At 74.0% G+C, this 41821-nt stretch carries 31 protein-coding genes and 2 pseudogenes; 23 read left to right on the top strand and 10 right to left on the bottom strand.

The genetic code is table 11. The features are described 5' to 3' along the window. Positions 1–244: 244 nt before the first annotated feature. On the top strand, positions 245–1003 hold the full coding sequence (locus LZF96_RS09020; protein WP_233868344.1) for an SDR family NAD(P)-dependent oxidoreductase: 759 nt from the start codon (positions 245–247) through the stop codon (positions 1001–1003). Positions 1004–1179: 176 nt separating this feature from the next. On the opposite strand, the gene LZF96_RS09015 is transcribed toward LZF96_RS09020, so the two are convergent. Beyond that, on the bottom strand, positions 1180–2922 hold the full coding sequence (locus LZF96_RS09015; protein ID WP_233868340.1) for a S8 family serine peptidase: 1743 nt from the start codon (positions 2920–2922) through the stop codon (positions 1180–1182). Positions 2923–3478: 556 nt separating this feature from the next. Between LZF96_RS09015 and ureA the strand changes: the two are divergent. Then, positions 3479–3688, top strand: a pseudogene (gene ureA, locus LZF96_RS09010) (urease subunit gamma); the annotation flags it as partial. A gap of 475 nt (positions 3689–4163) precedes the next feature. Further along, on the top strand, positions 4164–5924 hold the full coding sequence (gene lysS / locus LZF96_RS09005) for a lysine--tRNA ligase (protein WP_233868337.1): 1761 nt from the start codon (positions 4164–4166) through the stop codon (positions 5922–5924). Positions 5925–6210: 286 nt separating this feature from the next. Here the strand turns inward: lysS and LZF96_RS09000 are convergent, their stop codons facing one another. Next, complete coding sequence (locus tag LZF96_RS09000; protein ID WP_233868334.1) at positions 6211–7737, bottom strand: DUF2637 domain-containing protein; 1527 nt, start codon at positions 7735–7737, stop codon at positions 6211–6213. A 576-nt stretch (positions 7738–8313) separates the two neighbouring features. Here LZF96_RS09000 and LZF96_RS08995 point away from each other — a divergent pair. After that, the gene (locus tag LZF96_RS08995; protein ID WP_233868331.1) at positions 8314–9447 is read left to right on the top strand and encodes a winged helix DNA-binding domain-containing protein; all 1134 of its coding nucleotides are present in this window, start codon (positions 8314–8316) and stop codon (positions 9445–9447) included. An 83-nt stretch (positions 9448–9530) separates the two neighbouring features. On the opposite strand, the gene LZF96_RS08990 is transcribed toward LZF96_RS08995, so the two are convergent. From LZF96_RS08990 to LZF96_RS08980, 3 genes are all read right to left on the bottom strand, one after another. Continuing rightward, on the bottom strand, positions 9531–10346 hold the full coding sequence (locus LZF96_RS08990; protein WP_233868328.1) for a hypothetical protein: 816 nt from the start codon (positions 10344–10346) through the stop codon (positions 9531–9533). Between the two features lie 125 nt (positions 10347–10471). Then, the gene (locus LZF96_RS08985) at positions 10472–11440 is read right to left on the bottom strand and encodes a hypothetical protein (RefSeq protein ID WP_233868324.1); all 969 of its coding nucleotides are present in this window, start codon (positions 11438–11440) and stop codon (positions 10472–10474) included. A 490-nt stretch (positions 11441–11930) separates the two neighbouring features. Next, the gene (locus tag LZF96_RS08980) at positions 11931–12536 is read right to left on the bottom strand and encodes a hypothetical protein (RefSeq protein WP_233868321.1); all 606 of its coding nucleotides are present in this window, start codon (positions 12534–12536) and stop codon (positions 11931–11933) included. A 116-nt stretch (positions 12537–12652) separates the two neighbouring features. Between LZF96_RS08980 and hemL the strand changes: the two genes are divergently transcribed. The 6 genes from hemL (at position 12653) to ccsB (ending at position 20250) form a co-directional block, all read left to right on the top strand. After that, complete coding sequence (gene hemL / locus LZF96_RS08975; RefSeq protein WP_233868318.1) at positions 12653–13978, top strand: glutamate-1-semialdehyde 2,1-aminomutase; 1326 nt, start codon at positions 12653–12655, stop codon at positions 13976–13978. A gap of 483 nt (positions 13979–14461) precedes the next feature. Further along, positions 14462–15091, top strand: a complete 630-nt coding sequence (locus tag LZF96_RS08970; protein WP_233868393.1) for a histidine phosphatase family protein — start codon at positions 14462–14464, stop codon at positions 15089–15091. 283 nt (positions 15092–15374) lie between these two features. Then, a complete protein-coding gene (locus LZF96_RS08965; RefSeq protein ID WP_374203182.1) occupies positions 15375–15989 on the top strand; it encodes a TlpA family protein disulfide reductase in 615 nt (204 codons plus the stop codon). Between the two features lie 94 nt (positions 15990–16083). Beyond that, positions 16084–16851: a cytochrome c biogenesis CcdA family protein gene (locus LZF96_RS08960; RefSeq protein WP_233868315.1), complete on the top strand. Its 768-nt coding sequence runs from the start codon at positions 16084–16086 to the stop codon at positions 16849–16851. A gap of 119 nt (positions 16852–16970) precedes the next feature. Then, on the top strand, positions 16971–19121 hold the full coding sequence (locus tag LZF96_RS08955) for a cytochrome c biogenesis protein ResB (protein WP_233868312.1): 2151 nt from the start codon (positions 16971–16973) through the stop codon (positions 19119–19121). Next, complete coding sequence (ccsB, locus tag LZF96_RS08950) at positions 19114–20250, top strand: c-type cytochrome biogenesis protein CcsB (RefSeq protein WP_233868309.1); 1137 nt, start codon at positions 19114–19116, stop codon at positions 20248–20250. The genes LZF96_RS08955 and ccsB overlap by 8 nt, the downstream gene beginning before the upstream one ends. 530 nt (positions 20251–20780) lie before the next feature. Here ccsB and LZF96_RS08945 read toward each other — a convergent pair. Continuing rightward, entirely contained in the window at positions 20781–21233 is a 453-nt protein-coding gene (locus tag LZF96_RS08945) for a PLD nuclease N-terminal domain-containing protein (protein ID WP_233868306.1), read from the bottom strand. An 86-nt stretch (positions 21234–21319) separates the two neighbouring features. Here LZF96_RS08945 and LZF96_RS08940 point away from each other — a divergent pair, with 86 nt between their 5' ends. After that, a complete protein-coding gene (locus LZF96_RS08940; RefSeq protein ID WP_233868303.1) occupies positions 21320–22771 on the top strand; it encodes a menaquinone biosynthesis decarboxylase in 1452 nt (483 codons plus the stop codon). Then, positions 22768–23691, top strand: coding sequence for a menaquinone biosynthesis prenyltransferase MqnP (gene mqnP / locus LZF96_RS08935; RefSeq protein ID WP_233868300.1), 924 nt, complete (start codon positions 22768–22770; stop codon positions 23689–23691). The genes LZF96_RS08940 and mqnP overlap by 4 nt, the downstream gene beginning before the upstream one ends. Positions 23692–23864: 173 nt before the next feature. On the opposite strand, the gene LZF96_RS08930 is transcribed toward mqnP, so the two are convergent. Then, entirely contained in the window at positions 23865–24176 is a 312-nt protein-coding gene (locus tag LZF96_RS08930; RefSeq protein ID WP_374203181.1) for a DUF397 domain-containing protein, read from the bottom strand. 604 nt (positions 24177–24780) lie between these two features. Between LZF96_RS08930 and LZF96_RS08925 the strand changes: the two genes are divergently transcribed. From LZF96_RS08925 to LZF96_RS08900, 6 genes and pseudogenes are all read left to right on the top strand, one after another. Further along, positions 24781–26595: an ABC transporter substrate-binding protein gene (locus tag LZF96_RS08925; RefSeq protein WP_233868297.1), complete on the top strand. Its 1815-nt coding sequence runs from the start codon at positions 24781–24783 to the stop codon at positions 26593–26595. A gap of 236 nt (positions 26596–26831) precedes the next feature. Beyond that, complete coding sequence (locus tag LZF96_RS08920) at positions 26832–27920, top strand: ABC transporter permease (protein ID WP_233868294.1); 1089 nt, start codon at positions 26832–26834, stop codon at positions 27918–27920. Beyond that, entirely contained in the window at positions 27917–29023 is a 1107-nt protein-coding gene (locus LZF96_RS08915) for an ABC transporter permease (RefSeq protein WP_233868291.1), read from the top strand. Before LZF96_RS08920 ends, LZF96_RS08915 begins: the two co-directional genes overlap by 4 nt. A 29-nt stretch (positions 29024–29052) precedes the next feature. Beyond that, positions 29053–29985: pseudogene (locus LZF96_RS08910) on the top strand (ABC transporter ATP-binding protein); the annotation flags it as partial. A gap of 633 nt (positions 29986–30618) precedes the next feature. After that, positions 30619–31623 carry an ABC transporter ATP-binding protein gene (locus tag LZF96_RS08905; RefSeq protein WP_308294172.1) on the top strand — a complete coding sequence of 335 codons (1005 nt, stop codon included), beginning with the start codon at positions 30619–30621 and terminating at the stop codon, positions 31621–31623. Positions 31624–31938: 315 nt separating this feature from the next. Then, positions 31939–32679 (top strand): SDR family NAD(P)-dependent oxidoreductase, encoded by a 741-nt coding sequence (locus LZF96_RS08900; RefSeq protein ID WP_233868288.1) that lies wholly within the window; start codon positions 31939–31941, stop codon positions 32677–32679. A gap of 209 nt (positions 32680–32888) precedes the next feature. Here LZF96_RS08900 and LZF96_RS08895 read toward each other — a convergent pair whose 3' ends face one another. After that, entirely contained in the window at positions 32889–33728 is an 840-nt protein-coding gene (locus tag LZF96_RS08895) for a hypothetical protein (RefSeq protein ID WP_233868286.1), read from the bottom strand. Positions 33729–33855: 127 nt separating this feature from the next. Between LZF96_RS08895 and LZF96_RS08890 the strand changes: the two genes are divergently transcribed. Further along, entirely contained in the window at positions 33856–35043 is a 1188-nt protein-coding gene (locus LZF96_RS08890) for a sorbosone dehydrogenase family protein (RefSeq protein WP_267940642.1), read from the top strand. A 109-nt stretch (positions 35044–35152) separates the two neighbouring features. Here LZF96_RS08890 and LZF96_RS08885 read toward each other — a convergent pair whose 3' ends face one another. After that, positions 35153–35461: a hypothetical protein gene (locus LZF96_RS08885; protein ID WP_233868280.1), complete on the bottom strand. Its 309-nt coding sequence runs from the start codon at positions 35459–35461 to the stop codon at positions 35153–35155. A 322-nt stretch (positions 35462–35783) separates the two neighbouring features. On the opposite strand from LZF96_RS08885, the gene LZF96_RS08880 reads away from it, so the two are divergent. The 3 genes from LZF96_RS08880 (at position 35784) to LZF96_RS08870 (ending at position 39672) form a co-directional block, all read left to right on the top strand. Continuing rightward, entirely contained in the window at positions 35784–36761 is a 978-nt protein-coding gene (locus tag LZF96_RS08880; protein ID WP_233868277.1) for an NlpC/P60 family protein, read from the top strand. A gap of 277 nt (positions 36762–37038) precedes the next feature. Beyond that, positions 37039–37971 (top strand): phosphatase PAP2 family protein, encoded by a 933-nt coding sequence (locus LZF96_RS08875; protein ID WP_233868274.1) that lies wholly within the window; start codon positions 37039–37041, stop codon positions 37969–37971. Positions 37972–38745: 774 nt separating this feature from the next. Continuing rightward, positions 38746–39672 (top strand): hypothetical protein, encoded by a 927-nt coding sequence (locus tag LZF96_RS08870; RefSeq protein ID WP_233868271.1) that lies wholly within the window; start codon positions 38746–38748, stop codon positions 39670–39672. Positions 39673–39690: 18 nt separating this feature from the next. Here the strand turns inward: LZF96_RS08870 and LZF96_RS08865 are convergent, their stop codons facing one another. Then, a complete protein-coding gene (locus tag LZF96_RS08865) occupies positions 39691–40035 on the bottom strand; it encodes a metal-sensitive transcriptional regulator (protein ID WP_233868268.1) in 345 nt (114 codons plus the stop codon). Between the two features lie 619 nt (positions 40036–40654). Between LZF96_RS08865 and pstS the strand changes: the two genes are divergently transcribed. After that, a complete protein-coding gene (gene pstS / locus LZF96_RS08860) occupies positions 40655–41779 on the top strand; it encodes a phosphate ABC transporter substrate-binding protein PstS (RefSeq protein ID WP_233868266.1) in 1125 nt (374 codons plus the stop codon). Positions 41780–41821 lie beyond the last annotated feature (42 nt).

The following is a 41821-nucleotide window of genomic DNA, read 5'->3' as shown; positions in this document are numbered from 1 at the left end:
TCCGCGACGGCACCCTCTACGAATCCCGGACACCGAAGAACATCGAACTCGCTGCATAACCCCAACAGCCCCGAACCACCCCAAACCCGACAGCAATGCCTTGACGAAAGACATAGAGGCACCCCCCGCACCGTCGTGCCCGCCGGGTGTGTCCGGCCCGCCGTACTCGTCCGTTGTACGGTGCGACCGGCGGCGCCGGGTCGGCCGGCGCGTCGCGGCACGAGGACGAGGCGGAGGACGGGCCATGGGCACGCGCACGGCGGTGGTGACCGGGGCGAGCAGCGGGATCGGGGCGGCGACCGCGCGGCGGCTGGCGGCCGAGGGGTACCGGGTGGTGCTCACCGCCCGCCGGGCCGACCGGATCGAGGAGTTGGCGGCGGAGTTGAACCGCTCCGGCGGGGAGGCCGAGGCGTATCCGCTGGACGTCACCGACCGGGCGGCGGTGGACGTCTTCGCCGAGCACCTCGGTGGGCAGTGCCGGGTGCTGGTCAACAACGCGGGCGGTGCCTTCGGCCTGGACCCGGTGGCCTCCGGCGACCCGGCGGACTGGCGGGCGATGTACGAGGTGAACGTGTTGGGCACGCTGCACCTGACCCAGGCGCTGCTGCCGGCGCTGATCGCCTCCGGCGACGGCACGGTGGTGGTGGTCACCTCCACCGCCGGGCACGCCCCCTACGAGGGCGGCGCGGGGTACGTGGCGGCCAAGCACGCCGAGCACGTGTTGGCGCGGACCCTGCGGCTGGAGATCGTGGCGGAGCCGGTGCGGGTGATCGAGATCGCGCCGGGGATGGTGCACACCGAGGAGTTCTCGCTGACCCGGTTCCGGGGCGACGCGGAGCGGGCGGGGAAGGTCTACCGGGGGGTGGCGAACCCGCTGACGGCGGAGGACGTCGCGGACACCATCGGGTGGGCGGTGACGCGGCCGTCGCACGTGAACGTGGACCTGTTGGTGGTGCGACCGAGGGCGCAGGCGTCGAACGAGAAGGTGCACCGGGAGGGCTGACCCCGCGGCGGGCGGCCCGCCCCCGGAACGGGAGCGGGTCGGGCACGACCGGCTGTCGTGCCCGACCCCTGTGGGGGTGCTCCGTTGTGGTCTGCGGGGTGCCCGTCGTTCCCCGGGGCGGGGACGGTCGGCGGGCGCCCGGTCGCCCGGGGCCGGAGCCCCGGGGAACGACGGGCCTACGGGATGGTGAGCGTCGCCGTGGCGGTGTCGCTCAGCCCGTTGCCGTCGGTGACGGTCAGGGTGATGGTCCAGGTCCCCCGGGTGTAGATCCTGCTGACGGTCGCGCCCTCGGCGCCGGTGCCGTCCCCGAGGTCCCAGCGGTAGGTGGCGATCGGGCTGTCACCGGCGGTGGAGCCGGTGCCGTTGATCGAGCACAGGTGGAAGAACAGGTAGTTGGTGCAGGTGCCGGCGATCCGGGCGGTCGGCCCCTGCTGCGCGGGGGCGCCGACGTTCACGGTCACCGACGTGGAGGCGGAGGCGCCGGTGGAGTCGGTGACGGTCAGCGTGACCGGGTACGAGCCGGCGGAGGCGTAGGTGTGCTCGGTGACGGCGCCCGTTCCGTCGGCGCCGTCACCGAGGTCCCAGGCCCAGCCGGTGATCGAACCGGTGGGGGAGGTGGAGCCGCCGCCGTCGAAGGCGCAGCTCAGGGTGGTGTCGTCACAGCTGTGCGAGATCACGGCCGTCGGCTGCCCGCCCGAACCGCCGCCGGGCACCTGGAGCAGCTTGTTCGGTGTGCCGGAGCCGGGATTGCCGATGACGCCGGGCACCGCGAGGGAGTCGAGGGTGTTCCACACCTGCGCGGGGGAGGCGCCGGGGGCGTCGGCGAGCACGAGGGCGGCGGCGCCGGCCACGTGCGGGGAGGCCATCGAGGTGCCGGAGATGGTGTTGGTGGCGCCGTCGCCGGTGTGCCAGGGGGCGGTGATGGCCTGGCCGGGGGCGAAGAGGTCGACGACCGGTCCGTAGCTGGAGGACGCGGCGCGGTTGTCGGCGTTGGTGCTCGAGGCGACCGTGATCGCCTCGGCGACCCGGGCGGGGGAGGAGTTGCCGGCGTTGTTGTTGCTGTTGCCGGCGGCGACGACGTAGGTGACGCCGGAGGCGATGGAGTCGCGCACGGCCTGGTCGAGGGCGGCGTTGGCGCCGCCGCCCAGGCTCATGTTGGCGACCGAGGGGCCGGAGGCGTTGGCGGTCACCCAGTCGATGCCGTCGATGACGCCCTGCGTGGTGCCGGAACCGGAGTTGTTCAGCACCCGCACCGAGACCAGATCCGCCTTCTTGGCGACGCCGTGGGCGGTGCCCGCGACGGTGCCGGCGACGTGCGTGCCGTGGCCGTTGCCGTCGGAGCCGTTGCCGCCGAAGGCGTCGAAGCCGAAGCTCGCCCGGCCGCCGAAGTCGGTGTGCGTGTACCGGACGCCGGTGTCGAGGATGTAGACGGTCACGCCCTCCCCGGCGTGCGCGGGGTAGGTGTAGGAGTTGTCCAGCGGCAGGGCCGGCTGGTCGATGCGGTCCAGACCCCAGGACGGCGGGTTGGGCTGCGTCTCGGTGAACAGCGAGACGGTCTCGTCCTGCACGACCTTCTCGACCAGCGGGTCGGCGGCCAGCTCCAGGGCCTGTGCCTCGGTGGCCTCGACGGCGATGCCGTTGAGGACGGCGTCCCAGGCGCTGGTGATCTCGACGCCGTAGCGGTCGGCGAGTTCACCGGCCGCCGGCGAGTCGGCCTCGATGGAGTCGTCGAGCAGGGCGATGTAGCTGCCGTCGATCGCCCCGGGCTCCCCGGCGTTCTCGATGACGGCGGTGGGGTCGGGAGCGGGGGTGGGGGCGGCGTGGGCGGGGAGTGCGATACCCGTGCCGAGCGCGAGGACGGCGATCGTGGCCGCCGCCGCGATGCCCGGCCGGTGGGGGGTGGTACGCATCACTGCCATCCGAGGGATCCTCCTCATCGGTGGTGCGTGGACCGTGCCGGCCGGTCGACGGGGTCGACCGACCGTGAAGCCGTGGGCATGTCAAGCCGGGCTCCGGCGGAAAGATTTGCCGAACAACAGGAATCCGGCAAGGGGGTGTGCCGGAACGACATCCCGATGTCACAGAAGGAAACGAGGAGTTGACGTCGAGTCGGGTGGAACCACCGGAATCCCCCGGGCTCGTCGGTGGATCCCGGGCGAATCCGGGGAAAGCGTCGGAAGGACTCCCGGGTCCTCGGCCGGGTGGTGGCGGCCCGTCGGACACGACGCCCCGACGGGTCCCTTCGGCGGTTCCGTCGAAGGGCGCGGACGGGATGTCGGGATGTCCCGATGGCGCCCCGGAGTGGTTCGGTCCCGTGTCAACTGTGCGCGGGGATTCCCCCTTCGGGGGTTCCTTCTCCGTTTTCGACATGAAGGGCGGAAACGGAATGTGAGGATCGCGATGGTTCCGCCACGGTTCGGGCGGGATCGCCCTAGCCCGATCGCGGCGGAGGGGCAGCCGGTCGAGGAGGGCGATGTGCATCTGACTCCGCACGAGCGGGAACGTCTGATGATTCACGTGGCGGCGGACGTGGCGCAGCGGCGTCGGGAGCGCGGTCTGAGGTTGAACCACCCGGAGGCGGTCGAGCTGTTGACGGCGCACGTCCTGGAGGAGGCCCGGGCGGGACGCACGGTGGCCGAGGTCATGGCCTCCGGCCGTCGGGTGTTGTGCCGCGAGGAACTCCTGGTCGTAGACCCCCGGTTCGACATCGACTCCCCCCGGCCGCGCCTGCTGGGGGAGGACCGGGAACGCGCCACGGGGGCCCTGGTCCCCCTGGCCGGCCCCGCCGTGCTGGTCACCGCCGTCGGGGCCGGTACGGCGGACCCGCGTCGACTCCTCGACCACGCCCGGGGCTTCATCGCTCCCTCATGACCCTCATGACCCTCGTGACCCCACCCCGCCCACCTCGCCCCGAGGACCGGCGGACGCCGGGTGGGGGCGGGGCGCCCCCTCGCGGCACGGACCCCCGGAAATCGCCGGTTCGGTCACCGCGTACGCGGCGTCGGAGTATGGATCCCGTCCGAGTGGGACGCCGCCGTCGGCCACGCGCCCGGGCCCGGTCCGGCGATTTCCGGGGGGCGCCCGGCGGGTGGAAGAATGCCCACCGGGTGGCGCACCGCCCCCACCACCGGGCCGTGAGACGAGTGAGGAAGTGTCCGACGTGGCCGACAGCAGCCCCGAGACCGACTGGGTGTCCCGATTCGCGGACGAGGTCATCGCCGAGGCGGAGCGTCGCGCACCCGGCAAAACCATCGTCTGCGCCTCCGGGCTCAGCCCTTCCGGGCCGATCCACCTGGGCAACCTCCGGGAGGTCATGACCCCCCACCTGGTCGCCGACGAGATCCGCCGACGCGGCCACGCGGTCGAGCACATCATCTCCTGGGACGACTACGACCGGTTCCGCAAGGTCCCGGCCGGCATCGACGGCGTCGACGCCTCCTGGGAGGAGCACATCGGCAAGCCGCTGACCGCCGTGCCCGCCCCGCCCGGCAGCCCGCACCCCAACTGGGCCGAACACTTCCGGGCGCCCATGGAGACCGCGCTGGCCGACCTCGGTGTGGAGTACCGGGGCATCAGCCAGACCGAGCGGTACACCTCCGGCGCCTACCGCGAGCAGATCGCCTTCGCGATGCGCGAGCGCGGGCGCATCGACGCGGTCCTGGACCGCTATCGCACCAAGCCCGGTGGCAGGCCGGACGCCGCGAAGGGCGGCGGCAGGGGCGGCAAGGGCGCGAAGGCGCAGGCCCCGTCGGACGCGGCCGAGCTGGCCGCGGTCGAGGGCTCCGGCGCCGCCGAGGAGGACGACGGCGGGTCCGGTGACTCCGGGTACTTCCCCTACAAGCCGTACTGCACCGTCTGCGGACGCGACCTGACCACCGTCACCGCCTACGACGACGCCGGCCGCGACCTCGCCTACACCTGCGCCTGCGGCCACGGCGAGACCGTCAACCTCCACACCTTCGACGGCGGCAAGCTGGTCTGGAAGGTCGACTGGCCGATGCGCTGGGTGTACGAGGGCGTCGTCTTCGAACCCTCCGGCGTGGACCACCAGTCGCCCGGTTCCTCCTGGGTGGTCGGCGGGCAGTTGGTCACCGAGATCTTCGACGGCGAACAGCCCATCGGCCCGATGTACGCCTTCGTCGGCATCACCGGCATGGCGAAGATGTCCAGCTCCAAGGGCGGGGTGCCGACCCCGGCCGAGGCCCTGGAGATCATGGAGGTGCCGCTGCTGCGCTGGTTGTACGCGCGGCGCCGGCCCAACCAGTCCTTCAAGGTCGCCTTCGACCAGGAGATCCAGCGGCTGTACGACGAGTGGGACGCGCTGGGCCGCAAGCTCGACGAGGGCCGTGCCCAGCCCGGTGACATCGCCGCCCACCGTCGAGCCGTCTCCACCGCCGGCGGCGACCTGCCGGTCACCCCCCGCCCGGTCGCCTACCGCACCCTGGCCTCACTGGTGGACATCACCACCGGCCACGAGGAGCAGCTCGCCCGCATCCTGCGCGACCTGGACCCCGAGCGGCCGATCACCGACACCGACGAGGTCCGCCCCCGGCTGGACCGCGCCGCCCACTGGGTCGCCACCCGCCTGCCGGACGACCAGCGCACCCGCCTGCGCGCCGAGCCGGACGCGGAACTCCTCGCCGGCCTCGACGACGCGGAGCGCGAGGAACTGCGGCTCCTGGTGGAGGGCCTGGACACCCACTGGTCGCCCGAGGGGCTGACCACCCTGGTGTACGGCATCCCCAAGGTGATGGCCGGGGTGGACCCGGAGGCCAAGCCGACGCCGGAACTGAAGCTCGCGCAGCGGCAGTTCTTCGTCCTGGTGTACCGGCTGCTGGTGGGCCGGGACACCGGCCCCCGGTTGCCCACGCTGTTGCTGGCGGCCGGCGCCGACCGGGTCCGCGCTCTCGTCGGAGGCTGACGCCGGGCCGGCGTCGGTCCCCGACCGGCGCCGGCCCGGTGGGTGTCGGCGGTGCGGGGCCCGCGCCGCCGACACCGGCGTGCCCGCCGGGTGGGCGGGGCCGTGACGTCGCTCGGCGCGCGGGTGGTCGGGACCGGCGTCCCGGCGTCACGTCCGCCGGGCGGGACCCGCGGCGGCGCCAGGGCTTCCGGAGCGGGGGTTCACACACCGCGCGGCCGGTGGGGGCACGTTCGCGCGTTCCCCACCGGCCGTGCGGTGTTGTCGGGTGTCGGTCGGTCCGGGCCGGTCAGACGCCGGTGCCCATCTCGCTGCGGTGACGCCGCTTCATGTCCGCCAGCCGGGGCCGCAGGTACCCCTCGGTCAGCAACCCGCCGTCCGAGTTCCGGACGCCGTGGTTGTCGTGCAGGTGACGGGAGAACTGCCGGGCGTTGGGGTAGTCCCCCTGCGCCATGACGTACGTGCCGAAGAAGTCGTAGAAGGCCGCCTCCTCCGACTTCCCGGCGGGCAGTCCGATCGGGAGTTCCGGCACGGTCATCGGTTCGGGCTGCCGCTCGGCGGGGTCCGGCGGCGGGGGCTGCCGGACGGTGGTGACCGGGACGGGTTCGTGGTCCTGCTCCCGGGCCCGGTGCTCGCCGTGTTCGTGGGGGGCGTCGTCACCCCGGGGGTCGCCGGGGTCGAACGACTCGACCGTGTCGACGGCCGGCCCCAGCGTCCGACGGCGGTTGGGCCCCACCGGGACCGTCACCCGGGCCTCACCCGGCGCGGCGGCCTCGGCGGCGTGCACCGGTCGGGCGGCGCGCCGGCCGTGGCGGGGTCCGGCGGCGGGCGCCGGCTCCGGGGCCGGACCGACCGTCGGTTCGGGGGCGGCGGCGGTCCGGGACCCGGCCCGCGCGGGGTCGTGCTCGTGAGGGGTCGGGTCGTGGAAGGCCGGGGAGGGGAGCGGTGTCTCCGGCGGTGCCGTCCCGGTGAGCGGCGCGGATCCGGGGGGCGGGTCGTCGGCTCCTCCCGTCCCCGCGGTCCCGTCGGTCCCGCCGTGTGTCCGGCGCGCGGGCACGGGCGCGAGCCGATCGGCCGTCATCCCGGCCGTCACGGCGGCGGGTTCGCCGGCCCGGACGGGAAGCGACGTCTCGCCGGCCAACGGCCGGTGAACCATTTCGGTGGCCTCGCCCAACGGAACGCCCAGGTGGGCCAGTTTGAGGGGCAGCCGGGCCACCACCGGGGCCCGTCGCCGCCAGGCCCGGCCGTACCGGGCGCGCAACTGTGCCCGGTACACCAGCCGCTCCCGTTCCAGTTCGATGACCTGTTCATAGGAGCGCAACTCCCACAGCTTCATCCGCCGCCACAGGCGGAAGGTCGGCAGCGGCGCCAGGAACCAGCGCCAGAACCGCACCCCTTCCATGTGCTTGTCGGCGGTGATGTCGGTGATGCGGCCGATGGCGTGCCGGGCGGCCTCGACGGTGATGATGAAGAGCACCGGGATGATGGCGTGCATTCCGACGGCCAGCGGATCGCCCCAGGCGGCGGCGCCGTTGAACGCCACCGTGGCGGCCGTCAGCAGCCAGGCGGTCTGGCGCAGCAGGGGGAAGGGGATGCGCAGCCAGGTCAGCAGCAGGTCCAGGGCGAGCATGACGACGATGCCCGCGTCGATGCCGATCGGGAAGAACGGCGCGAACTCCCCGAATCCCTTGCGCTCCGCCAGGTCGCGCACGGCGGCGTAGGAGCCGACGAACCCGATCGTCGCGATGACCACGGCGCCGGCCAGCACGATGCCCACCAGCAGACGGTGGGAGCGTGTCAACGTGATCGCGGCCACCCGCGAGCCCCTTCCCTGAATGCGACAGGTGTTCCCATCGGGGGCCCAGCCTGGCACACCCCGGGGTGCCGTGGACGCCGAGGAGCCGGGTTTTCCGATCCGTGACGGCGGGTCCCGGGCCCTCCCCTCCCGGCACGAGGACCGTCCGCCGATGCCGTGGAGACCCCACCGACCTCTGACGCGACGCCCCTGACCGGGGCTTACCCGGTCTCGCTCGGTTCGGCCGGGACGGGTGACGGGGCGTCGGGTCGGGGCGGCGCGCCGACACCCCGGGGAAGTTCGGCGGACGCCTCGGAATCATCGACCCCGCCGGGATCCCCTCCACGGATTCCGGCGGACATCCCGACCGCGCTCCCCGAAAGCGGTCGGAAACCGGCCGCATCTCCCGGGACCGTGGTCGGGAGTCGTCCGGGCGGTCGCCCGGGAGGACCATCGGAGGACCCGACGGAAGGACCCGCCCCTCGTGACCGCCATTCCCCGGGCCGTTGCCCGCCTCTCGGCCACCGTGTGGTCCGACCCGCCACGTCCCGCCGGGGCCCCCTCGGAGGGATTCCCGTGCGGGGAAGGCGCGGCGGCATGAGCCCCGGGAACGTCCTCGACACCCGGGCGCTCAACCGAGCCACGCTCGCCCGCCAACTCCTCCTCGACCGCGCCGACCTCCCCGTCCTCGACGCCGTCGCGCACCTGTGCGGATCGCAGGCGCAGGAGCCGCAGGAACCCTTCATCGGGCTGTGGTCCCGGCTGCGGGCCTTCGACCCCGACGCGCTCGGCGACCTGCTGATCCGGCGCCGGGTGGTGCGAACCCACCTCATGCGCCGCACCGTGCACCTCCTCGCCGCCGAGGACGTCCTGGCCTGGCGCGCCCGCCACGACGCCATGCTGCGTCAACGGGCCCGGGGTGCCTACCGTCGCGAACTCGACGGCGTGGACCCCGACGAATTGGCGGCGGCGGGCCGGGAGGTGATGGCCGACGGTGAACCCCGCTCGATGGCCGAACTCGCCCGGGCGGTCGCGGAGCGGTGGCCGACACCGCCGCCCCGCGCGCTCGGCGAGATGCTGGTCGCCGCCCTCATCCCGATGGCACAGCTGCCGCCGCGCGGGCTGTGGCGCGCCCGGGCGGGGGTGCGCAACCTCCCGCTCGCCACCTGGCTGGGCCGCGACATCGACCCACCGGCCCCGGAGGGCACCGACCCCGTCGGCGGCGCACTGGCCCGGCGCTACCTGGCCGCCTTCGGCCCCGCCGCCACGGCCGATCTGCGCGCCTGGAGCGGCCTGGCCGGACTGCCGGCGGCGGTGGCGGCGATCCGGGACGAACTGGTCTCCTTCCGGGACGAACGCGGCCGGGAACTGTGGGACCTGCCCGACGCCCCGCGTCCCGACCCCGACACCCCGGCCCCGACGCGGTTCCTGCCGGCCTTCGACAACGCGATCCTCGGCTACGACGACCGCACCCGGATCATCGACGACGCCCACCGGGGGCTGTCGGTTGCCGGGGCCCGGGTGGTGCTGGTCGACGGCCGGGTCTCCGCGACCTGGACCGCCGAGCGGGACGGCGAGGGGCGTGACGGGCCCGGGACCGTGACCGTCACCCCGCTGCGCCGGCTCACCCGGGCCGAGCACGCCGAGGTCACCGGGGAGGGGCGGGCGTTGGCCGCTTTCCTCTCCGACGGGGCCGGCGACCGGGTGCGGGTCGCCGCCTCGCCGGCCTGAGCCGGCCCGGGCCGGGGAACGGCGAGGAGCCCGGTCCCCCGTTCGGCGAACGGGGGACCGGGCTCCCGGGAGAGGCGTCGGGCTCAGCCCTCGACATCCTCCGGGTCCTCGTCCCCCTCGTCCCCGGCGTCATCGTCGGCGTCCCCGGCGTCCCCGGCGTCCGCGCCCTCGTCCTCGTCCTCGGCGGTGGGGGCGTTCGCCTCGATCGCCGCCACCGCCTCGCGCGCCGCCCGCTCGGCGGCCTCGGTGATCTCCTCCGCGGAGGGCGGCTCGTCCCCGTCGAAGTCGATGCCCGTCAGGTCCACGGTCACCACCACGTTGGCAATCCGGACCACCACCCGCTGCTGGCGGGAGGCACGGGTCTCGTCGTCGCCGGTGGTGGTGTCCACGGCGAAGGAGAACGAGCGGGCCTCGTCACCCCAACCGTCACCCTCGCCCGGCTCGCCGCCGGAGACATCCTCCAGGCCCTCGTCGTCCTCCACCTCCGCCGCCCGGTCGGCCAGGTAGCGGGTGGCGCGCTCCTCGCCGCCGCCCAGCGACGGGTCGGAGTCGAAGCGCCGCAGGGACACCGACAGGCTGCGGAAGTCGTACTCGTCGATACCGCTCCACAGGCAGGTGGCGTTGGCGGCGGTGTCCGGGGACTCCAACTCCTCGCCGGCCGTGTCGGAGGCACCCGGCACCACCTCCTCGACGGTCTCCTCGTCCAGGGTCCGGCAGGGGTTGGGCAGGCCGGTGAAGCGCACGGGCTCCGGGATCGCCTCGGAGGTGGGCACCGCCTCGGGCGCGCCGGCTCCCGGCTCGTCGTCGGAGGAGGAGCAGGCGGTCAGCAGCAGGGCCGGCACGAGTGCGCAGGCGAGCAGGCGGCCCGCCCGGCCGGCGGTGGCAACGTGGGGGTCCATGGTTCCTCGGTGTCCTCGTCCGTGTGACCCCGATGCCCGGGGTCTCCCGTCGGGGAGACACGGTACGCCCCGCCGGCGGTTCCCCGGACGGCCCGTCGACCCGTGTCCCGGCGACGTGCCCGGACTCACTCCTCGAAACGGACCGCGAGACGCCTGGCCAACTCCACGGTGAGGTCACGGGCTTCCGGGTCGCGGGGCAGGGCGCCGCCCGGACCGAAATCCTCCGCACGGGTGACGGTGACGATGGCGTTGGACGTGCGGAAGGTCACCACGATCTCGCGCAGACCGCCGTCGGCGTCGGAGGTGAGGCGGTCGTCGAGCCAGGACTCCTCGCCGGTGTTCTCCACGACGCGGGGGCTGTCGCCGTCGCCGTTCGTGCCGTCCTCACCGTCGTCCGTCCCCGCTTCGCCGACCTCCCCGTCCGCGTCGCCGGCACCGGTTTCGGCGTCACTCTCGTCGGAGTCGGAGTCGGTCCCCTCCTCCGACTCCGGGGTGTCGGCCCCGTCGGTCTCCGTCGCATCGGCGTCGGGGGCGTCGTCGGTCTCCTCGCCGTCCCCGTCCCCATCCGTGTCCTCTGCGTCCGCTTCCGGGGAGGGGGAGCCGTCGGGCCCCTCCTGTCCGGGGTCCGCGTCGCCCTCCACCCCGTCGGGCCCTTCCGCATCCTCCGGGTCCGCCCGCAGGTCCAGGCCGGCGGCCTCGGCGGCCGCGGCGAAGTCCCGCTCGGCCTGCTCCTCGTCACTGACCTCGGGGTCGTAGGAGACCACCCGCAGGAAGTCCACCCTCAGACGGTGGGTGCCCTGTTCGCCCCGGACCTCCCAGACGCAGCCCACCCGGCGGGCGGTGTTGAACGTCGCCTCCGGGACGCCGGTCAGCTCCTCCTCGGTGGCCCCGGGCAGCAACGCGGCCAGCAGTTCCCCGTCCACGGCGGCGCAGGGCTCGGGGAGGGTGGAGTGCCGGCCGGCGGAGGCGGTGGGGCCGGAGCCGTTGCCCGTGCGGTTCCCGGTCTCCTCGCCGAGGTCGGAGGAGCAGGAGAGCAGGGTCACGAGCAGGATGCCGGGCAGCGCGGCCCCCGCGATGAACGCCATGCGCCGCACGTCGTGCCCTCCTCCCGGCCGCACACCGGCCGTCCGAACCGGCCGCCGGCGGGCGGCACGCGGTCCGGAGTCTTCCCGTGGTCGTGGTTGTGGTCGTGGTCGCCGGGCACGGACACGCCGTGCCCCGGCAGGCGGTGAAGTCTACTGGTCCGAACCGTCCCACCGCCGTCGGTACCGGGAGGGCCCGGAGACATCGGTGGTGTGACGGGCCGGCACGTCCGGGAGCCGGGACGGCGCGCACCGGACGGGGCGGGGCCGCGGGAAGTCGTGGGGCGGACGGTCCACCCGCTCGGGTGGTGCGGGGGTGCCGCACGAGGAGTGGAGGGCGGGGTGGGTCGCCGGGGTCGGGCCGACGGGGGTGTGACATCGCGCACATCGCCCCGTGCGCGCGGGTGTGAGGGCTCGGGCCGGGAACGGGCCCGGGGCGGACTCGACCGGTGCGCGCGGACGCCGTCGGGGCGCCCACCGGCCCGGACGGACAGGAGCCCGATCAGGGCCAGACGAGGCAGTACGGCTGGTGGCCGGCCTCGTGGAGGCGGTGGCTGAAGTCCTGCCACTCGTGCAGCAACCGGTAGATGTCGAAGGCGTCGCCGGGGCCGTTGCGGTCGGGAACGGTGGACCAGATGAAGGCCGCCGCGCCGATGGACTCCTCACCGACGTTCCGCAACGGGTCCACGACCGTGGTCGGCAGCTTGACCACCGCGTAGTCGGGGTGCAGGACCACCAACTCCAGCGGCGGGACCCGGTGCAGCGGTATGCCGTTCAGGCCGGTGAGGACCATGGCGGCCATGGTCTCCGGCTTGATGCGGGTGAACATGCCCTGGCCGAGTTCGTCCCCGCCCAGCTCCTCGGGACGCATCGTCGTCGGGACCCGGGCGGCGGTCGCGCCGTCGGGTGCGCCGAAGTACTTGTACGTCACCCCCATGCGGGCCATGCGCCCCCCGCTCTCCGCCTCGGGAGCCAGCGGCTCGGCACGCCTCGGCTCGGGTTCACCGGACTCCGACCGCCTGCGGTGCCGACCGCGGGCACGCGAACGCGGGGGCACGTCGGGCCCCGTGTCCCCGGTGCCCTCGCCCGGTCCGCCACCGCGATGCATGTCACCACCCGATTGTTCGCGACCCCCGCCGCGCCGACCCGATCATCGTTCCAGGCTTCCCCAATCGCGGGGTGGTGAAAACGCCGTTGCGCGATGCCGGACAAGCCTCTGTCACCATGGATCGTGTGACCTACTCCTACGATGCCCCAGTTTCGCAGACACTCTTCGACCGCGCTGCCCTTGTCACCCCCGGCGGGGTGAACTCTCCGGTGCGGGCCTTCCGCGCCGTGGGTGGTACGCCCCGTTTCATGGTGTCCGGTACCGGTCCGTACCTCACGGACGCCGACGGCCGGGAGTACGTGGACCTCGTGTGCTCGTGGGGGCCGATGATCCTGGGCCACGCCCACCCCGAGGTGACCGCCGCGGTGCGGGCCGCCGTGGCCCGGGGCACCTCCTTCGGTACCCCCGGCGAGGGCGAGGTCGCCCTCGCCGAGGAGATCGTCGACCGCATCGAGCCGGTGGAACAGGTGCGCCTGGTGTCCTCCGGCACCGAGGCGACCATGTCCGCGATCCGCCTGGCCCGCGGCTTCACCGGCCGGGCGCGGGTGATCAAGTTCGCCGGCTGCTACCACGGCCACGTGGACGCGCTGCTGGCCGCCGCCGGCTCCGGCGTCGCCACCCTCGGCCTGCCCGACACCCCCGGTGTGACCGGCGCCCAGGCGGGCGAGACGGTCGTGCTGCCCTACAACGACCTCGATGCCGTCCGCGCCGCCTTCGAGGCGGATCCCGAGGGGATCGCCTGCGTCATCACCGAGGCGGCGGCGGGCAACATGGGCGTGGTCCCGCCCGTGGAGGGGTTCAACGCCGGCCTGCGGGAGCTGTGCGACCGCCACGGCGCGCTGCTCATCTCCGACGAGGTCATGACCGGCTTCCGCGCCTCGCGCGAGGGCTGGTACGGCATCGACCGGGTCCGGCCGGACCTGATGACCTTCGGCAAGGTGATGGGCGGCGGCTTCCCGGCCGCAGCCTTCGGCGGGCGCGCCGACGTCATGGCGAAACTCGCCCCCGCCGGCCCCGTCTACCAGGCGGGCACCCTCTCGGGGAACCCGGTGGCCACCGCCGCCGGCCTGGCCCAGCTGCGCCTGCTGGACGTCGGCGCGTACGCGAGGCTGGACGCGATCTCCCGGGAACTGCGCGAGATGGTCGACGCGGTGCTCACCAAGGAGGGCGTCGCCCACCGCGTCCAGAGCGCGGGGACCATGTTCTCGGTCTTCTTCACCGACCGCGAGGTGCGGAACTACGACGACGCCCGCGCCCAGGAGTCCTTCCGCTTCACCGCCTTCTTCCACGCCATGCTCGAGCGCGGCGTGTACCTGCCGCCGTCCGCGTTCGAGGCGTGGTTCGTCTCCACCGCGCACGACGCCGTGGCGCTGGAGCGGATCGCGGACGCGCTGCCCGACGCGGCCCGCGCGGCGGCCCGGGCCACCGCCCCGTCCGACTGAGGCGGACCTCCCGCCGTCGGCGCCGGTCGGCCCGAACCCTCGGCCGGCGCCTCCGCCCGCCGCCGATCCGGGGTGGTCGGCCGACCCGGACCGGTCCACCATCCCGGTCCCCGACCTCGTTCGCCGCCGCCTCCGTCCGCCGATCCCGTCCGGTAGCCCCCTTCGGCCGGCCGGCCGGCCGATCCGGTCCACCGACCCCGACCGGTTCGACCGGGCGACCGGCCGTTCCGTCCACCGCCGATCCCCGCCGGGTGCCGCCCGTGCCCGACGCCCCTTCCGTTCGCCACCACGCACCGGCACCCGCCGGACGCCCCGGCGCGCGGTCCGGGATCCCGCCGCCGTCCGAGTGCCGAAACGAGAGAGCCGATGAGCAGCAGCCCCTCCGTACCCGAGCAGACCCCGTCCCCGGACACCACCCCGGACACCACCCCGGCCGCGCCCGGTGGCGACCCCGCCGCGCCCGTGCGCACCGTGGTGCACGTCATGCGCCACGGCGAGGTGGAGAACCCCACCGGCGTCCTCTACGGCCGCCTGCCCGGCTACCACCTCTCCGACCTGGGGCGGAAGATGGCCGACCGGGTCGCCGAGCACCTGGCCGCCCGTGACATCACGCACGTGGTCGCCTCCCCGCTGGAGCGGGCGCAGGAGACCGCCGCGCCGATCGCGGCGCTGCGGGATCTGGGCGTGGCCACCGACCCCCGGCTGATCGAGGCCGGCAACGTCTTCGAGGGCAGCCCGGTCGCCCCCGGTGACGGTGCCTGGCGCCGCCCCGGCGCCTGGTACCACCTGCGCAACCCGGTGCGTCCCTCCTGGGGCGAGCCGTACGTGCGGCAGGTGACGCGGATGAAGGCGGCCCTGGACGCCGCCCGGGACGCCGCGCGCGGCCACGAGGCGGTGTGCGTCAGCCACCAGCTGCCGATCTGGATCCTGCGCAGCTTCGTGGAGGGCCGTCGACTGTGGCACGACCCGCGCAAGCGGCAGTGCACCCTCGCCTCGCTGACCTCGTTCACCTACCTCGACGACGAGATCGTCTCGGTCGGTTACAGCGAACCGGTCATCGACCTGGTTCCGCCGCACCTGCGCGCCGGGGGCATCAAGGGCGCGGGCGCCTGAGACCACCGCCGGCGCGCACGCCGGACGCGTGTCGGGCCGGGAGACGCCGGGACCCCGGCGTCTCCCGGCCCGATGCACTCCCGCCGGCCCGGGTGCCCGCCGGTGACGCGGCGGGCCACTCCGGCGGACCGTTCGATCGGTGCGTCGCCGTCGGCCCCGTCTCCCGGCCCGTACGGGTGTGTCCGGGCTCCGGTCACCCCACCCGGGCCCTGCTCCCGGACGTCTCATTCCGGACAAGGGGGGCGCGGTGACCCCCCGAAAACCCGCATGGGAAACTTTTCACATGATTGCTCGTCGCGCCGTTCGCGTCCGCCCCGGCAGTCGGGCCCCCCGGGCCCTGGTCTGTGCGGCGGCGGGGATGCTCGCCCTGTCCGCCTGTTCCGGCGAGAGCGCCGGCTCCTCCGGCGGCGACAGCAACATCGTCGAGGGCACCGGCATGGTCACCACCGTCCCGCAGGGGGAACGGACGAGGGCCCCCGACCTCACCGGGGAGTCCACCCACGGCGATCCACTGGCCCTGGCCGACTACCGGGGTCAGGTCGTGGTGCTCAACGTGTGGGGCTCGTGGTGCGCGCCGTGCCGGGCCGAGGCACCCAACCTCGCGACGGTCGCCGCCGACACCGAGGACCGGGGGGTGCAGTTCATCGGCATCAACACCCGCGACCTGGAGGCGGCCAACGCCCTCGCCTTCGACCGCACCTACGGCATCGAGTACCCCAGCTTCTTCGACCCCAAGGGGAACCTCATCCTGGAGTTCCCGCGCAACACCCTGCCCCCGCAGGGCATCCCCTCCACGCTCGTCATCGACCGGGACGGCGGCATCGCGGTGCGCGCGCTGAAGGCGCTGACCGAGGAGGAACTGCGGGACATCCTGGAGCCGGTCATCGCCGAGGGCTGACCCCCCCCGCCCGGCGCCCCACCGCCCCCACCCACCCGGCACCGCAACGCCGGGACGGATCCCGACGAAGGACACGAAGGACACCAGGCCCACCATGACGGAACTGCTCGCGGCCTACACCGGGACCAACGAGACCGTTCTCGACGGCGCCCTGGTCCTCGCGATCCCGGTGGCGATCCTCGGTGGCCTGGTCTCCTTCTTCTCCCCCTGTGTGCTGCCCCTGGTTCCCGGCTACCTCAGCTACGTGACCGGGGTGGGCGGCGCCGACCTGGGCGAGGCCCGGCGCGGCCGGATGCTGCTGGGGTCGGTGCTGTTCGTTCTCGGCTTCTCGGCGGTGTTCATCTCCACCGGCGCGCTCTTCGGCGGCGTGGGGAACGTTCTCCAGGAACACCGCGAGACCCTGACCAGGATCTTCGGCGTGTTGACCATCCTGCTGGGTCTGGTCTTCATGGGCCTGGTGTCGCGCCTGGGGCAGCGCGAGTTCCGCTTCCACACCCGGCCGACCGCCGGGCTGGCCGGGGCGCCGATGCTGGGCGTGGTCTTCGGTATCGGCTGGACGCCGTGCATCGGCCCGACCCTGGCATCGGTGAACTTCCTGGCCTTCAACGAGGCCACCGCCGGGCGCGGCGCGCTGCTGACGGCCGCGTACTGTCTGGGGATGGGCCTGCCGTTCATTCTCGCGGCGCTGGCCTTCCGGCGGACACTGGGCGCCTTCTCGGTGGTCAAGCGGCACTACGCCTGGGTGATGCGGATCGGCGGCGTGATGATGATCGTCACCGGTCTGCTGCTGGTCACCGGGTTGTGGGACCGCATCGTGTACCAGCTGACGGTGTGGTCCGCCGGCTTCACGGTGGGGATCTGAGATGGGTACCCCCGCCACGACCGGACGTCTCCCCATCCCCCCGGATCCCCCGCCCGCCGGGCGGACGCCGCGCGGGAACGGATGGGACACGAAGCGAGAGACAGCGATCGGTGGGCACCATGGCTGAGCACAGGGACACGGGAACGACGATCGAGCGGACCCCCGGCATCGGGGAGGACGCCGATGGGTTCCCCGCGCCCACCGGCGGCCCCGAGGGCCATCTGCGGCCGGGTGACGGCGGCGGTTCGGACGGCCCGGGCGGTTCGGGTGACGGCTCCGGCGGTTCGGGTGACGGCTCCGGTGACGACGGCCCCGCCGGCTCGGGCTCCTTCGGTGGCGCCCGCGAGCCGGGCGCGCGCGGCGCGCTGACCTGGCTCGGCCGGGAGGTGCTGGGGTGGGGGCGCTGGTACTGGCGTCAGCTCACCTCGATGCGCACCGCGCTGATCCTGCTCTTCCTCCTCGCGCTGGCCTCCATCCCGGGCTCCCTCATCCCGCAGGAGACCGGCAACCCGGCGGTGCTGGCCGACTTCCACGCCCGCCACGGGACGTTGGCGGCCGTCTACGAGCGGCTGCAACTGTTCAACGTGTACTCGTCGGTGTGGTTCTCGGCGATCTACATCCTGCTGTTCGTCTCGCTGATCGGCTGCATCGTCCCCCGCACGTGGCAGTTCATCGGCCAACTGCGCTCCCGGCCGCCGCGCGCCCCGCGCCGGCTGGACCGGATGCCCGCCTCCGTCCGCTGGCGGACCGACGCCGAACCGGCGGCGGTGCTGGAGGCCGCGCACGGCGAGCTGCGCCGCCGCCGCTTCCGCACCGTCCGCGAGGGGGACGCCGACGGCGGCGGCCCGGTGGGCGCCACCGGCACCGCCGGCGCCCACCCCGGCGCCGTGGCGGCCGAGAAGGGCTACCTGCGCGAGGCCGGGAACCTGCTCTTCCACGTCGCGCTGGTCGTCATGCTGATCGCCTTCGCCGCCGGCCAGCTCTACCGCTCGGAGGGCGGCAAGCTGATCGTGGTCGGCAGCGGCTTCACCAACACGCTCACCCAGTACGACGACTTCGGCTCGGGCGCGCTGTTCGACATCGGTGAGCTGGAGCGGTTCCGCTTCGACCTGGACGGGTTCCACGCGAGTTTCGCCCGCGAGGGCCCCGACCTGGGCACCCCCCGGGAGTTCCGCGCCGACGTCACCTACTGGCGGGACGGCGACACCGAGGGCACCGAGGCCGCCATCGAGGTCAACCACCCGCTGACGGTCGGCGACGCCAAGGTCTACCTGATCAGCCACGGCTTCGCGCCGGTGGTCACCGTCACCGACGGGCAGGGGGAGACCGCCTTCACCGGCCCGGTGCCGTTCCTGCCGCAGGACATGGCGGGCACCGCGACCGGCGTCATCAAGGTCACCGACTACCTGGACGAGAACGGCGAACCCGACCAGCTCGGCTTCCAGGGCATCTTCAGCCCCACCTACCGGATCACCGCGGACCGGGGCCCGCACTCCAGCTTCCCCGACCCCGACCACCCCGTGCTGACGCTCACCGCGTACCGGGGGAACCTCGGGCTCAACGCGGGCATCCCGCAGAACGTCTACCAGCTCGACACCAGCCGGATGGAACAGTTCCTCGACGCCTCCGGGGAGCCGCGCCGCATCAGCATGGAGCCCGGCGACACCTGGGAGCTGCCCGACGGCAAGGGGTCGCTGACCTTCGAGGGCTTCGAGCGCTGGGCCGGCTTCCAGATCTCCACCCCCGCCGCCAACGGCTGGGCGTTGGCCGGCGCCGTGGGCGCCGTGCTGGGCCTGGCCGCCTCGCTGCTCATCCAGCGCCGCCGGGTGTGGGTGCGGACCACGGTCGGGCCCGACGGGCGGACCCTGGTCGAGATGGGCTCGCTGGGCCGCACCGAGTCCTCCCGCATCCCGGAGGAGCTGGGCGAGCTGGCGGCGGTGCTGAGCCGGCGGGCCCCGGCGCTGCCCGACGACGCCGAGCCGGCCCCCACCGGCGGTGGTGACGCCGCCGGGCCCGTCCCGGCCACCGTGACCGGCACGACCGTCGGGGACGCCGCCGACGGCGATGGCTCCGCCGTGTCGAGGCCGGCCACCGCGACCGGGGACGCCGACACCGCCGCCGGGGGCGCCCCCGCCCCACGAGCGCCCTCCGACCCCACCCACGACGACCCCGCCGGGCCGCCCGGCCACCCGGCGGACCCCGTCGGTGACACCGACTCCGGGGGAGCCGACTCCACCCGGGACCGGAAGGAGAAGTCCCGCGATGCTTGACGCCGACCCCGGGCTCGCCGATTACGGCAAGCTGCTCGTCTACTCCGCGATGGCCGTGTACGTGTTGGCGTTCCTGGCCTACATCGCCGAGTGGGCCTTCGGCAGCCGCAGCCGCGTCGCCCGCACCGCCGCCGCCCTCGCCCCGACCGCCACCGGCGGAGCCGGGAGCGGGGACTCCGGCACCTCCGCCGACACCGCGTCCGGGAAAGCGGGGGGCGCCGTACCGGCGGTCACCGTCCGCAGGGGCGGTGCCACCTCCTCCGTGTTGGAGCGCCCGACCGTCGTCACCCGCTCCGGGGCCGTCGGCCGGGACGACGTGCCCGACGGTCCCGGCGCCGCCGCCGGCGACGAGCGCGGCGACCTGTACGGCCGGATCGCCGTCTCGCTGACCGTGCTGGCCTTCCTGCTGCACCTGGGCGGCGTGGTGCTCCGCGCCGTCGCCGTGCAGCGGGCGCCGTGGGCCAACATGTACGAGTTCTCCACCACCTTCTCGATGGTGGCGGTGGCCGGCTTCCTGGGCTTCATGCTGGCCGGCCGCAACGTCCGCTGGCTCGGACTGCCCCTGGTGACCACCGTCCTGCTCGACCTGGGCCTGGCCGTCACCGTCCTGTACACCGAGAGCGATCAGCTGCCGCCCGCCCTGCAGTCGGTGTGGATGTGGATCCACGTCTCGCTGGCGATCGTCTGCGGCGCGATGTTCTACCTGGGCGCGGTGGCCACCGTCGCGTTCCTCTTCCGGGACCGCTACGAGGCCAAGCTCCTGGCGGGCGGCACGCCCGGCCGGGTGGCCGAGTCGGTGCTGGAACGGCTGCCCTCCTCGGTGAGCCTGGACCGCTTCGCCTACCGGATCAACGCCGTGGTCTTCCCGTTGTGGACCTTCACGATCATCGCGGGGGCGATCTGGGCCGAGAACGCCTGGGGTCGGTACTGGGGCTGGGACCCCAAGGAGGTGTGGTCGTTCATCACCTGGCTCGGCTACGCCGCCTACCTGCACGCCCGGGCCACCGCCGGCTGGCGGGGCCGGAAGGCCGCCTACCTGGCGATCTTCGCCTTCCTGTGCTTTCTGTTCAACTACTACGGCGTCAACATGTTCGTCGACAGCCTGCACTCCTACGCCGGCGTGGACTGAGTCCGGTTCCGGCTCCCGCCGCCCCGGTCCCCGCCTCACGCGGGGACCGGGGCGGCGTGCGTGAAGGGGGCGGGAGCCGGCCGGGTGGTGACCGGCGGGGGCCTCCGTCCCCTTCGGCGTGCGCGCCGGTCGAAGCGGTCCGCGCCGGCGGGTGGTGTGCGTGCCGGGCGCCGGGCCGGGGTGTCCGGTGCCCGGCGGTGGCGTGCCGGGCGGTGGCGCGGGGCTCGGGCCGGAAGGGCGTCTGTCGAAGTGCTCCGCGCCGGGGCCGGTGCCGGACGCGCCGGAGTGGTTTACCCGAGGCGCCATCGCCCGGGCCTCGGCACGGTGGGCGGGCGTTCCCGACCGGGTCGGCCGTGCTCCCGCCGCCAATCCGGCGGAGGGTGTCCGGGCCGGCGGCGGGCACCTCGGGCCGGCCGGCCGCCGTCGGGGCAGGCGAACGCGTCGGGGCAGGCGAACGGGCCGGGTGCCGGGGGAGGGGAACGAACGGTGACCGACCTCGGCCGGACCCGAGGGGCCGGACCGGAGGTGGATCAGCTCTTCGGTGAGTCCCCGCCGGGGGAGCCGGAGCCGGGCCCGGGTGTGGGGCCGGAGCCGTCGTCGTCGTTGCCGCGCCGCAGGTCCTCCTCGCGGCGCCGCAGGTCCTCCTCCCAGCTCTCGAAGAGCTTCTTGTCCCGCTGGTTCTCCTCGCGATGCTTCTCCTCGTTGAGGGCGCGCAGGAAGTCGGGGTTGTCGTCGGGGGCCACCCAGCCACCGCCCCGGCGCACTCCGCCCCCGCCCCTGCCCGCACCCCGGCCGGCGGGGAAGGCCCGCCGCTTGCCGATGAGGAGCCACGCGACGGGACCGAGGACCCAGGCGAACACGATCACCATCATCCACACCGGTTTCGGCAGGTGCTTCACGTCGTCGTTGCTGGTGCGGATGCAGTCCACGAGGGCGAAGATGGCCAGCCCGAGCAGAGCCAGGAACATCAGTACCCTGAGCATGTCGTGTCCCCCTGGTAAGAGGTGTACCGGGCCGCGTCGAGGCCCCCTGACATGCCAAGGGTAATGCGTCCGGAATACTGGGGCCCATGGCATACGACGACCTCCGCGGGTTGCTGCGGGCTCTGGAACGCGACGGGGACCTCACACGCGTGACGGCGGAGGTCGATCCGCACCTCGAAGTGGGCGAGATCACGGATCGCGTCAACAAGGCCGGCGGTCCCGCGCTGCTGTTCGAGAACGTCAAGGGCTCGGACATGCCATTGGCGATGAACGTCTTCGGCACCGATCGTCGGATGCTCAAGGCACTCGGTCTGGATTCCTACTCGGACATCGGCGAGAAGATCGCCGGATTGCTGAAGCCGGAACTCCCGCAGGGATTCGTCGGGATGCGCGAGGCGTTCGGCAAGCTCGGCGCGATGACGCACGTTCCGCCGAGGAAGGTGAAGTCGGGGCCGGTGCAGGAGGTGATCCTGGAGGGCGACGACGTGGACCTCGACGCCCTCCCCGCGCTGTTCACCTGGCCCGGGGACGGCGGCTCCTTCTTCAACCTGGGCCTGACCCACACGAAGGACCCGGAGAACGGCGTGCGCAACCTGGGTCTGTACCGGCTCCAGCGGCACGACCGGCGCACCGTCGGGATGCACTGGCAGATCCACAAGGACAGCCGCAACCACTACCAGGTCGCCGCCCGGCGCGGGGAGCGGCTGCCGGTGGCGATCGCCTTCGGCTGTCCGCCCGCCGTCACCTACGCCGCCACCGCCCCCCTGCCGGGGGACATCGACGAGTACCTGTTCGCCGGCTTCGTGCAGGGCAAGCGGGTGGAGATGGTGGACTGCCACACCGTGCCGCTCCAGGTGCCGGCCCGGGCCGAGGTGGTGCTCGAGGGGTGGCTGAACCCCGGCGAGACGCTGCCCGAGGGCCCGTACGGCGACCACACCGGCTTCTACACCCCGCAGGAGCCCTTCCCGGCCCTGACCATCGACTGCGTCACCATGCGCCGGCGGCCGGTGTTCCAGTCCATCGTGGTCGGCCGTCCGCCCACCGAGGACGGTCCGCTGGGGCGCGCCACCGAGCGGTTCTTCCTGCCGTTGCTGAAGGTGATCATCCCGGACATCGTGGACTACCACCTGCCGGAGGCGGGCGGCTTCCACAACTGCGCGATCGTCTCGATCGACAAGAAGTACCCCAAACACGCGCAGAAGGTGATGTCCGCCATCTGGGGCGCGCACATGATGTCGTTGAGCAAGCTGATCATCGTCGTGGACGCCGACTGTGACGTCCACGACCTGCACGAGGTGGCCTGGCGGGCGCTGGGCAACACCGACTACTCCCGCGACCTGATGGTCACCGAGGGGCCGGTGGACCACCTGGACCACGCCTCCTACCAGCAGTTCTGGGGCGGCAAGGCGGGCATCGACGCCACCGCCAAGTGGCCGGAGGAGGGCTACACCCGCGACGGGGGTTGGCCGGAGATGATCGTCTCCGACCCGGAGACCGCCCGCCGCGTCACCGAACGCTGGAAGGAATACGGGTTGTGACCGTCCCCGACGCGCGGCACCGCCCCGCACCCGCCCCCGGACCCCGGGGGCGGGTGCGGGCGTTCCTGCGGCTGGTGATGATCGAACACTCGGTCTTCGCCCTGCCCTTCGCCTACCTGGCCACCCTCACCGCCATGCTGGTGGACGACGGCGGCCGGGTGGACGGATGGACGATCCTGCTGGTCACCGTGGCCATGGTCGGTCTGCGCACCTTCGCGATGGCGGCCAACCGGATCATCGACCGGGAGATCGACGCCCGCAACCCCCGCACCGCGACCCGCGAACTGGTCACCGGCGCGCTGTCGGTGCGCACCGCGTGGACCGGCGCGCTGATCGCGCTGGTCGTCTTTCTCGGCGCCGCCGCGCTGCTCAACCCGCTGTGCCTGATGCTGGCCCCGGTCGCCGTGGTGCCGATGGTGGTCTACCCCTACGGCAAGCGGTTCACCGACTTCCCGCACGCCATCCTCGGTCTCGCCCAGGCCATGGGCCCGGTCGGCGCCTGGCTCGCCGTCACCGGCGCCTGGTCCTGGGAGGCCGTCGTCCTCGGCCTGGCCGTGGGCATCTGGATCGGCGGCTTCGACCTCATCTTCGCCTGCCAGGACGTGGCCGCCGATCGGGCCGAGGGGGTGCGCTCGGTACCGGCCCGCTTCGGCATCGACGCCGCCCTGTACGGAGCGCGCGCCTGCCACGCGGTGACGCTCGCCCTGCTGGTGTGGTTCGGGCTGCTCACCGGCGCCGGCGTCGCCTGGTGGGTGGGGCTGGCCGTGGTCGCGGCGGCCTTCCTCTACGAGCACTCCATCGTGCGGCCGGGCGACCTGAGCCGGCTCAACCGCGCGTTCTTCACCGTCAACGGCTTCGTCGGGATCAGCCTGTTCGTCTTCGCCCTGATCGACCTGCTGGTGCGCGGCCTCGGCCGCTGACCACCCGCCGGACGGGGCCCGCCGGACCGCCCCGGTGGTGGGCCCGTCGCCGGGCGCGGCCGTTCGCCGGCGGGGCGAGGACGAATCCCGGGCGGCGCCGGCGGGGCCGCCCGGGGCGGCTGCGGTGATGCCCCCGGTGCCGGTGCCGGTGCGGGTCCCGGGGGTCGTGCCGGTCAGGACGTGGCGGATCCCGTGGGTGACGAGGGGCCGGTCGGTCCGCCGGCGCCGGTGACGAAGTGGTCGAACTCGTTGTTCCGCACGCCCAGGACGAAGGCGTCCCACTTCGGGCGGGTGGTGGTCACGATCGCGGCCGGGTCGTCGGTCTGCCGGATGTGCACCCACGCGCCGTCCAGGGCCACCTCGAAGCAGTCCTCGTCCGAACCGTCCTCCACCTCGGCACGCACCCAGTCCAGCCCGGCCGCCTCGGCCTCGCCGAGCACCGGCATCCCGCCCTCGCCGAACTGTCGGCCGTCGGTAGGCGTCATCCCGGATCCCTCCGTCGCATCCGTCGCATCCGTCGCATCCGTCGTGCCTCGGCCCCCCGGGGCCGCGTCCCGGTGCCCGGACCCGCGCGGCGCAGTCGCCCCGGGCCGGACACGACCCAGCGTAACCCGCCGAACACCCACCGGGCCCCGGTCCGGGATCCGCCGGCCCCGCCTCCCGGGAGAGGAACGGTGAAGGAGCGGAAAAACCATCCGGATTTCCCGGGGGTGCCCCGCTGTCATTCCCGGGCGGCACCCGGATATTCCCCTCTCACGCTCGGCGCCGAACGCCGGGATTTTCCCGCCGGTTATTCCCCGGGTCGACGTTCCGGTGACGGTCGACGAATTCCCCCGGGGCATCCGGGGGAATGGGCGGCGTGTTCGCGGGGCCTTTCCCCCACCACCGGAAACCATGGTCGTCCGTCCCGGGAACGGCCGGAGCACCCGTCGACCGGCCACCGCTCCCGGCCGTTCCGGGTACCCGTCTCCGGCCCGAAAGGGGAACCGCCCCGTGACGCGACACGGTCATCCCCCGGGCGCGTCGCGCCGGGCGCGTCGCGGCCGACCACCGGGCGTGTCCCGGCCCGCCTCGTTCGTGACGGTCGTCATGGTGTCGGCCGCTCTGGCCGCACCGGCCGCACCGGCACACACCTCCGCCGGCCCCCCGGCCCCCGCCGCGCGGACCGGGGAGGCCGACCCCCGGGGTGTCACCGACCGCACGCTGGTGGTCGGCCGCACCGGTCTGGACGCCCTGCCGCACCTCAACCCGCTGGACTCCGGTTGGGTGATCCAGGGCGAGCTCAACAACCTCATGTACGAGCCGCTGATCCGCTGGGGTCGCGAGGACTGGGCTCCCGCGCCCGGCCTGGCACTGGAGTGGGAGCACTCGGCCGACGGCCGCGAGTGGACCTACCGGATGGATCCGGAGGCGGTGTGGTCCGACGGCGTCCCCGTCACCGCCCGGGACGCCGCCTTCACCCTGGACCTGCTGCGCACCGACCCCGTGCTCAACGGCCGGCACGGCGGCCTGGTGGACGGTTTCACCGACGTGGAGGCCGTCGACGATCACACCCTGGTCATCCGGGTCGCCGAACCGGGCGCGGTGATGCACCACCTCAACAACACCCCGATCGTTCCCGCGCACATCTGGTCGGAGATGGACGACCCGGCCGCCTACCGGGGTGAACCCGGTCTGCCCACCTCCGGCCTGTTCTCCCTGGCCGAGTACCGTCCCGGCGAACGGATCACGCTGGTGGCCAACCCCGACCACCCGCGCGGCCGGCCCGCCTACGACCGGCTGGTGATGCGCAACCACGAGACCACCGAGGCCGCCGTGCAGGCCCTGCTGCGCGGCGAGATCGACCTGGTCGACGGCCTCAACCCGCAGCAGGCCGACGCGCTGCGCTCCGCGCCCGGCGTCACCGTCTCCGTCCAGCCCGGTCGGCACTGGGACGCCATCGGCTTCAACACCGGCGCCCGCACCCGCGACGGCCGACCCATCGGTGACGGCCACCCCGCCCTGCGCGACCCCGTCGTGCGCCGCGCCCTCCACCACGTCGTGGACCGCGACCGCCTGGTGGAGATCGTGCACGCCGGCCACGCCGAGCCGGGCGTCTCCATCGTCGCGCCCGTCTTCCCCCGGCACTTCTGGGACCCCGGACCGGAGACCGTCACCGCCGACCCCGACCTCGCCAACCGGATGCTCGACGAGGCCGGCTACCGCCGCCCCGACCCCGACGGGCCGCGGGTGGACCCCGACAGCGGCCGGCCGCTCTCCTTCCGACTGCTGTACCACTCCGACCGCCCCGCCTACGCCGACATCCGGGACTTCCTGGTCGAGTGGGCCGCCGGCATCGGCGTCGAACTGCGCCCCGAGGCGCTCTCCTCCGCGCCGCTCAACGAACGCACCGCCGCCGGCACCTACGACCTCGCCTTCGGCGGCTGGAACTACGGCCCCGACCCCGACGAGGACTTCGCCTACCACACCTGTGCCCGCCTCCCCGAGGAGCCGGGCCCCACCGACCTGACCTTCTCCTGGTACTGCGACGAGGAGTTCGACGCCCTCTACGAGCGGCAGCGCCTGGAGACCGACCCGGAGACCCGGGCCGAACTGGTGCGGGCGATGCAGCGTCACCTCTACCTGGCGGTGCCGCAGATCGTGCTGGCCTACGACCACACCATGGAGGCGCACTCGGCGGGCTGGACCGGCTTCGGGATGCTCCCCGCGTCCGGCGGCTCCATCACCCGGCAACAGGCCGACTACGGCTACGCCCTCGCCGCCCCCGTGCCCGGCGGGGTGCCCGGCGGGACGGGAGGCGGCAACGGCCTCGGGGTCGCCGTCGGACTCGCGGCCCCGGCGCTGCTGCTCGCCGCCGTCGCCCGCGCGGTCCACCGCCGCCGCACCGCCCACCTGCGCGATTGACCCGGCCGGCCCGGGAGTCGTCGGCACCACCGGGGTCCGGTGCCGACGCCGGTTCCGTGTCGCCGCGACCGCCGGGCCGAGCCCGCGCCCCGCCCCGCCGCTCGACCCCGCTCGACCGTTCCGTCCCCCCTCCGCCCACTTCCCGCCGCACGAGCAGGCGGCCGTTCGTCGGCCCGAAGCCACCCCTCCCGGACCACCCCGCCCGCCCCACCACCTCCGACGCCCCGAGGAGCGCCATGGGCACACCCACCGCCGCCCCGCCCCGCGCCGGCGGCCCCCCACCGCCCGACGCCGGGCCCGACGGCCCCGACCGACCCGAAGGCCCGCGCCTCCCGCGCCTCCCCGGCGGGGACTTCGCCCGCTACCTCGGCAACCGTCTGCTCGGCGCCGCCGTCTCCCTGCTGCTGGTGCTGCTCAGCGCCTTCGTCATCTTCCGCGTCATCGGCGGCGACCCCGTCCGCGCCGTCGCCGGCGACACCCCGCTCACCCCCGAACAGCAGCGCGAGATCCGCGACCGACTCGGCCTGGACGACCCCCTCGCCGTGCAGTTCCGCGACTACCTCAACCAGTTGTTCACCCTCGACTGGGGCACCTCCTACGTCTCCAGCGCCCCCGTCACCGAACTCATGTGGTCCCGGCTGCCCGCCACCCTGCTGCTCACCGGCACCGCCCTCGTCCTCGCCGTCGGCTTCGGGGTGTGGGTCGGCACCCGCGCCGGCTGGCGCCCCGGCAGCCGCTTCGACCGCGCCCAGGTCGGCCTCGCCCTCACCTTGTGGTCGGCGCCCACCTTCTGGCTCGGCATGATCGTCATCGTCGTCTTCGCCGTCCACCTCGGCTGGTTCCCGGTCAACGGGATGCGCTCCGCGCGCGGCGTGGGGGAGGGGTGGTGGCCGCAGACCCTGGACGTCGCGCACCACCTGGTGCTGCCCGCGCTGACCATGGCCGCCGTCGTCTACGCCCAGTACGTGCTGATCATGCGCTCCTCGATCATGGACGAGCGCGCCGCCGACCACCTGCGGGTGGCCCGCGCGAAGGGCCTGCGCGACGACCTGGTGCGCCGTCGGCACGCCGTCCCCAACGCCCTGCTGCCCACCGTCACCCTCATCGGCCTGCAACTCGGCGCCGTGTTCAACGGGGCCCTGCTCACCGAGACCATCTTCAGCTGGCCCGGCCTGGGGCTGCTGTTCCACCAGGCGATCCGGGTGCCCGACATCCCCCTGCTCCAGGTGCTGTTCATCTTCTTCGCCGGCACCACCATCCTCGCCAACCTCGTCGCCGACCTGCTCCACCGCTTCCTCGACCCCCGCGTCCGGAGCACCGCATGAGCCGCGTCCCAATCCCTCCCGTTCCCATCCCGCCCGTCCCCGTTCCGCCCGTTCCCATCCCTCCCGTCCCTCCCACCCGGCCCGGACCCGTCGCCCGCCTCCGGGCCGGTGCCGCCGACCTGTGGGGCCGCTACCGCGTCCACCGCTCCGGGGTCGTCGGGCTGGCGCTGCTGCTCCTCATCGTGCTCGTCGCACTCCTCACCCCCTGGCTGGTCGACCCCGACCACCTCGGTGCCGCCAACGCCCCCGGCGGCCGGTTGGAGCCCCCGAGCCGCGAGTTCTGGCTGGGCACCGACCAGATCGGCCGGCCCGTCCTGGCCATGATCCTGTGGGGCACCCGGGTCTCGCTGCTGGTCGGCCTCACCGCTGCCGCGCTCGCCGTCCTCCTGGGCACCCTGGTCGGCCTCCTCGCCGGCCACTTCGGCGGACGCACCTCCTGGCTGCTGATGCGCCTCACCGACTGGTTCGTCGTCCTGCCCGGCCTGGTGCTGGCCATCGCCCTGGTCATCGCCATGGGACCCGGCACCGGCACCGTCATCCTCGCCATCGCCCTCACCTCCTGGGCCGGCACCGCCCGCCTGGTGCGCGCCCAGACCCTCGCCGTGGAGGCCCGCCCCCACCTGGAGCGGGCACGCGCCCTGGGCGCCGGCCGGATCCGCCGGATGACCCGGCACGTCCTGCCGCACCTCATGCCGCTGGTCCTGGCCGCCGCCGGCCTCCAGGTCTCCGGCGCGATCCTCGCCGAGGCGGCGCTCTCCTTCCTCGGCCTCGGCGACCCCACCTCCTTCTCCTGGGGCACCACCCTGGAACGGGCCTTCCGCGCGGGCGCCGTCACCGCCGGAGCCTGGTGGTACCTGCTGCCGCCCGGGCTGGCGATCCTGCTGGTCGTCCTCGCCTTCACGCTGTGCGCCCGCACCCTCGAGGTCGTCCTCGATCCGCACGCCGCCGTCCCCGCCCGGTCCGGCCCGGGCGGCGTCCCGGCCATGGTCCCCGCCGGCGTCCCCGCCCCGGGGGCGGGCGTCCCGCCCGGCGCCGTCGCGCCGGGCACCGGTAACCCCGACCCGCGCGTTCCCCCGACCGGTGAGGAGGGCCCCCGCCCGTGACCGCGCCCAGCCCCGCACCCGCCGCCCCCCTGGACCCGGCCGGCGTTCACCGCGCCGCCGCGCCGCCGGTGCTGCGCCTGGAGGACCTGCACGTCGTCCACCACGGCTCCCGGGGGCCCGTCCCGGCCGTCCGGGGCGTCACCCTGGACCTCGAACCCGGCGGCACCCTCGGCGTCGCCGGCGAGTCCGGCTGCGGCAAGTCCACGCTCGCCTCCGCCGTGCTGCGTCTGCTGCCGCCCGCCGCCCGGGTCACCGGCCGGGTCCTCCTCGACGGCGAGGACGTGCTCGGCATGATTCCCGGCCGGCTGCGCGCAGTCCGCTGGACCGGCGCATCCATCGTCTTCCAGGGCGCCCTGCACTCCCTCAACCCCGTGCACCGGGTGGTGCGGCAGATCGCCGAGCCGATCCTGCTCCACGAGGGGCACACGGGAGTGGACCGCCGTGCCGCCGAGGCCCGAGCCCTGGAGCTGATGGAACGGGTCGGGCTGCCCGCCCGCCGTGCCCGCGCGTACCCGCACGAACTCTCCGGCGGACAGCGCCAACGGGTCATGATCGCCATGGCGCTGGCCTGCTCGCCCCGGTTGCTGATCGCAGACGAGGCGACCACCGCCCTGGACGTGATGGTGCAGGCCCGGGTCCTGGACCTGCTGCGCCGGCTGGTCGCCGAACGCGACATCGCGTTGATGATGATCAGCCACGACCTGACCGTGCTCGCCGACACCTGTGAACGGCTGGCCGTGATGTACGCGGGGCGGATCGTGGAGAGCGGCCCGGCCCCGACCGTGCTGCGCCGGTCCGCCCACCCCTACACCAGGGGTCTGATCGCCGCCTTCCCCGTCATCGGCGACCTCGCGCACCGGTACGCCCCGCGCGGTCTGCCCGGCGACCCGCCGGACCCCTCCCGGCTCGTGGCGGGGTGCGCCTTCCGGCCGCGCTGCCCGCTGGAACGGGACGCCTGCGCCGAACCGCTCGACGGGCCGGCGCTGCTGCCGGTGCCGGCGGTGCCCCCGGCGGGCGACGGGCCGGGCCACGGGTCGGGTACCGGGCCGACCGGTGGGAAACCGCCGGGCCCCGATCACCGCTCCGCCTGTCCGTACGCCGACGCGACGGCCGGCAGCGGGGATGTGCGCCCGGGGACGGCGCCGACCCCCGACCCCCCTCCCGGCACCCCGGAGGGAACCGGTTCGGCGGACGCGCCCCCCGACCGCCGGCGGAGGCCCGCCGGCGTGTCCCCCGCGACCGTCGGGCGCGGCGCCGACCCGGACGGCGGCGCGGACACACCCCCGCACAACACCGACGGCACGCGGCACGGACGGGGCCCACACGACACCCCCCGGGCCGGTGCCGCGCCCGACGGAGCGGGAGCCGCCCCATCCGGTTCCGACTCCGGTGCCGAACCCCGCCCGGCTGGGGAAACCCCCGCGCCCGGCGGGGGCCCCGTCGGCGGCGACGCCCGACCCGTCCCGTCCGCGCACCGCTCCCGGCGGGCCGCCGCCGCGTCCGTCGTCGGGGGGAGCGCCCCGACCCCCGACCCCGGGACCGGCGCGGCCACGACCGCCGCCGGCGGTGCCCCGGACCCGGACCCGGGCCCCGCCGTGCCCCACCCTCCCGCCGAGCCCACCGACCGGGGGACCGTGCTCGGCGCCCGGGGCCTGACCGTCGGCTTCCCGCTGCGCGGCCGACGGGTCGCCCGCGCCGTCGACGGGGTCGACCTCGACCTGCGCCCCGGCGAGATCCTGGCCCTGGCGGGGGAGTCCGGTTGCGGCAAGACCACCGTCGCCCGCGCCCTGCTGGGCCTGGAACCCCCCACCGCCGGCGAGGTCCTGCACCGGGGCCGACCGCTGCCCCGCACCCGGCGCGGCCTGCTGGCCTTTCGCCGCGCCGCCCAACTCGTCCTCCAGGACCCCACCGGCGCGCTCAACCCCCGTCACACCGTGTACGAGGCGGTCGCCGAGGGCCTGCGCGTGCACGGCATCCGGGACCGCGAGGAGGAACGCGTCGCCGCCGCGCTCTCCCGTGCCGGGCTGCGACCCCCCGGGTCCTTCTTCCACGCCCGCCCGCACGAACTCTCCGGTGGACAGCGCCAACGGGTGGTCATCGCCGGAGCCCTGGTCACCGGGCCGTCGGTGCTGATCGCCGACGAACCCGTCGCCTCGCTCGACGCCTCGGTGCGCGGCGAGATCCTGGCCCTGCTGCTGCGACTGCGCCGGGAGACCGGCCTCGCCGCCCTCGTCGTCACCCACGACCTCGGCCTGGCCTGGAACATCGCGGACCGGGTGGCGGTGATGTACCTGGGGCGGATCGTGGAGATCGGGCCCACGGAACGGGTCCTCACCGATCCCCGTCACCCCTACACCCGGGCCCTGTTGTCGGTGCTCCCGGACGCCCCGCCCGGCGGACGCCGTCTGTTGGCGGGGGAGTCCCCTGACGCGGCGGCCGTGCCGGGCGGGTGCCGCTTCCATCCCCGCTGTCCGGAGGTCGCCCCGCCGCACGCCGACGCCTGTCGCGCCGTGCCCCTGCCGCCGCTGCCCGCCGACCGGGACGGCGCCGCCTGCCACCTGACCGGGCGTGAGTGGTCACGGCACGGAGAATCCCGATGAGTCGATCATGGCCCGGTCGTGGCCGCCGGAAGGTGGTGACGCGGTTCCCCTACTCGCGGTGGGCATGGTGCTGCGCCGGGTCCGCAGGGGCGTCCCGGGCGCCGTCGAGGGCCGGCACCGGGAGAGCGAACCACTCCGCGACGAACTCGAGGTCGGGCCCGGGCGACTTCGTGATCTTCGTCGGAGTGTCCCGGCCGGAGGAACTTCTCGGGCTCCGGTGCGGCTTCATGGCCGGGATGGGGTGCCTCCCCCGGGTTGAGCACGAGGTCGGATTTCCGCCGGCCTCCGACACCACCGCTCGCGATGCTCGACCGCATGAACCGATTCGAGGGAAACGTGGCCCTGGTCACGGGCGGAAGCCGAGGCATCGGCGCCGCTGTCGCGTTACGACTGGCCGAGGAGGGCGCCGACGTTGTCCTGACCTACGAGAAGAGCGCGGAACGCGCCACCGAGGTGGTGGAGCGGATCAGGGCCCGGGGGCGTCGGGCCCTTGCCGTCCGAGCGGACAGTGCGGTCCCCGAGGCGCTCACCGCCGCAGTGGACGAGGCCGCCGCGACGTTCGGTGGACTCGACATCCTGGTCAACAACGCCGCAGTCTTCCTCGTCGGCCCACTCGAGAACCTGGGGTCGGCGGAGGTTGATCGCACTTTGGCGGTGAACGTCCGGGCCCCGTTCGTGGCGTCCCGGGCCGCGGTGCGTCACATGGACCGGGGTGGCCGCATCATCAGCATCGGCAGCAACGTCGCCGAGCGCGCGGTCTTCCCGGGACTGGCGCTGTACTCGATGAGCAAGACGGCTCTGGTCGGGATGACGAAGGGCCTGGCCCGGGAACTCGGCCCGCGTGGAATCACCGTCAACCTGGTACACCCCGGTCCCACCGATACGGACACCAACCCCGCCGATGGACCGAACGCCGAGATGATCGCCGGGTTCACGGCTGTTGGCCGGTATGCGGAAGCGGCCGAGATCGCGGGTACCGTCGCTCACCTGGCGAGTACCGACGGCGCGTACATCACCGGAGCCTCGATCCATGTGGACGGCGGCTTCACCGCCTGACCCGCGAGCTCGGTCCGCTTCGGGACGGGGTGGGTTTTCGGAGATCGCGCGGTGGCCGCAACCGCTCACACCCGCCGGCGGCGTCCCCGGCCGTCGCGGAGCCCACCGGACGGTGACGACCGGGGTCGGTGCCCGGAGAACCGGACGCCCCGGCGGACACCGCCGGGGCGTGGTGGGGTGGTGGGAGTGTGGGGGCGGGCCCCGTTGGTTCAGGCCGCCGGGGTGACCGGCGGTCGTGGGGAGGGATCGGGCTGTGTGTCGGCCGGACCGGCGGCACCGCCGGCCGGCGTCGGCGGGGTGAGCGGCGCGGGTTCCGGCGCGGAGCCGGGAGCGGGCGCGCCGTCGGCCACCGGGGCGCCGCCCACCACGGCCGCCCGCACCCGGCCCAGAGCGACCAGCACGTAGCCGGTGACCACCACGGCGATCGTGAACGCCGCCACGGTGGCGAGGAAACCCTCCTCGTCCGGGTTCAGGAAGTCGTGGTACGACTCCACACCGGCGCCGACCATGAACCCCAGGTAGGCCAGCAGCGGCAGCGTCCAGCTCAGCGGGTACCACCAGCGGGCCCGGCCCTGTCCCCGGCCCACCAGCAGCCAGTCCGCCAACACCACGAGGGGCGTCAGCAGATGGGCGAAGAGCGAGGAGGTCGTCGTATAACCGTCCTCCAGACCGCCCATGAGGGTGTGCCAGACCACCGCCACCAGCAACAGCGCGACCGTCGCCGCGCCGCGCACCCACGCCGACGGTGGCTCGGGCGCCCGGTCGGAACGGGTGAACGGCCGGACGGCCAACCAGAGGAAGACCAGGCCCACCGTGAAGCTCGCCAGGTGGCTCAGGTCCTCCAGTGAGGACAGGAACCCCAGCCGGGACGCCGCGTCACCCCACCCGATGAGACCGAAGACGGCGATCAGCAACCGCCACCCGGAGACGGCGAGCAGCGTCGCGCCAGCCGTGCCGGGGGCGCTCCTCGACGGCGGCTCCGACTCCCTCGTCGCGTCCCGCCCCGGCGCCGTGTCCGCCGCCCCCGTGCCCTCGTTCACGACCTTCATGGCGGGAGACCCTACGCCGTCCCACCGGCCCTGACGAGCCCCGGGACGGGCCCCCGTGTGGCAGGCTGGAGGCACGGCCGGCGCCGGTGCCCCGGTCGGGGCCCAACCACCGGGGAGGCGTGCGCAGATGGGGCGAGGCAACCGACGCGGACCGGGACGGCTGACGGCATCCGTGCTGCTGGCCGGCCTCCTGGTGACACCGACCGCGTGTGCCGGCGGGCCCGCCGCCGACCGCGCCGCCCAACTCGCCCCGGGTGGCCCCCCGGCCGCCCCGGAGGATCTGCTGCCCGACGAGGTGGAGGGCGGCGACCCCACCGCCCCGCCGGAGGCCGGTGACCCCGGTGAGGGGGAACCCGAGCCCGCACCGGAACCCACCGAGCCGCCCCCGCCGCCGGCGGAGGGCTCCGCCGAGGTGGTGGAGACCGTCACCCTGCCGGGCATCGGGGCGCCGGTGGGCCCGGCCGTGCTGCCCGACGGTGATCTCCTGATCGGCTCCCGCACCACCGGCACCATCCACCGCGTCTCCCCCACCACCGGCGACATCACCGAGGTCGGCACGGTGCCCGGGCTGGTCACCGAGGGAGAGGGCGGCCTGCTCGGTCTCACCTTCGAGGCCGGCTTCGTGTACGCGTACTACTCGACCCTCTCGGACAACCGTGTCTCACGGTTCCTGCTGCGGGAGGAAAGGGCCGAGGGAAGTCGGATCGGGGTACCGGATCACGTCATCACCCGGCTGCCGCACGGCCCGGTGCGCAACGGCGGTGCCCTGGGCTTCGGCCCGGACGGCTTGTTGTACACGGGTACCGGAGAGGCCGGTTCCGGGGCGGACCCCGAGGATCCGGAGGAATTGGCCGGTCGGGTGCTGCGCACCACGGCGGAGGGGCGGAACCCGGCCGTGGAGAACGCCGCTCCCGGCTCACCGGTGTTCTCGGTGGGGCACCGGAACGTGACCGGCCTGACCTGGGACGCCCTCGGGCGGGTGTGGATCTTGGAGGACGACGGCGCGATACATCGGCCGCCCACCGATGGCGAGGGCGGTGTCGAGGATGGACGACCGACCGATCCCGTGATCGAACTGCCGGTCGCCGGGGCGGGAATGGCGTGGTCCGAGGGATCCCTGTGGGCGGTGGACCGCACGGACGGCTCCCTGTACCGGGTACCGCTGGATGGCACCGAGCCCTTCGCCCCCGACCAGCGGTTCCCCCTGCCGGGTGACAAGGGGGCACGCGGCCTCGTGGCGGCCCCCGGCGAGGGACTGTGGGCTCTGACCGAAACCGTGACCGGTGGTCGACTCCTTCTTCTGGAGATCGACTGAGGGCACGCCGGGGCCTGGGAACACCATGGAAAAGGTGAGGTGTCGAACGGTGAGCCGGCCTCCCGAAGAAGCCGGCGCGGACTTCCCGGGGTGCCGAACGATCAGTCGGTCAGACGGCCATGCCGTACACGATGGTGAACAGGGTTCCGAGGGAGCCGATGATGAAGACTCCGGTGAGCCCCGCGACGATCAGCCCCTTGCCCTGCTCGGCGCTGAAGGTGTCCCGCATCGCGGTGGCGCCGATCCGCTGCTTGGCGGCACCCCAAATGGCGATGGCGAGGCAGATGATGATGGCCAGCGCCATGATGACCTGAACCATGGTGCGGGCCTCGTCGCCCAGGGTCGCGAACGGACCCCAGTCCGGCGCGATCCCGCCGATGATCGTTGTGATGTCGCCTTCCGCGGCCAGGTTGTTCATGGCTCGCTCACCGCCTTTCGCTGTCCGCGCTCGCACATGTCGAGCTCAACTCGGATTGTGCCACGCCCGAGTGACGGATGAGAGATTCGTCCGAACCCGGGATTTTCGGGGTCCCCGGGTGATCCTGCCGATTTCCGGCTGGTGTTGGGTCGGACCCGGTTCGCTCGTTCACCCCCCGCACGCCGCCCGCGCCCCGGGCGCCGGCCCGGGGCCGGCGTGCCACCCCGGTGCGCCCGTGTGCGCGCCGAGGTGCCTCCCCCCGCGGCCGGTACCCGACGGTCGCCGGCAGACAACGGTGGGGAATTGGGGCACAGTTGAGGTCATGCGCAAGGCACTGCTGTGGTCCGGGATCGGCTTCGGGGGCTTGTGCGCCTTCATGGCGCTCCTCGTCATCGGCGTCTTCGCCGCCGCCGGTGGCGGCGGGGCCGGTGGTACCGGCGGTGGTCGGCTGGCGCAGAACTCGGTACCGGCGGATTACGAGCCGTTGGTGAGCAGGTGGGGCAACCTGTGCCCGGAGTTGTCCCCCGCCCTGTTGGCGGCGCAGCTCCAGCAGGAGAGCGGTTGGCAGCCGACCGCGCAGAGCCACGCGCGGGCGCAGGGGATAGCGCAGTTCATCCCCGAGACCTGGGCGTCGTACGGCGTGGACGGCAACGGGGACGGCCGGGTGGACGTCTGGGACCCGGAGGACGCCATCCCGTCGGCGGCCACCTACAACTGCGCCATGGCGCAGTACGTGCGGGACGTGCCCGGTGACCCGGTGGACAACATGCTGGCCTCGTACAACGCCGGTCCGTACGCGGTGATCCAATACGGCGGGATACCGCCGTACGCGGAGACGCAGCACTACGTGCGGACCATCCGGGCGATGGAGGAGAGCTTCGCCGCGCCGATGACCGAGGAGCGGTTGCCGCCCTCGGAGGCGGCGGCGGGCGCGGTGCACTTCGCCCAGTCCCACCTCGGTACGCCGTACCTGTGGGGTGGGGACGGCACCCCGGAGGATGACGGGCGGTTCGACTGTTCGGGTCTGACCCGGGCGGCCTTCGAGGCGGTGGGCATCGAACTGCCCCGGGTGGCGAACGACCAGTGGCACTCGGGGCCGCACCCCTCGCGCGACGAACTGCTCCCCGGTGACCTGGTGTTCTTCGCGACCGACCTGACCGATTCCCGCAGCATCAACCACGTCGGCATCTACGTGGGCGGCGGCCACATGATCAACGCCCCGTACACGGGGGCGGTGATCCGGTTCGATCCGATCGATTCGCCGGATTACTTCGGGGCGACACGGCCTGTCGCGGCGTGATTCATCGGTTACCGTTGGTGAGCGAGGTGTCGCGGGTGGTCGGGGTTCCCCGGTGGCCCCCGGCCGGGCGTCTCTCTTCGATAACGCATCGGTGTGACTTCCGTGGATTCCGGAACGTGAGCCGGTGTCGGTGGCGTTGATCGGGTCGAATGATGATCGATTCGGATGAGGGCCACGCACCGGGACCCCGCTCGCGCGGGGGACACCCGGCACGCCGCCACACGGAACACGACGGGCGCGGGACACGAACGGGGAGACGGGAAAGGGGTGACGGCGGGTGACGGAGCTGACCGATCCGGACGTCGGGATACTGCGACGGATCAACAACCTGGGTGACGCCCTGCCCGATCGCCTCGAACCCCTGGTGACCTTCACCGGGGAGTACGGCCTGCCCCTCCTGGCCCTGGCGCTCTGCGCGTTGGCCTGGTGGGCGGTGCGGCGCTCGCCCAACGCCCCGACGGCCGTGGCCGCCACGCTGTGGGCCCCCATCGCGGCCGGTGTCGCCTTCCTGGCCAACGGCCCGATCCGGGAGCTGGTGGCCCGGCCCCGGCCGTTCCTGGACCACACCGATCTCAACGTCATGCTCGACGGGAAGACCGGCTACTCCTTCGTCAGCGACCACGCCACCGGCGCCATGACCATCGCCGTCGCGCTGCTCCTGGTGCACCGCGGGATCGGGTTGATCGCCCTGGCCGTGGCCCTGTCGCAGGGCTTCGCCCGGGTGATGATGGGCCTGCACTACCCCACCGACGTCATCGGTGGGTACGCACTGGGCACGGCCGTCGCCCTGTTGCTGTATCCGGCGGCGACGGCGGCCCTGACGCCCGCCGTCCGCTGGTGCGCCGCCCGGGGGCCGTTGCGCGGCCTGGCGCCAGGACCCGGGGAGGTGTCCGCCGGCCGGCCGGACGCCGGGCCTCCGGCGGTTCCGACGGGCTTCCCGTCGGACGCGCCGGCCGCCTCCCCGGCCGTGGCCGGCACTCCGGAGCGGGGGGCCGCGCCGCCCGCGTCGGAGCCGGCGCGGTCCGTGAACCCGGGGGAGTCGGTGAACTCCGTGGAGTCGGCGAAATCCGGCGAACCCGTCGGGCCGAGGGTGGACATCCCCCGACCGGACCCCTCCGCCGCGGAGGGGTCGGAGGCGCGGGACGAGGTACCGACGGCGGTCGCCTCCGGCCGTCGTCCCCGGGGCCGGGGCGGCGAGTCCGGGGAGTGACTCCCGGCGGCCCGCCGCCCACCGGGCCCGCCTCCGACCATCCGAAGGCATCGAGCCCCCGCCCACCCCTGAGTTCCAGTGGTCGTGGCGGCCGAGCCGAACAGCCGGCCACGCAAGACGCTCGGCCGGGAAACCCCAGCCGAGCGTCGGGCTGAACTGCTCGCCACCACACGTCAGTGATCACGTGTTGCGACACCCCCTGGAATTCACCATCGGGCGGGGGCTCCGTCGTTCGGGTGAACGGGTGGAAAGAGCGGGTGGAAACGACGGGTGAGGACCCCGCCCGGGTGATCGACGGGGCGCGGGCCCGGCGCGCGGTCTCACCGCGGGCCCGTGCCCCCGTTCCTCCCCACGTGTTCCGCGGCCTCGTCCCTGGCGAGGGGCCGGGAACGGCGAGCCGGTCCGCGCCACCCGCAGCTGCACCGGGGGGCCAGGAAGGGGCCCCGTTCCACCAACGTGATGTGGTGCCACTCGGACACCTGACCGGGAGGCTCGGCCGCGCGTTCGTCGTGCACGGCACCACCGTATCGAGTCATCCCCGGCGGTCGGCCGTGACGGTCCCCCGGGATGACTCGTTGGCAGAGGTGTCCGGGGCGACCGACCCCGGAGGGCGATCGGTGGGAGTCCCGACATCCCCGGGAACGCCGAGGACCCGGAGGATCCCGGGGACCCCGAGAACGAGGAGCGGAACCCATGGCGGAGCGAGGCGCGGTCCCCCGACGGGGGACCGCGGACCCGGGGCGGCCCGGCCGTCCGTCACCACCCGTCCGGCACGTGGTACCCGCGGCGTTGGCGGTCCTGGCGACGATCGGCGCGGCGCTGGGCGCCTCGGGGTGCTCCCCGGCGAGCGGGGGCACCCTGCCGCGCGACCCGGCACCGGTCGCGGCGGCGCCCGGCGGCATCCTCGGCCCGGACGGGGTGCCCCTCGGCCCGGTGGAACGGTTGGTCCGGGTGGCCGACGTCCTCATGACGGCCGGCACCTCGCGGGTGCGCACCGCGGTGGAGACCGCCTCCGGCGGTACCCGGGTGGTGATCACCGGCGAGGGCGTCTTCGACCACACCACCGGAATGGGGGAGTTGGTACTGACCGTGCCGGAGGCGGCCGGGGGAGGGCAGCCCCCCACCGGACCGGTGACCACCGTCTTCGGCCCCGGCGAGGTGTACCTGCGCAACCGGGGCGCGGACGTACCCCCGGATACCTGGGTCCGGGTGGGCACGGCCGGGGTGCCGGACGGCAACCTGGTGACCGGCGGCGCCACCGACCCGGCGACGGCGGCCGCCCTGCTGCGCGGCGTGACCCGGGCCGAGGACCGGGGTCGGGTCGAGGCGGACGGGGAGTGGCTGTGGCACCACCGGGGCACGGTGGACCCGGCCGCGGCCGCCCGGGCGGTGCGCGGGCGGCCCGAGGAAGCGCAGTTCGAGGTGGTGGCGGCCGGCCTGGTGGGCCGGGAGGTGACCTTCGAGGCGTGGTTGGACGACGAGGGGTTGCTGCGCCGGGTCACCTACCGCTTCGGGGCGACCGGGACGGCCGGCACGGGATCGGCCGATCCGGGGCGTCCGCCGCGGCCGGCGGCCCCGACGGATCCGGCGCGGGCGGCCGACCTCGTCTCGACCACCGAGCTGCTCGACTTCGGAGTGCCGGTGGAGGTGCGGGTGCCCCCGGAGGGCGAGATCGCGAACGGCACGGTCGCGGCCCGGTAGCACCCGCCCCCGGCGGGGTCAGGTGCGCAGCAGGCGGGCGATGGCGGCGGTGGCCTCGGCGACCTTCGCGTCGGCCTCCGGACCACCCTCGACGGCGGCCCGGCCGACGCAGTGCCGCAGGTGTTCCTCGAGCAGTTGGAGGGCGAAGGACTGCAGGGCCTTGGTGGAGGCCGACACCTGGGTGAGCACGTCGATGCAGTAGGCGTCCTCGTCGACCATCCGGTGCAGGCCGCGGATCTGGCCCTCGATCCGGCGCAGGCGTTTGAGATGCGCCTCCTTGTCCCCGCTGTAGCCGTGACCGGCGTGCTCGCGGTGACCGGCGTGCTCGCCGTGCTCGACGGCGGTCTCCCGCGGGGCGGTCATCGTGTTCCTCCTTGCGCGGTGGGTCCGCGGTCTCGTTCCCGGGGCCGGGACGGGGATCCCGGCGGCGTCATGGGCGTGGAGGCGTCGGGATGGTGCCTCGCGCGGCACGCGGACGACCGGCCATACCCCGCCCCCGTATCGATGTCCAGGGTAGTCGGCCGAACCGACATGGATCGATATCGGTCATGCCCCGATCCCCCGTGATCACTCCCCGACCCCGCGGAACGGTGGGGCGCGATCGGGAGCCGGGCCCCGCCGGCCGATTCGTGACCGGCCCCGGTCGGCCCCGGTCGGCCCGTGACCGGCCGGCGGCGGACGGGGGTGTGACCCGGTTCACTTTCCGTTCGCTTTCACCGGGTCGGGTTTTCCCGTTGAAATCGGGACAATGAGCCCCGGAGGGTGGAGGTGACCGGCTCGTCACCCCCGGATGGCGGTCACCCGGCGTGACATTCGACCCGCCCGTGGCGACGATCGGTGGGAAGGTCGACTCCCCGCCCCCTCTGGTTCATCTTCTGTTCACTTGGGACGGATGATCGATTCACTTCCGCTTCCTACCTTCGGAGGCGGGCGGGCACGTTCGTTGCCCGCCCATGCGTTCGAGGAAGGGAATGGAACGACCGTGCAGCTTCCGCGCGTGACCCGCCGCCGTGCCCGTCTCGCGGGAGTGGCCGCGGTCGCCGGCACCCTGCTCCTGACCGGCTGCGGCAGCGACGACAACACCGGTCTCCCCGGCGCCGTCGACTACACCTCGGACACCATCGAGTGCGGCCCCGCCGGAACCCTGCTGGCCTCCGGCTCCACCGCCCAGGCCAACGCCATGGAGGTGTGGGCCAACGCCTACATGGCCAACTGCGACGAGGGCCAGGTGAACTACAAGGCCACCGGCTCCGGCGCGGGCATCCAGGAGTTCCTCCAGGGCACCACCGCCTTCGGCGGCTCGGACTCCCGGATGAAGGACGCCGAGATCGAGCAGTCCCGCGCGGTGTGCCGGGACGGCGGACGCGCCATCCACCTGCCGATGGTCGCCGGCCCCGTCGCCATCGGCTACAACCTGCCCGGCGTGGAGGACCTCGTCCTGGACGCCGACGCCCTCGCCCTGATCTTCGACTCGCGCGTCACCCACTGGGACGACCCGGTCATCGCCGAACTCAACCCCGACGCGGATCTGCCGAACACCCGCATCACCCCGTTCTCCCGCTCCGACGGCTCGGGCACCACCGACAACTTCACCTCCTACCTGGCCGCCGCCGCCCCCGACTCCTGGCCGCACGAGCCGGACAAGGTGTGGCAGGGCCGCGGCGGACAGTCGGCCGACGGCTCCTCCGGCCTGGTCGGCATGGTGCAGCAGAACGTCGGCGCCATCAGCTACTTCGAACTCTCCTACGCCCACGAGAACGACATCCCCACCGTCCTCGTGGACACCGGCGCGGGCGACCCCGTCGAGTCCACCGTCGAGAACGCCACCACCGGCATCGCCGCCGGCGAGATCATCGGCACCGACGGCGACCTGGCGATGGAACTCGACTACACGACGACCGAGCCCGGCGCCTATCCGATCGTCCTCATCAGCTACGAGATCGTGTGCGACCGGGGCAACGACCCCGAGAGCCTGGAACTCACCCGCGCCTTCCTCAACTGGACCGCCGGCGACGAGGGCCAGGAGATGATCACGCGAATCGACTACGCGTCGATCCCCGACGAGATCATCACGCGGGTGCGCGAGCGCCTCGACGCCATGACCTGATCCGGGCCCACCGGCGCGCACCGCGCCGGACCCGACCCGCAC

This window comes from Streptomyces sp. ST2-7A (assembly GCF_021390475.1).
Classification (GTDB): Bacteria; Actinomycetota; Actinomycetes; order Streptomycetales; family Streptomycetaceae; genus Streptomyces.
This window is presented reverse-complemented; position numbering and strand designations above follow the sequence as displayed.

Coding starts and splice junctions, on each gene's coding strand:
- LZF96_RS08960 (WP_233868315.1), top strand. CDS start 16,084: ATGACGGAACTGCTCGCGGCCTACACCGGGACCAACGAGACCGTTCTC.
- LZF96_RS08865 (WP_233868268.1), bottom strand. CDS start 40,035: ATGACCGCCCCGCGGGAGACCGCCGTCGAGCACGGCGAGCACGCCGGT.
- LZF96_RS08955 (WP_233868312.1), top strand. CDS start 16,971: ATGGCTGAGCACAGGGACACGGGAACGACGATCGAGCGGACCCCCGGC.
- LZF96_RS08990 (WP_233868328.1), bottom strand. CDS start 10,346: ATGGACCCCCACGTTGCCACCGCCGGCCGGGCGGGCCGCCTGCTCGCC.
- LZF96_RS08900 (WP_233868288.1), top strand. CDS start 31,939: ATGAACCGATTCGAGGGAAACGTGGCCCTGGTCACGGGCGGAAGCCGA.
- ccsB (WP_233868309.1), top strand. CDS start 19,114: ATGCTTGACGCCGACCCCGGGCTCGCCGATTACGGCAAGCTGCTCGTC.
- LZF96_RS08965 (WP_374203182.1), top strand. CDS start 15,375: ATGATTGCTCGTCGCGCCGTTCGCGTCCGCCCCGGCAGTCGGGCCCCC.
- LZF96_RS08925 (WP_233868297.1), top strand. CDS start 24,781: ATGGTGTCGGCCGCTCTGGCCGCACCGGCCGCACCGGCACACACCTCC.
- LZF96_RS08915 (WP_233868291.1), top strand. CDS start 27,917: ATGAGCCGCGTCCCAATCCCTCCCGTTCCCATCCCGCCCGTCCCCGTT.
- LZF96_RS08970 (WP_233868393.1), top strand. CDS start 14,462: ATGCGCCACGGCGAGGTGGAGAACCCCACCGGCGTCCTCTACGGCCGC.
- hemL (WP_233868318.1), top strand. CDS start 12,653: ATGGATCGTGTGACCTACTCCTACGATGCCCCAGTTTCGCAGACACTC.
- LZF96_RS08880 (WP_233868277.1), top strand. CDS start 35,784: ATGCGCAAGGCACTGCTGTGGTCCGGGATCGGCTTCGGGGGCTTGTGC.
- LZF96_RS08895 (WP_233868286.1), bottom strand. CDS start 33,728: ATGAAGGTCGTGAACGAGGGCACGGGGGCGGCGGACACGGCGCCGGGG.
- LZF96_RS09015 (WP_233868340.1), bottom strand. CDS start 2,922: ATGGCAGTGATGCGTACCACCCCCCACCGGCCGGGCATCGCGGCGGCG.
- LZF96_RS08940 (WP_233868303.1), top strand. CDS start 21,320: ATGGCATACGACGACCTCCGCGGGTTGCTGCGGGCTCTGGAACGCGAC.
- LZF96_RS08920 (WP_233868294.1), top strand. CDS start 26,832: ATGGGCACACCCACCGCCGCCCCGCCCCGCGCCGGCGGCCCCCCACCG.
- LZF96_RS08890 (WP_267940642.1), top strand. CDS start 33,856: ATGGGGCGAGGCAACCGACGCGGACCGGGACGGCTGACGGCATCCGTG.
- LZF96_RS08885 (WP_233868280.1), bottom strand. CDS start 35,461: ATGAACAACCTGGCCGCGGAAGGCGACATCACAACGATCATCGGCGGG.
- LZF96_RS08945 (WP_233868306.1), bottom strand. CDS start 21,233: ATGCTCAGGGTACTGATGTTCCTGGCTCTGCTCGGGCTGGCCATCTTC.
- LZF96_RS08980 (WP_233868321.1), bottom strand. CDS start 12,536: ATGCATCGCGGTGGCGGACCGGGCGAGGGCACCGGGGACACGGGGCCC.
- LZF96_RS08930 (WP_374203181.1), bottom strand. CDS start 24,176: ATGACGCCTACCGACGGCCGACAGTTCGGCGAGGGCGGGATGCCGGTG.
- LZF96_RS08995 (WP_233868331.1), top strand. CDS start 8,314: ATGAGCCCCGGGAACGTCCTCGACACCCGGGCGCTCAACCGAGCCACG.
- LZF96_RS09020 (WP_233868344.1), top strand. CDS start 245: ATGGGCACGCGCACGGCGGTGGTGACCGGGGCGAGCAGCGGGATCGGG.